The organism is Pseudonocardia sp. D17 (assembly GCF_036984265.1).
Classification (GTDB): Bacteria; Actinomycetota; Actinomycetes; order Mycobacteriales; family Pseudonocardiaceae; genus Pseudonocardia; species Pseudonocardia benzenivorans.
The window spans coordinates 307615-352801 of sequence record NZ_BPRG01000234.1 but is presented as its reverse complement, the minus strand read 5'-3'; the positions used below and the strand labels follow the sequence as shown (position 1 = coordinate 352801).

General features: G+C 72.5%; 42 protein-coding genes, 1 tRNA gene and 1 pseudogene. 19 read left to right on the top strand and 25 right to left on the bottom strand.

Going from position 1 to position 45187, the window contains the following annotated elements:
• From PSD17_RS33345 to PSD17_RS33325, 5 genes and pseudogenes are all read left to right on the top strand, one after another.
• Nucleotides 1-185: pseudogene (locus PSD17_RS33345) on the top strand (hypothetical protein); the annotation flags it as partial.
• A gap of 193 nt (nt 186-378) precedes the next feature.
• Nucleotides 379-1296: an SDR family NAD(P)-dependent oxidoreductase gene (locus PSD17_RS33340; RefSeq protein WP_339126165.1), complete on the top strand. Its 918-nt coding sequence runs from the start codon at nt 379-381 to the stop codon at nt 1294-1296.
• Between the two features lie 54 nt (nt 1297-1350).
• Nucleotides 1351-1965: a nitroreductase family protein gene (locus tag PSD17_RS33335; protein ID WP_339126164.1), complete on the top strand. Its 615-nt coding sequence runs from the start codon at nt 1351-1353 to the stop codon at nt 1963-1965.
• Between the two features lie 37 nt (nt 1966-2002).
• A complete protein-coding gene (locus PSD17_RS33330) occupies nt 2003-3205 on the top strand; it encodes a molybdopterin molybdotransferase MoeA (protein WP_013673537.1) in 1203 nt (400 codons plus the stop codon).
• Nucleotides 3206-3347: 142 nt separating this feature from the next.
• The gene (locus PSD17_RS33325; protein WP_013673536.1) at nt 3348-4079 is read left to right on the top strand and encodes a GntR family transcriptional regulator; all 732 of its coding nucleotides are present in this window, start codon (nt 3348-3350) and stop codon (nt 4077-4079) included.
• Between the two features lie 52 nt (nt 4080-4131).
• On the opposite strand, the gene fabG is transcribed toward PSD17_RS33325, so the two are convergent.
• Nucleotides 4132-4890 carry a 3-oxoacyl-ACP reductase FabG gene (fabG, locus tag PSD17_RS33320; RefSeq protein ID WP_013673535.1) on the bottom strand — a complete coding sequence of 253 codons (759 nt, stop codon included), beginning with the start codon at nt 4888-4890 and terminating at the stop codon, nt 4132-4134.
• Between the two features lie 146 nt (nt 4891-5036).
• Nucleotides 5037-5918: an alpha/beta fold hydrolase gene (locus PSD17_RS33315; protein ID WP_041759365.1), complete on the bottom strand. Its 882-nt coding sequence runs from the start codon at nt 5916-5918 to the stop codon at nt 5037-5039.
• A 386-nt stretch (nt 5919-6304) separates the two neighbouring features.
• On the opposite strand from PSD17_RS33315, the gene PSD17_RS33310 reads away from it, so the two are divergent.
• The 5 genes from PSD17_RS33310 to PSD17_RS33290 are packed head-to-tail and all read left to right on the top strand — an operon-like array spanning nt 6305 to nt 12147.
• The gene (locus PSD17_RS33310) at nt 6305-7945 is read left to right on the top strand and encodes an ABC transporter substrate-binding protein (RefSeq protein ID WP_013673533.1); all 1641 of its coding nucleotides are present in this window, start codon (nt 6305-6307) and stop codon (nt 7943-7945) included.
• 11 nt (nt 7946-7956) lie between these two features.
• A complete protein-coding gene (locus PSD17_RS33305) occupies nt 7957-8898 on the top strand; it encodes an ABC transporter permease (protein WP_013673532.1) in 942 nt (313 codons plus the stop codon).
• Nucleotides 8895-9779 (top strand): ABC transporter permease, encoded by an 885-nt coding sequence (locus PSD17_RS33300; protein ID WP_339126163.1) that lies wholly within the window; start codon nt 8895-8897, stop codon nt 9777-9779. The genes PSD17_RS33305 and PSD17_RS33300 overlap by 4 nt, the downstream gene beginning before the upstream one ends.
• Nucleotides 9776-11626 (top strand): ABC transporter ATP-binding protein, encoded by a 1851-nt coding sequence (locus tag PSD17_RS33295; protein ID WP_339126162.1) that lies wholly within the window; start codon nt 9776-9778, stop codon nt 11624-11626. Before PSD17_RS33300 ends, PSD17_RS33295 begins: the two co-directional genes overlap by 4 nt.
• A complete protein-coding gene (locus PSD17_RS33290) occupies nt 11623-12147 on the top strand; it encodes a hypothetical protein (RefSeq protein ID WP_013673529.1) in 525 nt (174 codons plus the stop codon). Before PSD17_RS33295 ends, PSD17_RS33290 begins: the two co-directional genes overlap by 4 nt.
• Before the next feature lie 35 nt (nt 12148-12182).
• On the opposite strand, the gene PSD17_RS33285 is transcribed toward PSD17_RS33290, so the two are convergent.
• Together PSD17_RS33285 and PSD17_RS33280 are read right to left on the bottom strand one after the other, a co-directional pair.
• A complete protein-coding gene (locus tag PSD17_RS33285) occupies nt 12183-13238 on the bottom strand; it encodes an MsnO8 family LLM class oxidoreductase (RefSeq protein WP_339126161.1) in 1056 nt (351 codons plus the stop codon).
• Nucleotides 13231-15663 carry a CaiB/BaiF CoA transferase family protein gene (locus PSD17_RS33280; protein ID WP_013673527.1) on the bottom strand — a complete coding sequence of 811 codons (2433 nt, stop codon included), beginning with the start codon at nt 15661-15663 and terminating at the stop codon, nt 13231-13233. The genes PSD17_RS33285 and PSD17_RS33280 overlap by 8 nt, the downstream gene beginning before the upstream one ends.
• 122 nt (nt 15664-15785) lie before the next feature.
• Between PSD17_RS33280 and PSD17_RS33275 the strand changes: the two genes are divergently transcribed.
• The gene (locus PSD17_RS33275; RefSeq protein ID WP_339126160.1) at nt 15786-16559 is read left to right on the top strand and encodes a GntR family transcriptional regulator; all 774 of its coding nucleotides are present in this window, start codon (nt 15786-15788) and stop codon (nt 16557-16559) included.
• Nucleotides 16560-16563: 4 nt separating this feature from the next.
• On the opposite strand, the gene PSD17_RS33270 is transcribed toward PSD17_RS33275, so the two are convergent.
• From PSD17_RS33270 to PSD17_RS33235, 8 genes are all read right to left on the bottom strand, one after another.
• The gene (locus PSD17_RS33270) at nt 16564-17475 is read right to left on the bottom strand and encodes a cyclase family protein (protein WP_013673525.1); all 912 of its coding nucleotides are present in this window, start codon (nt 17473-17475) and stop codon (nt 16564-16566) included.
• 67 nt (nt 17476-17542) lie between these two features.
• Nucleotides 17543-18652, bottom strand: coding sequence for an acyl-CoA dehydrogenase family protein (locus PSD17_RS33265; RefSeq protein ID WP_013673524.1), 1110 nt, complete (start codon nt 18650-18652; stop codon nt 17543-17545).
• Between the two features lie 5 nt (nt 18653-18657).
• Nucleotides 18658-19842, bottom strand: coding sequence for an acyl-CoA dehydrogenase family protein (locus tag PSD17_RS33260; RefSeq protein ID WP_339126159.1), 1185 nt, complete (start codon nt 19840-19842; stop codon nt 18658-18660).
• Entirely contained in the window at nt 19842-20771 is a 930-nt protein-coding gene (locus tag PSD17_RS33255; RefSeq protein WP_339126158.1) for an enoyl-CoA hydratase-related protein, read from the bottom strand. Before PSD17_RS33255 ends, PSD17_RS33260 begins: the two co-directional genes overlap by 1 nt.
• A complete protein-coding gene (locus PSD17_RS33250) occupies nt 20768-22489 on the bottom strand; it encodes a class I adenylate-forming enzyme family protein (protein ID WP_339126157.1) in 1722 nt (573 codons plus the stop codon). Before PSD17_RS33250 ends, PSD17_RS33255 begins: the two co-directional genes overlap by 4 nt.
• A 146-nt stretch (nt 22490-22635) precedes the next feature.
• Nucleotides 22636-23394: a GntR family transcriptional regulator gene (locus PSD17_RS33245; protein WP_339126176.1), complete on the bottom strand. Its 759-nt coding sequence runs from the start codon at nt 23392-23394 to the stop codon at nt 22636-22638.
• 82 nt (nt 23395-23476) lie between these two features.
• Nucleotides 23477-25210 (bottom strand): gamma-glutamyltransferase family protein, encoded by a 1734-nt coding sequence (locus PSD17_RS33240; protein WP_339126156.1) that lies wholly within the window; start codon nt 25208-25210, stop codon nt 23477-23479.
• A 119-nt stretch (nt 25211-25329) separates the two neighbouring features.
• Complete coding sequence (locus tag PSD17_RS33235) at nt 25330-25902, bottom strand: TetR/AcrR family transcriptional regulator (RefSeq protein ID WP_339126155.1); 573 nt, start codon at nt 25900-25902, stop codon at nt 25330-25332.
• A gap of 76 nt (nt 25903-25978) precedes the next feature.
• Here PSD17_RS33235 and PSD17_RS33230 point away from each other — a divergent pair, with 76 nt between their 5' ends.
• Entirely contained in the window at nt 25979-26914 is a 936-nt protein-coding gene (locus PSD17_RS33230; RefSeq protein WP_013673517.1) for an SDR family oxidoreductase, read from the top strand.
• Nucleotides 26915-26956: 42 nt separating this feature from the next.
• Nucleotides 26957-27868 (top strand): LysR family transcriptional regulator, encoded by a 912-nt coding sequence (locus PSD17_RS33225; protein ID WP_013673516.1) that lies wholly within the window; start codon nt 26957-26959, stop codon nt 27866-27868.
• On the opposite strand, the gene PSD17_RS33220 is transcribed toward PSD17_RS33225, so the two are convergent.
• The 5 genes from PSD17_RS33220 to PSD17_RS33200 form a co-directional block, all read right to left on the bottom strand.
• Complete coding sequence (locus PSD17_RS33220) at nt 27865-28989, bottom strand: cupin domain-containing protein (protein ID WP_339126154.1); 1125 nt, start codon at nt 28987-28989, stop codon at nt 27865-27867. The two genes, PSD17_RS33225 and PSD17_RS33220, sit on opposite strands and share 4 nt — an antisense overlap.
• Before the next feature lie 69 nt (nt 28990-29058).
• Nucleotides 29059-29970 carry a 4-hydroxy-tetrahydrodipicolinate synthase gene (gene dapA, locus PSD17_RS33215; protein WP_339126153.1) on the bottom strand — a complete coding sequence of 304 codons (912 nt, stop codon included), beginning with the start codon at nt 29968-29970 and terminating at the stop codon, nt 29059-29061.
• The gene (locus PSD17_RS33210) at nt 29967-30881 is read right to left on the bottom strand and encodes an ornithine cyclodeaminase family protein (protein WP_339126152.1); all 915 of its coding nucleotides are present in this window, start codon (nt 30879-30881) and stop codon (nt 29967-29969) included. Before PSD17_RS33210 ends, dapA begins: the two co-directional genes overlap by 4 nt.
• Entirely contained in the window at nt 30878-31714 is an 837-nt protein-coding gene (locus PSD17_RS33205; RefSeq protein WP_339126151.1) for a fumarylacetoacetate hydrolase family protein, read from the bottom strand. The genes PSD17_RS33210 and PSD17_RS33205 overlap by 4 nt, the downstream gene beginning before the upstream one ends.
• On the bottom strand, nt 31711-32814 hold the full coding sequence (locus PSD17_RS33200) for an LLM class flavin-dependent oxidoreductase (RefSeq protein ID WP_339126150.1): 1104 nt from the start codon (nt 32812-32814) through the stop codon (nt 31711-31713). The genes PSD17_RS33205 and PSD17_RS33200 overlap by 4 nt, the downstream gene beginning before the upstream one ends.
• Nucleotides 32815-32959: 145 nt before the next feature.
• On the opposite strand from PSD17_RS33200, the gene PSD17_RS33195 reads away from it, so the two are divergent.
• Nucleotides 32960-33976 carry an ABC transporter substrate-binding protein gene (locus PSD17_RS33195; RefSeq protein ID WP_339126149.1) on the top strand — a complete coding sequence of 339 codons (1017 nt, stop codon included), beginning with the start codon at nt 32960-32962 and terminating at the stop codon, nt 33974-33976.
• A 36-nt stretch (nt 33977-34012) separates the two neighbouring features.
• Here PSD17_RS33195 and cofD read toward each other — a convergent pair whose 3' ends face one another.
• The 4 genes from cofD to PSD17_RS33175 all read right to left on the bottom strand — a co-directional run bounded on the left by cofD (nt 34013) and on the right by PSD17_RS33175 (nt 38475).
• Nucleotides 34013-34984: a 2-phospho-L-lactate transferase gene (gene cofD / locus PSD17_RS33190; RefSeq protein ID WP_339126148.1), complete on the bottom strand. Its 972-nt coding sequence runs from the start codon at nt 34982-34984 to the stop codon at nt 34013-34015.
• A 107-nt stretch (nt 34985-35091) separates the two neighbouring features.
• Nucleotides 35092-36507 (bottom strand): hypothetical protein, encoded by a 1416-nt coding sequence (locus PSD17_RS33185; protein WP_339126147.1) that lies wholly within the window; start codon nt 36505-36507, stop codon nt 35092-35094.
• 256 nt (nt 36508-36763) lie between these two features.
• Nucleotides 36764-38125 (bottom strand): helix-turn-helix domain-containing protein, encoded by a 1362-nt coding sequence (locus PSD17_RS33180; RefSeq protein ID WP_339126146.1) that lies wholly within the window; start codon nt 38123-38125, stop codon nt 36764-36766.
• Nucleotides 38125-38475, bottom strand: a complete 351-nt coding sequence (locus PSD17_RS33175) for a hypothetical protein (RefSeq protein ID WP_339126145.1) — start codon at nt 38473-38475, stop codon at nt 38125-38127. Before PSD17_RS33175 ends, PSD17_RS33180 begins: the two co-directional genes overlap by 1 nt.
• Before the next feature lie 166 nt (nt 38476-38641).
• On the opposite strand from PSD17_RS33175, the gene PSD17_RS33170 reads away from it, so the two are divergent.
• Genes PSD17_RS33170 through PSD17_RS33155 form a run of 4 tightly spaced genes read left to right on the top strand, consistent with a single transcriptional unit; the run spans nt 38642 to nt 42629 of the window.
• Nucleotides 38642-40207, top strand: coding sequence for an AMP-binding protein (locus PSD17_RS33170; RefSeq protein ID WP_103379711.1), 1566 nt, complete (start codon nt 38642-38644; stop codon nt 40205-40207).
• Between the two features lie 22 nt (nt 40208-40229).
• Nucleotides 40230-41456, top strand: coding sequence for a thiolase family protein (locus PSD17_RS33165; protein ID WP_339126144.1), 1227 nt, complete (start codon nt 40230-40232; stop codon nt 41454-41456).
• 40 nt (nt 41457-41496) lie between these two features.
• A complete protein-coding gene (locus PSD17_RS33160; RefSeq protein ID WP_339126143.1) occupies nt 41497-42279 on the top strand; it encodes a nitroreductase family protein in 783 nt (260 codons plus the stop codon).
• Nucleotides 42276-42629, top strand: coding sequence for a hypothetical protein (locus PSD17_RS33155; RefSeq protein WP_013673503.1), 354 nt, complete (start codon nt 42276-42278; stop codon nt 42627-42629). Before PSD17_RS33160 ends, PSD17_RS33155 begins: the two co-directional genes overlap by 4 nt.
• 381 nt (nt 42630-43010) lie before the next feature.
• Here the strand turns inward: PSD17_RS33155 and PSD17_RS33150 are convergent, their stop codons facing one another.
• From PSD17_RS33150 to PSD17_RS35520, 3 genes are all read right to left on the bottom strand, one after another.
• Entirely contained in the window at nt 43011-43319 is a 309-nt protein-coding gene (locus PSD17_RS33150) for a helix-turn-helix domain-containing protein (RefSeq protein ID WP_013673502.1), read from the bottom strand.
• On the bottom strand, nt 43316-43690 hold the full coding sequence (locus PSD17_RS33145) for a type II toxin-antitoxin system RelE/ParE family toxin (protein WP_339126142.1): 375 nt from the start codon (nt 43688-43690) through the stop codon (nt 43316-43318). Before PSD17_RS33145 ends, PSD17_RS33150 begins: the two co-directional genes overlap by 4 nt.
• Nucleotides 43691-44028: 338 nt before the next feature.
• Nucleotides 44029-44292 carry an HNH endonuclease gene (locus PSD17_RS35520; protein ID WP_233899431.1) on the bottom strand — a complete coding sequence of 88 codons (264 nt, stop codon included), beginning with the start codon at nt 44290-44292 and terminating at the stop codon, nt 44029-44031.
• Between the two features lie 192 nt (nt 44293-44484).
• Here PSD17_RS35520 and PSD17_RS33140 point away from each other — a divergent pair, with 192 nt between their 5' ends.
• Entirely contained in the window at nt 44485-45075 is a 591-nt protein-coding gene (locus PSD17_RS33140; RefSeq protein WP_339126141.1) for a hypothetical protein, read from the top strand.
• Here PSD17_RS33140 and PSD17_RS33135 read toward each other — a convergent pair.
• A tRNA-Ala gene (locus tag PSD17_RS33135) sits at nt 45041-45113 on the bottom strand. The genes PSD17_RS33140 and PSD17_RS33135 overlap by 35 nt on opposite strands.
• Nucleotides 45114-45187 lie beyond the last annotated feature (74 nt).

Sequence of the window (45187 nt, the reverse complement as noted above, 5' to 3'; positions counted from 1 at the left end):
GCGTCGCGTCGCTGGAGGTCTCCGTGCTCGACCGGACGGCCGCGCTGGTGCGGTCGCGCGGCACCCGCCACGACCGAGCGGGAGCGACGCTCCAGGCGTTCGACGTCCTCTACCTCGTGGTGCGACCTGAGGCCGACGCGAGTTGGCGGATCACGACGCTGGTGTCGGTCCGAGGCGCACCCTGACAACGGGATCGCGTATAGGATCCTATATTGACACTATTGTATTCACACAATACCGTCCTTCCGGACCTTCGCCCCGAACGCCGGGCATTGATCAGGCTGGTGGCGGCTGGTACGCCGGACTCCGCGCCACCGCGCGGTGCTCACCCCGGAACCGGACTTTCGCCGTGGACATCATTTCGCCGAGGAGGCCGGAATGCGTGAGAACTACCTGTTGAACCTGCTCCAGAAGGACGTCGACGAGGGCACCGACCCCACCTACTGGTGGGACGAGGAGCGCACTCCCCTCGACAGCATCGACAAGCGCGTCACCGACCTGATGGACCTCAGCGGCAAGAAGGCCGTCGTGACCGGCGGCGCGGGGGTGAACCTCGGCCAGGCGTGCGTCAACCGACTGGCCGGTCTCGGCGCGGACGTCGCGGTCGTCGACCTGCCCAAGGAGCGGTCCGAGGCATGGACCCGGGCGGCCGGGCGCACACCCCTGCTTGACGCCGAGGGCGTGGCGGAGAAGTTCTCCAAGCGCTGGGACACGAAGTGCATCGCCGTCGAGGGCGACGTCCTTACGGCCGACGGCGTGGAGGCCGTGATGCGCGAGTGCCACGAGCGCCTCGGCGGCATCGACATCCTGGTCAACAACGTCGCCGACGTCGCGATGGGCCCGTTCACCTCCTTCACCACGGAGGACATCGACCGGTCTGTCCGGGGGACGTTCACCGGCGCCGTCTACTGCGCACGAGCGGCGCTCGACTACATGATCCCCAAGGGTTGGGGCCGGATCATCAACGTCGGCTCGGAGTCGGCGCTCACGGCCATGCCGGGGCAGGTGATGTACGGCGCGCTCAAGGGCGGGCTGGCCACCTTCACCGCCCAGCTCGGCGCCGAGGTGGAGAGGCACGGTGTGAAGGTGCTCGGCGTGTACGGGGGATGTATGTGGGGCCCGGGCCGCGATCTGCTCCCCGACTCGGTCCTCGGTCAGTACGCCCTGGGGCGCACCGCGATCCAGCGCTTCGAGCTGCCGGAGGAGGTAGCCAACATGATCGGCTTCCTGGCGACCGACGCGGCCAGCGCGATGACCGGCGTGATGATCCCGATGGGTGGGGGGATGGCGCTGTAGGGCCGGCGGTCTCGTCGCACGCTGCCGCACTCGGCCCGAGGACAGGAAGACAACATGGACATTCTCGAAGCGATGGAGACCTGCCGCTCCATCCGCAGGCTCAAAAGCGATCCAGTCCCTCCGGAGGATCTCGAACGGCTCGTCTACTACGCCACCCGGGCGGCCAGCGCGGGCAACTCGCAGCTCTGGCGGTTCGTGATCGTGACCGCCGCCGAGGACCGCCTCTGGTTCCGGGACATGCTGGCCGACACGGCGGGCAGACTGCTGTTCAGCGAGCCACCTGCTGACGACGACGACTCCGCGGCGGCCCGGAACCTGCGGCTGATGCGTCGTTTCGTCTTCGACTTCGACAAGATCCCCGCGTTCATCATCACGACCGTCGAGAACGCCTTCCCCACGGCCGACGCGCCGGACCCCCACTATGCGTGGTCGTCGGTCTACCTCGCGACGCAGAACCTGCTGTTGGCCGCGCGCGGTATGGGCCTGGGCGCCGCCATGACGACCTACCATCTGTGGAACGAACCGGGCGTCCGTTCCCACTTCGGCATTCCCGACGACGTGGAGATCGGGGCCGTCATCCCGATCGGCTATCCCGAGGGACGCTACGGCCCGGTCGCCCGCAAGCCGGTCTCCGAGGTGATCTTCCGCGACCGCTGGGGCAGCCCGTAGGACGTCCGCCCGACCTCCCGCACGGAAGGGACCTTCGATGCCCACGACGCGAGCCCACGAGCAGCAGGTACGCGCCGCCCGGTCCGGGCGGGCGGTGGACTGGCACTCCGCCCGCCGGCGGGCCCACGCCGAGGGACGGCCCCTGCCCGGACGGCCGGTCGAGCTCGCCGCGGCGGCCGGGCTCGTCCTGGCCGAGGACCTCGTCAGCCGGGTCGCCCAGCCCGCGTTCGACACCTCGGCGATGGACGGCTACGCCGTCGCCGGCCGGGGGCCGTGGACCGTGCTGGGCGAGGTCCGGGCGGGCCGGCAGTGGCCCGGGTGCCTCCGCCCGGGGGAGGCCGTCGCCATCTCCACCGGCGCTCCGGTCCCCGCCGGGGCCCGGGCCGTGCTGCCGGTCGAGGACACCTCCCGGTCCGGCGACGAGGTCCGCGGTCTCGACGGCTGCGCACCGGAACCCGGCCGGCACATCCGCCGGACGGGCGAGAACTCCCCCGCGGGCGCGCTGCTCGCGGACTCGGGCTCGGTGGTGAGCCCGGCGATGCTCGGGCTGGCCGCGGCCGCGGGCCACGACGACCTCGTGGTGCGGCCACGACCACGCGTCCGGCTGCTCATCACCGGCGACGAGCTGGTGACGGCGGGGCCGGGCGGGGCCGGCCGGGTGCGTGACGCCCTCGGCCCCACCCTGCCGCCGCTCGTCGCCGGACTCGGTGGGGACCTCGTCGAGACCGCGCACGTGCAGGACTCGTTCGCCGCGCTCGCGGCCGCGGTCGGCAGCGGCGCCGCGTCGGAGATCGTCCTCGTCACCGGGTCGACCTCGGTGGGTGTCACCGACCACCTGCACCGGCTGCTCGACGGCCTCGGCGCCCGCGCCGTCGTCGACGGTGTCACCTGCCGGCCCGGCCACCCCCAGCTGCTCGCCGCGCTGGGTTCCCGTCGCTGGCTGATCGGGCTGCCCGGCAACCCCTACGCGGCGATCGTCGCGGCGCACACTCTGCTGGCGCCGCTGCTCGCCGGGCTCGGCGGGCGCCCCGTCCCGCCGTTGCGCCGGACAGCGGTCGCAGGTGTCCCACCGGCCGTGGACGGCCACACGCTGCTCGTCCCCGCCGCCTGGGACGGCGACCACCTGGCCGTCGTCCCCGGGCACCGGCCCTCGGACCTGCGTGGCGTGGCTCGCGCCGACGTCCTCGCCGTCATCGACCGGGAGACCCGCGACACGACCGTCGCGGTGCTGTCGCTGTGAGCAGAACCGAACGGAGCCGCAGACCCATGGCGCGCATGGTGACCAGACCCTGTACCGACGTCCCCGCCCGCGGCTGCGCCGGCGGGCGGCGCGTGGACCTCCGCGCGGCACTCGCGCTGCTCCCACCCCGATCGGGGCGCTCATGAACATGGCGCCCGCGGCGCAGGAGGCGGCTGCCGACCGCGACCTCGTCGACTCGCTCGTCGACGAGCTCCAGGAGCGGATCAACGCCGGACGGATCCCCGCCGGCACGTGGTTGCGGCAGGCGCCGCTGGCCGAGGAGCTGGGGGTCAGCCGAACGCCCGTGCGCGAGGCGTTGCGCCGGCTCCAGGCCATGGGCACCGTCGAGGTGGTCGCGAACCGGGGCGCCCGGGTCCGGCTTCCGTCGGCGCGCGACATCATCGAGGTCTACGAGCTGCACGGGCTGCTGCAGGGGCACGCCGGAGCGGCGACCGCCACCCTCATCACCTCGGAGCAGCTCGACCGGCTGGCCGCGGCCGAGCGGATGTTCCGTGAGGTCGTCGAGGAGCTCAGGACCGGTGGCGGCACCGCCGACGCGCAGCAGCGCTGGCACCGGGCGAACACCCAGTTCCACACCGTCATCATCGAGGCCAGCGGCAACAAGCGCCTCGCCGAGGTCGTCGAGAGCCTGCACCGCAAGGTTCCCCGCAACCTCACGTGGATCGCGCTGGGCAACGACATCCGGCGGCTCGAGAAGGACGCCGCGGAGCACGCCGCGATCCTCGACGCCATCGGCCGGGGCGACGGCACCACCGCACGCCGCGAGCTGATCAACCACGCCAGACGCGCCGCCGACCTCCTGGTCCGCACCGTGGACGAGATCGGGCCGGGCTCCGCCGCGCAGCGGAGGTAGTGGAGGTGGCAGCGGGCCGCCTCCGCTCCCGTGCCGCCCGGGCGCGGACCCGTCACCCCCAGGGGCCGCCCGCCACGTACAGCACCTGGCCGGACACGAACCCCGCCTTCTCGTCCACGAAGAACGACACCGCGTTCGCGATGTCCTCCGGCCGCCCCGCGCGCTGGACCGGGATCGCCGCCGCGCGGTCCTGCAGGTACTGCTCCCACGGCACCCCGATCCGGTCCGCCGTCGCCCGCGTCATGTCGGTGACGACGAACCCGGGCGCGATGCAGTTCGCCGTGATCGCGAATTTGCCGAGCTCCATGGCGAGCGTCTTGGTGAAGCCCTGCAGGCCGGCCTTCGCGGCCGCGTAGTTGCCCTGGCCGCGCTTGCCCAGCGCCGACGTGGAGGACAGGTTGACGATCCTGCCCCAGCCCGCGGCCACCATGTGGGTCTGCGCCGCGCGGCTCATGAGGAACGAACCCCGCAGGTGCACCCCGAGCACGGTGTCCCAGTCGGTCTCGGTCATCTTGAACAACAGGTTGTCGCGGGTGACGCCGGCGTTGTTGACCAGGACGGTGGGCGCGCCGAGCTCGGCGACGACCCGGTCCACCGCGGCCTCGACGGCCTCGGCGTCGGCGACGTCCGCGCCCACCGCGATCGCCTGCCCGCCCTGGGCGAGCACCGCGTCGGCGGTGACCTTCGCCGCGCTCTCCTCGAGGTCCAGCACGGCGACCGCGAGGCCGTCCTGTGCGAGCCGGACCGCGGTGGCGGCACCGATTCCGCGGGCGGCACCCGTCACGATCGCGACGCGGCGGGACTCGGGCATGGTCATCGGCTCCTTCGTTGGTGACGGACGGGTTCGGGCCCGGGCCGGCCGCGGGCGACGGCTCCGAGGGTGGGTCGAGGACGACGGCCGACCGCGGTCGGTGTCGGTGTCGGTGTCGGCGGGAGTCGGTCAGGCGCGGGCCGTGGTCATGGACGGGCCCGCTGCGCGGTCGCCGCGAACTCCTCGGCCACCGTCGCCTGGACGCCGACCGGGAACTCGTGCCCGAGGCCCGGCACGACGACGAGCCGGGCATCCGGTATCGCCGCCGCCGTCGCCTCGCCGCCGCTCACCGCGACGAGCGGGTCGTCGGCGCCGTGGATGACGACGGCCGGCAGCCGCAGCGTCCGCAGTGCCGGCGTGCGGTCGGCCGCGACGAGGATCGCCGCCTGCTGACGCAGCTTGCCTTCGGGGTAGTGACACCGCTGGTAGGCGTGCTCCGCACGGTCCCGCGCCCGCGCTTCGTCGAACGGGAACCCGCCGCCGCGCAACGCCCGCGCCATCGCGACCTGTGCCGCGACGATCTCGTCGCGGGTTCGCGGCGCGCCGGACCTGATGACGGCGAGGACCTCGGGTCGCGCCCCGCCGACGCCCGCGGCGCCGGTCGTCGACATGATCGAGCACAGCGACCGGACGCGGTCCGGGTGCCGGACGGCCAACGTCTGCGCGATCATGCCGCCCATCGACGCGCCCAGCACGTGCGCCCGGTCGATGCCGAGCGCGGCGAGCAGGCCGGCGGCGTCGTCGGCCATGTCGTCGAGGGTGTACACCGCACCGGCGCGATCGCCCCTGCGGGCCGCGTCGAGGTCCGGGATGCTGCCGTCGAACTTGGTGGACAGCCCCACGTCGCGGTTGTCGAACCGGACGACGAAGAAGCCCCGCGCGACGAACTCCTGGCAGAAGCCCGGCTCCCACGCGTCGAGCTGCGTCCCGTGCCCCATGATCAGCAGCAGGGCGGGATCGGCGGGATCCCCGATGGTCTCGTAGCAGATCTCGATGCCGTTGGCGCGGACCGTGCCGGTTCGGGCCACGCTCGACGCTCCCGTCATCGGACGAACTCCGGCGCCGACGGCAGCGGACCGGGAGGGCACGCCTGCCGGGCGGAGTGCCAAGCCTGCCGGGCGGAGTGCCGAGCCTGCCCGCCGTGGACCGCCTCTCGCAACAGCGGTCCCCTCGCGTCGGACACGGTGATCTCCTCCCCTGCGGTGTGCGGTATCTCGCCTGGTCCTTGACCTCGGCAGCCCCCACGACGCTATGCTTAGGATTCATATTCGTCAATATTGGATCCTGAGATGGTCGCCTCCCGGGGGCTCCGGACGGCAGGCCCTCGGGACCCTCCCTGCCTTCGCCGTCGTGACGCGCGGATTCCGCGCGCGCGACCAGCGCCACGGCCGTCCCATCCACGTAGGAGCACGAGATGTCCCAACGCACGCGCTCGAGGCGGTTCGCCGCCGCTGCCATCGGGTTGATCCTCCTGGCGACCAGCGCGGCCTGCGCGACGAGCGGACCCTCCGGCGGTAGCGCGAGCGGCGACCCCGTCAGCGGGGGCGAGGTGACCTATCTCGTCGACCAGACACAGCTCACGCTGGACCCCGCGGTCAGTCCCGCCACCGTGACCGGTCTGGTCACCCGCCCGATCTTCGACTCGCTCGTCGTCCAGGCCGGCCCGACGCGGTTCGAGCCGTGGCTCGCGTCGAGGTGGGACGTCTCCCCCGACGGCCGCGAGTACACCTTCGCCCTCAGGAGCGGTGTCCGGTTCACCGACGGCACACCGTTCGACGCGGCGGCGGTCAAGGCGACGCTCGACCACGTCGTCGACCCGGCCAGCAAGTCCCAGTACGCGGCGTCGCTGATCGCGCCGTACCAGGGTTCGACCGTCGTGGACGACCTGACCGTCAAGGTGTCGCTGTCCCGGCCGTTCCGGCCGTTCCTGCAGGCGTTGTCCACTCCCTACCTGGGCATCCAGAGCCCCCGGGCACTCGCCGTGCCCCCGGCCGAGTACAAGCCCGTCGGCACCGGACCGTTCGCGTTCGTCTCATGGGAACAGCAGAAGGACATCACGCTCACCCGCAACCCCGACTACACCTCACCGCCCGCGAACGCGCCGCACACCGGCGCCGCGTACCTCCAGACGCTCAGGTTCAACTACGTCCCGGAGGACGCCACCCGCTACGGCGCACTGACGAGCGGCCAGGTGCAGGCGATCGCGGCGGTGCCGCCCAACCGCGTCGGGTCCCTGCAGTCCGACCGGAGGTTCAGCGTCCTCAAGACCGAGCTGCCCGGCGTGAACTACAACCTGTTCCTCAACGCGAAGACCGGTCCGACGAGCGACCCCCTGGTGCGGCAGGCGCTGCAGGCGGCGATCGACGTCCCCGCTCTCGTCGGCAGCATCTACGCCGGGCAGTATGCGGCCGCCAGGAACGTGCTGTCACCGACGACACCCGACCACGACCAGGCCGCCGCGGCGGCGCTGCAGGCCTACGACCCGGCCAAGGCAGGCGCGCTGCTCGACCAGGCCGGCTGGACCGGGAGGAACGCGGAGGGCTACCGCACGAAGGACGGCCAGGAGCTGACGCTCACGTGGCCGTACCTCGCGCTGATCAACCGCGACCAGCGCGACGTGCTGGGCCAGGCCATCCAGGCCGAGGCCCGCAAGGCGGGCATCCGCATCGACCGCCCGAACCTCGACGCCGGCGCCTACTCCGAGTCGGTCCTCAACGGCACCTACAACATCCTCGACAGCAGCAACGCGCGCGCCGACGCCGACATCCTGCGGTTCATGTTCGCCTCGGGCTCGACCTTCGCCAAGGGCGGCGCGAACGTGTCGCTGTCGGACTCCCCGCAGCTCGACGGGTGGCTCGACGAGGCCGCCACCACCTCGGACGCGGCCGTCGCCGCCCGTGACTACGCGCTGGCCCAGGCCGACGTGCTCAAGAGCGGCTACCTCCTGCCGGGCTACGTCCCGACCTCGCTCGTCGGCACGACGTCGGCCCTGCAGGGGGTCACGTTCGACCCGCAGGGGATCGCCCAGCTCTACGGTGCCTGGCTCGTACCGTGACGCAGCGGGCCATGGTCACGACACGGTGGTGGCTGCGCCGGGCGGGGCTCGGCGTCCTCGTGATCTGGGGCGCCGCCACCCTGTCGTTCATCGGCCTGCACCTGTTGAGCGGCGACCCCGCCCGCATCATCGCGGGCGGGGGCGGGGCCGTCAGCGGCTCGTCGGAGCAGATCCTCGCCCGGATCAACGAGCAGTACGGTTTCCACGAGCCGCTGATCGTCCAGTACGGGCGGTTCCTCGGCCAGCTGGCCCGAGGGGACCTCGGCATGTCCTATCAGCTGAACCAGCGGGTGACGACCGTGATCGTCGACCAGCTCGGTCCCACCGTCGCGTTGGCGCTCGGGGCGGCGGTCCTCGGTTTCGGGCTGGCGCTCGTGCTGGCCGTCGGCACCGCGGGTCGCCCACGCGCCGAGTCGCTGTTCTCGACGCTCGAGCTGCTGTTCGTGTCGACGCCGAGCTTCTGGGTCGGGATCCTGCTGCTGACCGTGTTCTCGTTCCGCCTCGGGTGGTTCCCGGTGTTCGGCAACGAGGGCGTCGCGTCGCTCGTTCTGCCGTGGCTGACGCTGGCCCTGCCGATCACCGGGACGCTCGCGCTCGTGATGCGCGACGGGCTGCAACGTGCGCTCGAGCAGCCGTTCGCCACCACGGTGCTGGCGCGTGGGGCGACCGCGACCCGGCTCCGGCTGCGCCACGCCCTCCGACACGCCCTGCTACCGGTGCTCACGCTGTCCGGCTGGACGCTCGGGACGCTGTTGGGGGGCGTCGTCGTGATCGAGACGGTCTTCGCCCGCGCCGGCATCGGGCAGGTCGCGGTGACCGCGGTGAACGGTCGCGACCTTCCCGTCGTGACGGGCGTCGTCCTCGTCGCCACCGTCGTCTTCGTCGTGATCAACACCGCGCTCGACGCGCTGACCCGCGTCGTCGATCCCCGACTCCGAGGTGTCCCCGAATGACCACGGTGGTGCACGGCGAGCCCCCGGCGGGCCTCCCGCCGGTCACCGAGCTCCCCGCCGCCCGCGCTCTCCGGCGGACGCGGTGGCTCGGGCCGGCACTCGCCCTCGCGTTCTTCCTCGCGGTGTGTCTGCTCGGCGCGTTTCCGGATGCCTTCGCCGGCGACCCGGCCGCGATCGACCCGGTGAACGCGTTCCGCGACCCGGCCCCCGGCCATCTCCTCGGTACCGACCAGCTCGGCCGCGACACGTGGGCACGGGTCGTCCACGGCGCCCGCGCCTCACTCGCACTCGGCTTCGGGGCCACCGCGCTCGCCGCGCTCGTCGGCATCGCGTGGGGGCTGGCGGCGGGACTCGGCGGCCGGCTCGTCGACGAGGCGACGATGCGCGTCGCCGACATCTTCATGGCCGTCCCGACCACGCTCATGGCGCTGCTGGTCGTCGCCGTGCTCGGCGCCGGCGGCCCGAGCGTCGCGGTGGCCATCGCGGTCTCGCTCGCGCCCGGGTTCGCACGGGTGGTGCGCGTGCAGACCCAGGTCGTGAAGCACGCCGGCTACGTGCAGGCCGCGGCGGCACTCGGTGTCCGCAGGCGCGGCGTCGTCGGCCGCCACATCGTGCCGAACGTCCTGCCGCCCATGCTGGTGCTCGCCACCATGAACGTCGGCCAGTCGATCATCGCGGGGGCGTCGCTGAGCTTCCTCGGCCTCGGCCCGCAGGCCTCGTCATCGGAGTGGGGCTCGCTGCTCTCCGACGCCCGCGACCACCTCCAGGACGCGTGGGCCCCCGCAGTCTTCCCCGGCCTCGCGATCGCGCTGACCGTCATCAGCATCAGCGTGCTCGGCCGGGAGCTGCGGCTGCGCTTCGAGGGGCGGACCGAGCGATGACTCCCCCGGACGCACTCCTGTCCGTGCGCGACCTCCGGGTCCGCTTCACGACGCGCCACGGCCCGGTCGACGCCGTCCGCGGGGTGAGCCTGGCCGTCGAGGCCGGACGGTGCCTCGCGGTCGTCGGCGAGTCCGGCTCGGGCAAGAGCGTGACGGCTCGGGCGTTGATCGGTCTCGCCGGGTCGAACGCGACCGTCGACGCCACCACGATGACCTTCGAGGGCCGCTCGCTGCTCACCCTCGGCGAGCGGCGGTGGCGGCGGCTGCGCGGAGCCCGGATCGGCTTCGTCCTCCAGGACGCCCTGACCTCACTGGACCCGCTGCGGCGGATCGAGGACGAGGTCGCCGAACCGCTCGACGTCCACGCCGATCTCGGACGCCGCGAGCGCGCCGAACGGGTCCGGTCCCTGCTGGGCGACGTCGGCATCCCCGACCCGGCGCAGCGCGCCCGGCAGTACCCGCACGAGCTCTCCGGCGGCCTGCGCCAGCGTGCGCTCATCGCATCGGCGATCGCGGCGGGGCCGTCGCTCGTCGTCGCCGACGAGCCCACCACGGCGCTCGACGTCACGATCCAGGCGCAGGTGCTCGACCTGCTGGCCGACATGCGCGACGCCGGGACGGCGGTGCTGCTGATCAGCCACGACCTGACCGTCGTCGCGCGCATGGCCGACCACGTCGCCGTGATGTACGCGGGGCTGGTCGTCGAGGAGGGCCCGGCCGCGCAGGTCCTGCACGAGCCCGTCCACCCGTACACGCGCGCCCTGCTGGCCGCGGCCCCGACCCTCGACCCCCGGGGTCCGGCTCCGACGCAGATCGCGCGGCTCGCGCCGCCGACGACCGGACCGGGGTGCCCGTACCGCAGCCGCTGCGCCCTGGCCGACGCCCGGTGTCACGCGGAGCTGCCCGCCCTGCGCGCCACGGGCGACGGCCCGTCGCTCGCCCGCTGCTGGCACGCGGATGCCGCCGAGCCGCTGCCGCCGCCGGCGCCCCGCACCGTCGGGACCACCACGTCGGGTCGCCGGGTGGTGCTCGAGGTCGACGGGGTGTCCAAGCGGTTCCGGGTGCCCGGCGGCGGCCGGCGGCGGGCCGTCGACGGCGTCTCGTTCTCGCTGCGGGCAGGGGAGGCGCTCGGTCTCGTCGGCGAGTCCGGTTCCGGCAAGTCGACCATCGCGCAGATCGCGCTCGGCATGCTCGGGCCCGACGACGGCCGCGTGCTCCTCGACGGCGCGTCGTGGTCGGAGCTGCGCGAGCCCGACCGACGGCCGCACCGCTCCCGCATCCAGCTGATCCAGCAGGACCCGCTCAGCTCCTTCGACCCCCGGTTCACCGTCGAGCGGATCATCGGGGAGGGCCTCGGGCAGCCGAGCCGGCGCGGGGCGGCGGCCCACCGGTCGCGCGTCGTCGAACTGCTGCACCGCGTGGGACTCGACGCGACGATCCTCGACCGGCGTGGGCCTCAGCTGTCCGGCGGGCAGCGCCAGCGCGTCGCGATCGCCCGCGCGCTCGGTCCCGAACCGGAGATCCTCGTGTGCGACGAACCGGTGTCGGCGCTCGACGTCTCGATCCAGGCGCAGATCCTCGACCTCTTCGACACCCTGCGGCGCGACCTCGGCGTGGCGCTGCTGTTCATCTCGCACGACCTCGGCGTCATCAACCGGATGTGCGAGCGCGTGCTCGTCATGAAGGACGGCGCGATCGTCGAGGAGGGCCCGGTCGGCGACGTCCTGCACACGCCCCGGCACGCCTACACCCGTGAGCTCCTCGCCGCGGTCTCCGCCGACCCGGCGACCGGGCGGACACCCGTCCGCACCGGCCCCACCTCCGTACCCGAAGGACGACCGACATGACGAACCGGCCGACCGCGGACGCTCCCCGGTGGACGTCCGAGGCCATGAACACCCCCGAGACCGCCGAGGAGATGGCCGCCCGCATCCGGACGTCGCTGCGGAGCGGCTTCGAGATGTACGCGAGCGTGCACAAGACGCTGTTCGCGCAGGTCATCCAGCTCGCCATGGCGACCTTCGAGCAGCCGGCCGACCAGCACGAGTACAGCGAGCTGGACCACGGCGGGGTCGCCGGGAACGGCAACTACGGCGCGTTCCTGCGCCGGCGGATCCCGGACATCGACATCGCCGGGACGGCCACGGCGCGCACCGCGGACACCGTCGTGGCGGACTACACGATCACCGGCACCCTGCCGGACGGTCCGCTCCACCTGCACAGCGAGGCGACCTACACCCTGGAGGACGGCCTGGTGGTGCGTTACCTCGTGCGCCACGACGCCGCCGAGTGGCAGCGCTACCTGCGTGCGACGGGCAACCCGTACGAGGGCGGCGGGTTCGCCGCGGCCGAGCTGGACCAGGCCTGACGCCTGAGGGGCGGCGGGCGGGCGCCCGCCGCCCTTCAGGACGCGGGGGCGTCGATCGACCCGAGCACCTTGGCGACGATCTCGCGCGACCTGCTGCGCAGCTCCACGTCGTTGATCATGTCCTGGACCATCACCTCGGTCACCCCGAGCGCGCGGACCAGCGGCTCGAGCTGCTCGCGCAACGCCTCGGCCGTCCCGGCGACCTGCGGCGGGATCACCGGACCCCGGATCGAGCTCGGCCGTGCCCGCTCGTCGGAACCCAGCTCCGCCGCCGCCTGCGCCACCGTCGGGATCGGGCGGTCCCGGCCGCCCGCCCGCAGCGCGCGGGCGGGCCACGTCAGCCGGTGCGCCAGGTCCTCGTCGTCGGCGGCGGCGAGGTGGAGCGCGAGGATCGCGCGGGGGGCGCCGCTCCCGAACGGCGTGCCGACGAAGCCGGCGCGGTACTGGTCGAGAGCCGCCTGCGTGGTCGCGGGGTCGATGTGGGCGCCGAAGACGTAGCCGATGCCGAGCCGCGCGGCGAGCCGGGCACTCGCCACGGAGGAGCCGAGCAGCCACACCTCGGGCACGCCGTCGACCGCGCGCGTCAGGTCGAGGGTCGCGAAGCGGTGGCCCTGCGGGAACGCGCGATGCACGTGGCCGAGGACCTCCTGGACCTGGGCGGGGAAGTCGTCGACGGGCCGGGACCCGCGGTCGCGGCGCAGGGCCTGGTCGACGACCGGGCCGGCGCTGGAGCGCCCGATGCCGAGATCGACGCGGCCGGGCGCCATCGACTGGAGCATCATGAACCGCTCGGTGACGGTGAACGCGCTGTGGTGGTTGAGCAGCACCGCGCCGGACCCGACCCGGATCCGGTCGGTGCGCCCCACCGCCGCGGCGATGAGCGGCACCGGGTCCGCGGATGCGTAGCCCACGGTGTGGTGGTGCTCGGCGTACCAGATCCGGTCGTATCCGAGCTGCTCGGCCTCGACCGCGGCGGCCAGCGCCCGGCGCAGCGCCGCGGTCCTCGTCCCGCCGGGAGCGACAGGAGCCAGCTCGACCACCGAGTACCGCATCGGACCGGTCTCCGCCGCGACGGCGTGTTCCTCACCCATCGAGGCGCAGCCCCGTCCCGATCACGTGGTTCGCCTCCAGGTCGTCGTACTCGTCCGCGGTCATCCCGAGCAGCTCGGTGACGACGTACGCGTTGTGCTCGCCCAGCATCGGGGCGCGGCGACGGTGGACCGGGTAGCGGTCCCGGGTGAACCGGACCGGTGAGCCGGCGACGATCGTCGACCCTTCGACGGGATGCTCGACGGTCTCGAAGAACCCGCGATGGGCGAACTGGGTGTGATCGGGTTCGTGCGGCATGGCCACCCGGGCGACCGGCACCCCGGCCGTCCACAGCGCCGCGACGATCTCGTCGGCGGAGCGCTGCGCGCACCACGCCCCGAGCCGGGCGTCGAGCTCGTCCTCGCGCGCCTTCCGGCCGGCGAACCCCGCCAGCTCGGACGCCTGTGCCCACCCGGGTCGGCCGAGCGCGTCGACGAGCGCGGTCCACTGGTCGTCGGTCTCGACCGAGATCGCCACGAGCGGGCCGCCGAGCCCGTCGTCGGGGTCCGCCGTGCGGTAGAGGTTCTGCGGCGCGGCGGACGGCGACCGGTTCCCCTGCCGCTGCGCCAGCACGCCGTAGGCCGTGTACTCGATGACCTGCTCGGCGGCCACGTTGAGGGCGCTCGCCACCATCGGGACCTCGACGAGCATGCCTTCGCCGGTACGGTCCCGGACGGCGAGGGCGACCTGCAGCGCGAACGCGGCGTGCGCGCCCGCCAGCGGGTCGCAGACCCCGCTCGGGACCTGTGGTGCCCCGTCCGGGAACCCCGTCACCCACGCCATCCCGGACGCCTGCTCCATGGTCTGGGCGAACCCGGTCCGGTCCCGCCACGGTCCCGTCAGCCCGAAGGCCGGCATCCGCACGAAGATCAGCCCCGGGTTGGTCTGGTGGAGCAGCTCCGGGCTCAGCTCCCACGAGTCGAGCACCCGCGGGCTGAAGTTCTCGATCAGCACGTCGCTGGTGTCGAGCAGGTCGACCAGCAGCTCCAGCCCGCGCGGGCGGTCCAGGCGCAGCCCGAGGCCGAGCTTGCCGGTGTTGGTCGCGTGGAACAGCGGGGCGTACTCCCACCACTGTTCCTCGTCGACGGCGCGCAGGCTCAGCGCGCGCATCCCGTCCGGCCGGGCCGGCGACTCGACCTTGATGACCTCGGCCCCGTGCATCCCGAGGAACTGCGCGGCCGACGGGCCCGCCCAGAACGCCGTCAGCTCCACGACCCGCAGGTCGTCGAAGGGGAGCCGGCCGCCGGGCCCGGACGTCGGCCCGGCGCTCGGCCGCGGCCCGTCGGCGACCCGCCGAGCCCATTCCGCGGTGTGCTCACCGAGGGCCGGGGCCCGGCCGGGTGCCGGCAGGCTCGCCTTGCCGTGCAGACGGTAGGGCGTGGCCGGTTGGACGACGCCACCCTCTGGGGCCTCGACGAGCATCTCCTGGTCGGCGAAGTGGTCGATCGCCGAGATCGTCGCCCCGTTGCCCACGGGCGCGGCGGGGACCCGCAGCGCCGCGGCCAGCTCGAGGATCTCCGCGGTGGTCCGCGCCGCGGCCCAGGCGTCGATGTGGGCGGTCAGCTCGTCGCGACGGCGTTCCCGCTCCCCCTGCGCGATGAGCGTCTCGTCGTCGAGCCAGTCGAACCGTTCGACGAGCACACAGAAGTCCAGCCACTGCTGGCCGGTGCCGGTCATGAAGCCGACCCAGCCGTCCTTCGTGGCGTGGATCCCGGGCAGCAGCGACATCGGCGCCGGATCACGCGGCCGGCCCGCCTCGGCGAAGTAGGTGACGGGGTGCATGTTGGTCAGGCTCAGCGCGACCGCCTCGAAGATCGACGTGTCGAGGATCTGGCCACCGTGGTCGCTCGCGCGCCTGCGCCGCGAGGCGAGCAGCCCGGTCGCCGCGAACGTGCCGGCCATCCACTCCCCCACCCGGCCGCCGACGCTGACCGGCGGCCGGCCGGGCAGCCCGCGCCAGCCGATGGCGCCCGACCAGGCCTGCAGGGTGAACTCGGTGGCCGCCCTGCCCGCCCACGGACCGTCGAGCCCGAAGGCGGTGAGGGCGAGGACGTCGAGCGCCGGGAACCGCTCGTGCAGCGCGGCCGGCTGCAGGGCCGGCACCGCCGCCAGCCGCGAGTCCGGATCCCAGACCACCGCGTCGGCGCGGGCGAGGACATCGAGCACGAGTGCGACGTCCGCGGGCCGCTCGGGGTCGGCGACCACACTCTGCGTCGACCCGGCCAGGAACCGGAAGAGCGCGCCGTCCTCGCCGTCGGGGGACACGATGCCCGAGGCCGACCGGCGACGCAGCGGGTGCCCCTCGGGTGGCTCCGCCCTGACGACGACGGCGCCCGCCCCGGCCAGCAGGTGGGTGCAGTACGCACCGGCGACCCCGCTCGACAGGTCGACAACCGTCACGTCGTCGAGCGGTGACATGTCCGTCATGACATCGACAGTACCTTTTCGGATCCCTGAACTTCAATACTGGATCCATTTCATCGGGACCCTCATCCCGACGCGCCGACCGGACGGCCGGCATCACAGAGGGTGGGCCGTAAGCTGGATCCATGATGGCCCGGGCGACCGCGCAGGATGCCGACCCGCAGACCGGCACCGAACCTCGACCTCGTGGGCGCGGCGACCGCGACCTGGTCGACTCGCTCGTCGAGGTACTCCAGGAACGGATCAGCACCGGGGAGATCCCGGCCGGGACGTGGCTGCGTCAGGAGCACCTGGCCACCGAGCTCGGCGTGAGCCGCATGCCCGTCCGCGAGGCGTTGCGGCAGCTCCAGGCCGTCGGCACGGTGGAGATGATCGCGAACCGGGGCGCGCGGGTACGCCTGCCGTCGACCCGCGACATCATGGAGGTCTACGAGCTGCACGGCGTGCTGCAGGCCCACGCGGGTACGGCCGCCGCCGAGCTGATCACCTCCGGGCAGCTCGACCGGCTGAGCCGGGCCGAGGCGATGTTCCGTCAGGCCGTCGACGAGCTCAGGGCGGCCGACAGCGACCCCGCCGCGGTGCAACGGCGCTGGCACGAGGCCAACACCGAGTTCCACTCGGTCATCATCGAGGCCAGCGGGAACAAGCTGCTCGCCGACGTCGTCGAGAGCCTGCACCACAAGGTGCCCCGGAACCTGACCTGGATCGCCCTCGGCTCCGACGTCCGGCGGCTCGAGCGGGACGCGGCCGAACACGCCGCGATCCTCGACGCCCTCACCCGCGGCGACGGGGCGACCGCCGGCACCCTGCTGCGTGAGCACGCCAAACGCGCCAGCGAGCTGCTCGTCCGCACCGTCGACGAGATCGGCCAGGAGACCACCCCCGCCCGGCGGCGGTGACGTCTCACTTGACCGCGAGCGGGTTGACCGGCGAGCCGACGGCGTTGGCGAACTTGATCGGCGGCCCGCTGAAGAAGAACTCGTAGACCCCGTCGGCGGCGCAGTCCTCGGCGAGCTCCTCGAAGTCGAGGATCTCCCCCAGCGGCATGCCCATGTCGCGGATCAGCACGCAGTGCACCGCGAACTTCTCGTCGGGCTCGCCGGGGAGCGCCTCGATCGCCCAGTTGTCCGAACACAGCGCGGCGACCTCCCGCTCGTACAGCCACTCCGCGCACTGCAGGCCGATCCCGGGCTCGCCGTCCATGAACCGTCGCGAGTCACCGGTCGTGGTGAAGACACGGCGCCAGCCCGTCCGGATCAGCAGGATGTCGCCCCGGCCCACCGTGACGCCCTGGCGCGCGGCCGCCTCGTCGAGATCGGCGGGGGTGATCACGTAGCCGCGCTCCAGCCACTCCACGCCCTTCAGGCGGGCGACGTCGAGCAGCACGCCCCGGCCGGTGATGCCCTTGCCTAGCTTGTCGATCGCGAGCCTGCCGGCACCGCGGGGCCCGACCTCGGAGGCCGGGTAGCCGTTGTAGAGCAGGCCGTCGTAGAAGACGTGGGCCAGGCTGTCCCATTGCGAGGCGCACTGCAGCGGCATGAAGATGTAGTCGTCGGCGAAGTGGAACCCGCCGGGGAAGTCCTGGTTCGCGCCGGTGTCCCGCATCAGGTGCACCGGGTTGATCCGCGCCCCGCCGGGCTGCGGCCCGTCCGACGCGAACGGGATTCCCAGGTCGAACACGCGGCCGGTGCGCACCAGCCGCGCCGCGGCGACGACGGCCTCGGGCGTGATGTGGTTGACCGTGCCCCGCTCGTCGTCGGGTCCCCAGCGGTTCCAGTTGCTGAGCCGGGCCCCGATCTCACGGAAGCTCTCCATCGCGATGACTCCAGGTTCGTTTCCTCGGGACCGGGACGGTCCCGTTACGTCGGGTGGACCCGCCGGGTCAGATCCCGAGCGCCCGGCCGACGAGGTCCCGGTGGTGGCCGGGGGTGCCCAGGAGGAACTCGCTGCTCTTGGCGCGCTTGTAGTAGAGCTGCGCCGCGTGCTCCCAGGTGAACCCGATGCCGCCGTGCAGCTGGATCGCCGTCGCGGCCGCCCGCGTGTAGGTGTCGGAGCAGACCGCCTTGGCCACCGACGCTGCGAGCTCGACGTCGGCGTCGCGCTCGGCGACGGCCCGGGCCGCGTCGTACGCCGCCGAGCGCGCCGACTCGATGTCGACGAGCATGTCGGCCAGCTTGTGCTTGACCGCCTGGAACGACCCGACCGGACGGCCGAACTGGTGGCGCACCGTGACGTGGTCGAGCGTCATGTCGAGCACCCGCCGGGCGCCGCCGACCTGCTCGCAGGCCAGCGCGACCGCGGCGAACCGCAGCGCCCGGCGCACCCCGTCCCAGGCCTGCCCGGCGCGCCCGACGAGGACCGCGGGCGTCGCGTCCAGGCGGACCCGGGAGAGCTTGCGGGTCAGGTCGAGGGTGAGCTCGACCTCGACCCTGCACCCGGCCGAGTGCGGGTCCACCGCGAACAGCGACAGGCCCTCGGCGGTGCGGGCGACGACCAGCAGGAGGCCGCTCACGTGCGCGTCCGGGACGAAGCGCTTCACCCCGGACAGGGTCCAGCCGGACCCGGACGGCTGCGCGCGCATGTCGACGGCCGACTCGTCCCAGCCGCCCCGCTCCTCACCGACCGCGAGCGTCGCGACGAGCTCACCCGACGCGATCGCGGGCAGGTGGCGCTTCATCGCCTCCTGGTCGCCGCACTCGAGCAGGGCCGTCGCCGCGAGGCCCACCGTCGCGAAGAACGGGGACGGGAGCAGCGCACGGCCCATCTCCTCGAAGACCACGCACAGTTCCTGGTACCCGAACCCGGCGCCGCCGAGCTCCTCGGGGATCGCCATCGCCTGCAGGCCCAGCTGGTCGGCCATCGTCGTCCAGACCGCGGGGTCGTACCCGGCCTCGTCCTCCATCAGCCGGCGGACGTCGCTCTCGGTCGAGCGGCGTTCCAGGAACTGCCGGACGACTCGGCGCAGCTCGTCGCGGGCGTCGTTCGTGCTCATCCGGATCAACCCCGCGGGATTCGGGAGAAGGGAACGTTCTTGTCGGTGCGCGGTTCCGGCGGCAGGCCGAGAACCCGTTCGGCGAGGATGTTGCGCATGATCTCGGACGTGCCGCCCTCGATCGAGTAGGCCCGCGAACGCAGGAACAGCCGTCGGACGTCCTGCTCGGCGCGCCGCGTCAGCGACTCCTCGGTGTAGGCGGACATCTCGTAGGAGTCGTAGAGCATGCTCTCGTCCCCCAGGAGGTCCAGGCAGAGCTCCAGCGCGTCCTGGTTGAGCTCGGCGTAGACGAGCTTGCCGATCGAGCCCTCCGGGCCCGGGATCCCGGCTGTCCGGTTGGCCGCCGCCCGCCGGCTGTTCAGCCGCTGGACCCGCGCCCGGACCCAGAGGTCGATCATCCGGGTCCGCAGCTCCGGGCCCGGGTCCGGCCGCGTGCGGTACAGCTCGAGGGCCAGGTCGGCCGGCGTCCTCTCGGTCCGTTCCCGGTTGAACAGGACCCGCTCCTCCATGAGCGTGGTCATCGCGACGCGCCAGCCGTCGGACACCTCGCCGACGCGCGCGGAGTCCGGGACCCGCACGTCGGTCAGGTACACCTCGTTGAACTCGGCCTCGCCGGTCAGCTGCCGCAGCGGGCGGACCTCCACCCCCGGCGCGTCCATGTCGACGAGGAAGTAGGTCAGGCCTCGATGCTTGGGCTGCTCCGGGTCCGTCCGGGCGATCAGCATGCCCACCTGGGAGATCGTCGCCAGCGAGCTCCAGACCTTCTGCCCGTTGACGACCCAGGCGTCGCCGTCGCGGACCGCCCGGGTGCTCAGCCCCGCGAGGTCCGAGCCCGCACCGGGTTCCGAGAACAGCTGGCACCAGCGCTCGTCGCCGACGAACAGCGGGCGCAGGTAGCGCTCCTGCTGCGCCCGGGTACCCCACGCCGCCAGCGTCGGCGCGCCCATCGAGTAGCCGAGCCGGTTGAACTCGGCGCCGTCGGGCGCCCCGGTGTCGGCCAGCCGCAGGGTGACCTCGCGCTGCAGCGGCGGCGCCACCCCCAGCCCGCCCGACCCGACCGGGAAGTGGACCCAGGCGAGCCCCGCGTCGAACTGGGCGGCGAGGAAGTCCCGCCGCGGCGTCCGCGCGGGCGGGTGGGAGCGCAGCAGGTCCTCGGTCGTCGTGACGACGAGGTCGAGCTCGGCCGTCATCAGGCGAACCCCTCCGCGCGGAAGGCACCGTCGCGCCAGTCGAGCGCGGCGCGCAGCCCGCCCTCGTCGAGCTTCTCGCGGAAGGCCCGGGCGCCGGGACGGAGGTTGCCGCTCAACGCGTGCCACGACCACGACTGGTCGAAGTGGGTCTTCATGCCCTGGATCTCGTAGGCCTGGTTCACCGAGTGCTTGTTGGCCGCGAGCAGACCTGGTGCGATCGACGAGATCGCCCGCAGCTCCCGCTGCGTCTCCGCGTCGAGGCTGTCGGCGGGGAAGGACTTCACGACCCACCCCATCCGGGCCGCCTCCGCGCCCGTCACCGAGTTCCCGGTCAACTGGAGGTACTTGGCCTGGGCCATGCTCATCTTCCAGGGGAAGTACGGCACGTCCGGCGTGGTCATCCCGCGCATCGGCGGGTACCCGATGACGGCGTCGTCGGCGACGAAGGCGATGTCGCACATCGACATCAGCTCCGTTCCGCCGGCGACGCAGTGGCCGTGGACCATGGCGACGACCGGCTTGAGCAGGTCCCAGATCGTGTACCAGTCCCGCACGCAGCTGCGCGCCCACTGGTCGGTCCAGTCGTCGAACTCCGCCGCGCTGACCCAGCGCTCCGGCCGGATCCCGTCGTCGCGGTAGTAGCGCGCCCCCTCGGCGGGTCGGGCGCTGGTCTTCGGTCCGGACGACAGGTCGTACCCCGCGCAGAACGACGGGCCGTTGGCCCGGATCAGCACGACGGTGACGTCGTCGTCCTGCTCGGCCGTGCGCAACGCGTGCAGGATCTCGCGGCGCATCAGGTAGCTCAGCCGGTTGCGCTTGTCCGGCACGTTGAGGGTGATGGTCGCGATCCGGTCGGCCGTGGAGTAGAGGATCTCCCGGTAGGGCGCGCCGATGGACGCGGGTTCGGTCGACTGCTCGGTCGTGGTCACGTGTGGTCCGATCTGGAGAGGACGGTGAGCGGTTCGAAGCGCGTGCGCAGCTCGCGTTTGAGGACCTTGCCCGCGGCGTTGCGCGGGAGCGCGTCCGAACCGACGACGAACCGGGTCGGGACCTTGAACGCCGCCAGCCGCTGCCGGGCGTGGTCACGCAGGTCCTCCGCGGTGACCGAGGCGCCGGTCGCGACCCGTACGACCGCGGCGACCTCCTCGCCGAGCAGCGGGTCCGGGACCCCGACCACGGCCGCCTCCTGCACGTCGGGGTGCTCGGCGAGGACCTCCTCGACCTCCGCGCAGTAGACGTTCTCGCCTCCCCGGATCACGACGTCCTTGATCCGGTCGACGATGTGCACGAAACCCTCCTCGTCGCGGCGGACGAGGTCGCCGGTGCGGAACCAGCCGTCGGCCGTGAACGCGGTCGAGTCGTGGTTCCAGTAGCCGCGGGCGAGCGAGGCGCCCTTGAACCACGCCTCGCCGACCTCCCCGTCGGGGACGTCGCACCCGTCCGCCCCGACCACTCGTAGCTGCGACGTGGGAAAGGGCCTCCCGACCGACAGCGGACGGCGGAAGTAGTCGCGCGAGCCGATCATCACCATGGCGCCGGTGGTCTCGGTGAGCCCGTACCCGGTGCCGGTTCCGACCCGGCCGCCGAGGAGCGTCCCGATCCGCGCGATCAGCGCGGACGTGGACTGCGCGCCGCCGGTGCCCAGTGTCCGGAGGGACGGCAGCTGCGCGCCGGAGCGCTCGATCTCGTCCATCAGCTGACGCGCGACCGTCGGGACCGCCGTGAGGGTGTCGACCCCCTCGCGCTCGATCAGCTCGACCGCCCGCCGGGCGTCCCACCGGTGCATGAGCACGAGGTGCACGCCCGTGACGGCGGACGAGATCAGCCGGGGCAGGTAGGCCACGTGGAACAGCGGGCCCGGGACGAGCAGCGTCGGCTGCTCGGGCGGCGGCGGCAACGGCTCGCCGCGCCACTGCGCCAGCCGGCTCTCGACCACGGCGTGCAGCCGCAGGTTCGACAGGACCGTGACGTGCGCGCGGTTGGTGGCGACCGCGCCCTTCGGGCGCCCGCTCGTGCCCGACGTGTAGAGGATCGTGACGTCGTCGTCGGGGTCGATCGGGACCGAGGTGAGGTCGAACCGGCGGCGTTCGCCGGCGAGCAGGGCCTCCCACTCGTCGTCACCGCGGACGGCCTCCCCCGGCCGGACCTCGACCACGGCACGCAGGCCGGGCAGGCGGTGGCGCTGCGGCTGCACGCTCTCGGTCCGCTCGCGGTCGGCGACCAGCACGGCCGCCCCGCAGTCGGCGAGGGCATCGACCAGCTCCGACCCGGTCCACCACGCGTTCAGCGGGACGCACACGGCGCCGACCGCGGCGGCCGCGGCGAACACGACGACCCACTCGGGATAGTTGCGCATCGCGATGGCGACCCTGTCGCCCTTGCCGATCCCGTACCGCTCGACGAGGAGCGTGGCGAACCGGGCGACCAGGTCGGTGTGCTCGCCCCACGTCCGGGTCTCGTCCTCGAACGTGACGGCGGGCCGGTCCGGCGGGTGCGCGGCCGCGACGAGGACGTCGCGCACGCTCGCGGGTGCGTCGGTGTACACCGGCAGCTCGACGCCGAGCACCCGCGCCGTACCGATGGCGAAGCCGCCGCCCGGCGCCGTCAGCTCGGCGACGATCTCGGCGCGGCGCCTGCTCTCGTCCACCCGTCGACTCCTTCCGCCGCGCTGCCGAGGAGACCGTCGGGCGCGACGCACCGCACCCACGTCGCCGAACGGCGCCCGCGCCGGTCCTGAGCGAGCCTACGTTTCAGGATACGAAATCGTCAAGTATGGATCCCATTTTACCGGCGTCAGTATCGTTCGCGGACGAGACCGTTGTCCTCGGCCCAGCGGCTCGTCGCCTCCACGGCGTTGCGGATGTGCGCGGTCATCGCGGCGCGCGCGGACGCCCCGTCGCCCCTGGCGATGGCGTCGGTGATCTCGTCGTGCTCGGCGAGGTTGCGCCTCAGCAGCCGCACCCGCCCCGCATAGGCGGCGAAGGAGATGTTCTGCGGCAGCCGCCGGTGGATGTCGGCGATGGTGTGCGCGAGCTGCCGGTTGCCCGACGCCTCCGCGACGAGCGCGTGGAAACGGCCGTTCGCCTCGACCCACGCGGGCGCCGTCCGCACCGTGCGTTCGGCCGCGGGCAGGTCCACGAACTCCTCGATCGCGCGGCGGAAACCGTGCCAGGCTCCGCGGAGGCGCTCGAGCTGGGCGTCGTCGATACGCTCGGCGGCCAGCTGGGCCGCGAACCCCTCCAGCTCGGCGCGGACCTCGCCGAGCTCACGCAGGTCCCGGCCGGAGTGCCCGTCCACCCGCGCTCCGCGGTTGCGGACGATCGTGACGACGCCCTGCGCGTCGAGGATGCGCAGCGCCTCGCGTACCGGCGTCCGGCTGGTCCCGAACTCCGCGGCCAGCGCCTCGTGGCGCAGCCAGGAACCGACAGGGACCTCACCCATCAGGATCCGACGCTGCAGGGCCTCGACGATCTCGCCCGCGCGACCGCGGGCGGCGTCGATCTCGCCCGCGCGACCGCGGGCGGCGTCGATCTCAGCGGTGTCGCCGGACATGGGCACCCCTGCTCGTTCGGGGACGGCGGCCCGACAGTAACAGGATTGCATCCCCGTCGGACCGAACTGGATGCACGTCGCGTCAGCGCCCGACGGCGTACCCCTGCGCACCGCGCGAGTTCGCCGCCGCGGACAGCGACCCGCTGCCGGGGTCCCGGGTCACCGTGGAGAGCCTGCCGAGGCTCCAGTCGTCGGAGACGGTGACGCGGTGTCCGCGCCGGACCAGCTCCTCGATGACGTCGGCACCCAGCCGCCGTTCGACGACGGCGCCCCCGGGCGTCCAGATCCGCGGCCAGAAGCTGCTCACCGCGGCCACGGTGTGGAACGCCGGCGCGTCGATCGCCTGCTGCGGCTGGTAGCCGCCGACGATGGTGCGCAGGAGATACAGCAGCTGCCACTGGTCCTGCTGGTCACCGCCAGGGGTGCCGAGCGCCGCGACGGGCCGGTCGCCGTCGAGGAGCATCGTCGGGCTCAACGTGGTGCGCGGCAGACGACCCGGCCGCAGCCCGGACGGGCTGTCCGGGCTCAGCCATGTCATCTGCAGCCGGGTCCCGAGGCAGAACCCCAGCTCGGGGACGGCCGGGGAGGACTGCAGCCACCCTCCCGACGGGGTGGCCGACACCAGGTTGCCCCACCGGTCCACGACGTCGACGTGGCACGTGTCGCCGCGGGTGACGCCGGTGCGCGACACCGTCGGCTCGCCGACCCCCTCCGACCCGCGCACGGACTCCTTCTCCCGCAACGGCGGCAGGCACGGCTCCAGCCCGGGCGGCCGGCCCGGCCGGTACTCCGACGACGCGCTGTCGGTGATGGCCGCCGCCCGCTCCCGCGCGTAGTCCGGGGACAACAGCGCGGCGAGGCCGGCCGCGTCGTCGTGGTCGCCGTAGTAGCAGTCGCGGTCGGCCAGCGCGAGCTTGAGGGCCTCGAGGACGGTGTGCGCGCCGAGCGCCGTCGACGGGTCGAGGCGGGCGTCGTCGAACTGGTCGAGGATCGCGAGGGTCTGCAGCAGGACGGGGCCCTGGGACCAGAACCCGGGTTTCGCGACGGTCACGCCGCGGAACGTCAGCCGCGTCGGCACCTCGTAGCGGGGCCGGTACGCCGCGAGGTCGTCGGCGGTGAGGACCCCTGCGTGATCGGTGCCCGACGAATGCCGGTGCGGGCGCTCGACGGAGCGGGCCAACGCCGCGGCGACGAATCCCGACCGCCAGATCCGCAGGGCCTCCCGGATGCCCGCCGTGCGCGACGGCCCCGCCTGCGTCGACTCGGCCACCAGGCGGCGCAACGTCGCCGCGTAGGCCGGGTTCCGCAAGGTCTGCCCCGGCGTCGGCGCCGTACCGTCGGCCAGCCACTGCGCGGCCGACGTCGGCCAGTGGTCGACGAAGTGCCGGGTCATCGCGGCGATCACCGCGCAGAGCTGCGGGGCGGCCGGGAACCCGCGCTCGGCGTAGTGGATGGCGTAGTCGAGGACGTCGGCCAGCGGCCACGTCCCGTGTTCGAGCAGGACCTCCAACCACGCCACCACCGCACCCGGGACGGCCGCGGCCAGGGCCCCCGAGCCCGGGACCTCGTCGAGCCCCTGCTCCCGGAAGTGCTCGGGCGTCGCCCCCGCCGGTGCGGGGCCCTGACCGTTGACCACGCGGACGGCGCCGTCGGCCGGGGCGACGAGGGCGACCAGGTCGCCGCCGGGCCCGTTCAGGTGCGGCTCCACCACGTGCAGGACGAAGGCCGCGGCGACCGCAGCGTCGAAGGCGTTGCCCCCGCGCTCCAGCACCGACTGCGCCGTCCCACTGGCCAACCAGTGGGTCGAGGCCGCCATGCCGAACGAACCGCTCAGCGTGGGTCGGGTCGTGTCGGCCGGTGGCGGCGCGAAGGGAGGCACGTCGATAGCATGCAATACCGCCAGATTGGATGCAATGCGCGGCTCGGTCCTCGGGCTCAGTCCTCGGGACGGGCGAGCGTGGCGAGGAACCGGTCCGCCGCACCCTCGACCCGCGCCCGGTCGCCGGTGGTGAGCAGGTCGAGCAGCAGGCCACGGAGCGTCGCGATCACCAACGTCGCCTCCCGGTCCGCGACGGCCGGGTCGACGTCCGGGCCCTGGGCGGCACGGAGCGCGGCCATCCAGTCGGCCACCACCCGGTCGAGGAAGTCGGCGAACTGCTCCGGCGCCTGCAGCGCGCGCCCGTAGACCGCGAAGAAGAGCCGGAACTCCGCCGCTCGTGCCGGCTGCGAGGTCTGCTCCCACGCCGCCCGGGCGGCCGCCGCGAGGTCGTGCTGCGCACCGAGCAGCTCGGCCGTCGCCGCCAGGATGCGCTCCCGCAGCCGGCCGAGGATGGCGACGAGCAGGTGCTCCTTCGACCCGAAGTGGTGCACGAGCGTGTTCGTCGAGACGTCCAGTGCCGCCGCGACGGGCCGCCAGGACAGCTCCGAGAAGCCGTTCTCGACCGCGTAGTCGACGACCGCGTCGAGCAGCTCGAGCCGCCGCCGATGATCGACGGGCCGCCCTGCCATCACCGCCTCCTTGTCGGTCGTCGCAAATTTCTGGTACGAACGTTTAAAGAATAGCGCGCGACGTACGGAGGGTTCCATGCACGTGTTCGTCACCGGCGGGTCGGGTTGGGTGGGGCGCGGCCTCGTCCCCGACCTCCTCGCCGCCGGCCACCAGGTCACCGGACTGGCCCGCTCGACCACGGCGGCCGACGCGCTGCGCGCCGCGGGCGCCGCGGTGCTCGCGGGGTCGCTCGATGATCTCGACGTCCTGCGCGAGGGCGCCGCGGCGGCCGACGGCGTCGTCCACCTCGGGTTCAAGCACGACATCGCCTTCGCGGGCGACTACGCCGGTGCGAGCGCGACCGACCGCGCGGTCGTCGAGGTGTTCGGCGAGGTGCTCGCCGGTACCGGCAACCCGCTCGTCATCGCCTCCGGAATCCTCGGGGTGCTCGGGCTCGCACCCGGGGTGGTCGCCACCGAACGCGACGGTCTCGTGCCGGACACCGGCGACGGCACCTCGCCGATCAGTGGTGGCGCCGGGCGGATCGCGACCGCCCACTACGCGCTCGCCCTCGCCGACCGCGGGGTTCGCTCGTCGGTCGTCCGCCTCCCTCCGGCCACGCACGGCAACGGTGACAACGGGTTGATCGCCACGGCGGTCGGGTTCGCCCGCGAGAAGGGTGCCGCCGCCTATGTCGGGGACGGCGCCAACCGATGGCCTGCCGTGCACCGCGACGACGCCGCGCGCCTGTTCCGCCTCGCGCTCGAGTCCGCACCCGCGGGGTCGGTGCTGCACGCCGTCGGCGAGGAGGGTGTGCCGATCCGCGCGGTGGCCGAGGTCGTCGCCGATCACCTGGGCGTTCCGGCCGTCTCCGTCACCGCCGACGAGGTGCACGACCACGTCGGGTGGCTCGGTGGATTCTGGAGCACCGACGGCCCGGCCTCGGCGGAGCTCACCTGCGCGCTGGTGGACTGGAAGCCGACCGGCCCGACCCTCGTCGCCGACCTCGAGGACGGCCACTACTACGCCTGAACGAGCACCGGTCGGGATCGGCCGGCTCATAGGATCGCTCTCATGGACGACGGGGTGACGCTACGGCGGCTGTCCGTGTTCTGCCTGGTCGTCGACGCCGGAGGGGTGACCCGGGCCGCGGAACAGCTGCGGGTGGCACAGCCGAGCGTGTCCGGTCAGCTGCGGTCGCTGGAGAAGGCACTCGGCGCCACCCTGGTGGTGCGGTCCGGGGTGTCGCTGGTGCTCACCGAGGCCGGGGAACGGGTGTACCGCTGGGCCAAGGAGGTGCTGGCGAGCAGCGCCCAGGTCCAGCGCGACGTCGACGATCTCGTCGCCGGTACGGCGGGCTCGCTGGTCGTGGCCGCCAGCATGGCGATCGGCACCTACCTGCTCCCGCCGGTGATGACCGCCCTGCGCGCCGAGCGCACCGGCGCCGACATCACCGTGCAGATCGGGGAGCCGGAGGTCGCGCTGCGGGCCGCGCAGCGCGGCACCATCGACTTCGCGGTGACGAGCTGGGTGGACAGCGAGGTGCCGGAGGACCTGATCGGCGAGAAGCTGTGGGAGGAGCCGATGGTGCTGTGCGCGAGCCCGCACGGCCCGCCCGACGGCGACTCGATCACCCTCGCGCAGCTGCACGACCTCCCGCTCGTGGGCGTGCCCTCCGGCGTCTCGTTCCACCGCATGGTCCAGGACCAGCTGCGCCGCCACGGCACCGCGCTGCCGACGCCGGTGATCCGGCTCGGCCACGCCGAGGCGATCATCGAGGCCGTCTCCGCGAACGGCTGGGTCGCGCTCGCGATGGGCTACATGCTCCGCAGGGACGTCGAGGCCGGACGGGTGCGCGCCGTGGAGATCAGCGACGCGCACCTCGTCGAGGGCATCGGCCTGTACCACCGCGAGGCCAAGTACTTCTCCCCGCTGCAGGCAGCCGCCGTCGAGGCCCTGCGCGAGCTGGGCCGGGCTCGTTCCTAGCTCCCGGCCTCGCGCGGGCCGACGTAGCCGGTCTGACCGTCCTCGGAGCCGAGGGTCAGCACGGGGCCGTCCATCTCCTCCTGCCACACCAGCGACTCCATGCCGATGTGCAGCGGGTGGTCCTGCACGGTGAAGGCGCCCAGGCCCTCGGCGCCCTGGTAGTGCGCGTGCTCGAGCCAGGACGGTGCGGAGAGCAGCAGGTCGCCCTCCTCCCACGTGAGGGTCTCGCCGTCGACCTCGCTCTCGCCGTGGCCGGCGAAGTGGTAGTTGATCGCGACGGAGGTGTGCTTGTGGCCGCGCCCGCGGGGGCGCTGCCCGGACCCGGGCGGCAGGTAGGAGGCGGTGACGAAGAAGTTGTGCGTCGCGCCCTGTCTGCGCCGGGTGGCCGGGTTGTAGAGCGCCATGATGGTGCGCCCGCCGTCGCCCGCGGTCCGCGAGAGGAGACGACGGACCTCCTCCCACGGCCAGTGCAGCGCCAGGGACTCCACGACCTCGATGTCCACGAGGAACTCGTACCCGCGCAGCCGGGCGCCGTCGGTGCCGATGGCGTGGTCGGGGGCGGTCCCGCGGGTGTACGCCGCCGGGGCCTCGGTGCTGCGGGGCCCTGCTGTTCGACGGCGCGGTTCCCAGCCCTCGGGCAGGTCCTCGGCGTAGTGCGCGGTGAGCTTCTCCAGCAGCGGGGCGTTGGAGTACGACAGCCGGGCCCACACCTCGTCGCCGGTGTTGCGGAAGACGAACCCCTGCATGGCGGGGATGTTCGCGACGTCGAGGCGGGCGAGGTCGATCTCGCGGACGTCGCGGCCCTGCACCGAGATCCGCCCGCTGCCGCGGATCCCGATCTCCACGCGGTGCGCGTTCTCCCGCATCGGGGCGGTCCGCTCCCCCGGATCGAGCACCTCGATCGTCACCGAGACGCCGGGGGCGAAGCCGAGACCGGGCGCGACGGCGGACGGGTGCACGATGCGGCTGGCGCGGCGCCCGTTGGCCGGGGCCGGGGCGGCCGAGAGCCGGTCGATCTCGGCGTCGATCTCCGCACGGGTGATCTTGATCGGGCGCCAGGGGGCCGGGGCCGGGGCGGCGGCGCCGCTGACGTCGAGCATGAGGTTCTGGAACGTCGTCATGCGGGTTGTCCCTCCTTGTTCTTGACCGTCACGGCAGCTCGCCGGGAGCGACGCGCCGCCCGGAGGTCGTCACAGCAGGGCGGAGCCCTGCTCGAGCAGCGCGCGGACGCGCTCCTGCCCCGCCGCGGTCAGCGGCAGCAACGGTTCGCGGACGTGCGACGACGAGATCCGCCCCTGCTGGTGGAGTGCCCATTTGGCCGGTGCCGGGTTGGTCTCGACGAACAGCAGGTCGACCAGCGGGTGCAGGGCGTAGTGCAGCTCGCGGGCCTGCTCGTGGTCGCCGGCCTCCCACGCCTCGTACATCCGCGCGACGGCGGCCGGGGCGAGGTTGGCGACGGCGCTGATGAACCCCACGCCACCCAGCGCGAGCAGCGGTATGCCGAGGAGCTCGATCCCGGACCACACGAGCAGGTCCCGCCCGCACAGCTGCAGCACGCGGGAGAAGTGCTCGAAGTCCTTCGTCGTCTCCTTGATCCCGACGATGTTGTCGTGCTCGCGGAACAGTCGCGCCACGGTCTCGGGTGCGATGTCCACCGCGGTCCGGGACGGCACGTTGTAGACGACGATCGGCAGGTCCGGGAACTCGCCGGCCACCGTGGAGTACCAGTGCACCAGGCCGTCCTGCGTGGGCCGGGCGTAGTACGGCGTGATGACCAGTGCGGCGTCCGCGCCCGCCTCCCGCGCCGCGGCGGTGATCTCGAGGGTCTCGTCGAGCTTGGCCGACCCGGTGCCGGGCAGGAACGGGACGGCGTCGGCAACCTCCTCGGCGGTGATCCGGATCGCGGCGATCCGTTCCGCCGCCGTCTGTGCGGCGGGCTCGCCGGTGGAGCCGCCGATCGAGATGCCGTGCGAACCCTGGTCGAGCTGCCAGCGGATCAGGCCCCGCAGGGACTCGGTGTCGACGGCTCCGTCCGCGGTGAACGGGGTGACCACCGGCGCGATCGATCCCCGGATCCGCGCCGGATCGGTGCGGAACTTCACGGAGCTGCTCCGAGCAGCACGCGGGCCACGGCCAGGTCGGACAGACCCATTCCCATGCCCTTGAACACGGTGAGCCGGGGCCGCTCCGGGCGGGAGGTCTTCCCGGTGACGAGCTCGCCGAGGGTGTGAACGGCCGGCCAGTCGTCGAACTCGCGCAGCTCACGGGAGCCGCGGCGGGCGTTCGGCTCGCTGTCGACCACGGTGAGATCCGCCGCCGCCAGGGACGACGGGACGAACTCCGCGTGGCTCGGCAGGATCGCACCCAGCGCGTTGAGGTGCGCGCCCTCGGCGAGGTCGGCGAGATCGAGGAACGGCTCGGCGGCCCGCGTGATCAGGGTGACGATCGGGCAGTCCTGGATCGCGTCGCCCGGACCGGGCACCGCGTCGGCCACGAGCCCCGACCCGGTACGAAGCTGCTCGGCCAGCTCCTCGGCCTTCGCGGGCGTGCGGTTCCAGATCCGCACCCGGCGCAGCTCCCGGACCGCGGCAACCGCCTCGACCTGCCGGAACGCCTGTCGTCCCGCGCCGAGGACGGCGAGCTCGTCCGCCGCCGGGTCCGCCATGAGCCTCGTGGCGAGGCCGGCGATCGCCGAGGTGCGCAGCGCACCCGCCGTGCCCGCCTCGGTCACACCGAGAGTGCGACCGTCCGTCGCGCCGAACAGCGTCATCACCGCGCTCGCCCCGGCCGGGGTGTTGACCCAGGTCTTGAACACCGCGAGGTCCGACTCCAGGTCCACGGCGCCGAGCGCGTGCGCGCTGCCCGTCGCGCCGCCGACCGGCCAGCTCGCCATGGTCTTGTCGAGGTTCCATGCGCTGCCCGCGACCTCGTGGGCGAGCACGTCGGTCAAGGACTCGATCACGTCGGTGACGGCGACGCCGGCGCGGACGTCCGCCTCGGTCCAGACCCTCACGTCGTGCTCCCCGTGGTGACGAGCTCGTCGACGACCCCGTTGCGCAGCACCCCGACGCCGGAGACCTCGACCTCGATCTCGTCACCGGGCGCCAGGAACCGGGGCGGGTCCATCCGGAACCCGACACCCTTCGGCGTGCCGGTCGCGATGACATCGCCCGGCCGCAGCGGGGTGAACGCGCTGACGTAGGCGACCAGCCGGGGGACGTCGAACACGAGGTGGTCGGTGGTGTCGTGCTGGACCACCGCACCGTTGAGCCGGGTGGTGACGGTCCACGGGCCGCGGCCCGCCTCGTCGAGCGTGGTCAGCCACGGGCCCATCGCGCCGCTACCGGCGAAGTTCTTGCCCGCCGTGGCCTGGGTCGAGTGCAGCTGCCAGGTACGCACGCTGTTCTCCGCCATCGCCGTCACACCGGCGACGTGGTCCCATGCGACGGACTCGGCGATGTGCCTGCCCGCGCGCCCGATCACGATCGCGGCCTCGCCCTCCCAGTCGAGACTGTCGTCCACGGTCGGCCGCACGACGGGGGTGCCCGCGCCGACGAACGAGTCCGGGAACCGCGCGAACAACGTCGGCCGGTCGAGGACCTCGCGGCCGGACTCGCCCGCGTGCGAGGCGAAGTTCATCCCGCAGCAGAGGACCTTCGCGTGGTCGCCCATCGGGGGTTCCCAGGTCACGTCGGCCACCCGCTCGTCGGCGGGCTCCGGCAGCACCGGCGCGGCCAGCAGGGACTCGAAGGACGGGACGCGCCGGTCGAGCCGGACGATCTCGTCGCCGTCGACCACGCCGAACGCGCGGGTGCCCGTGGCGGTGCGGAAGCGGGCGGGCCTCATGCCCGGATCCCGGCCTTCACCAGCAGCGGGAGCACGTCCCGGATGAAGTCCGCGAGGCCGCTGTCGTAGTCGATCCAGGTCAGAAGGGCGCCGTCGATCCCGGCGGCACTGAGCGTCTCCAGCCGTTCGGCGATCGTGTCCGGTGTCCCCGCCAGGGGGAACCCGCCCGCGCCCGCCGCCATCCGCTGCCGCATGATCGCGAGGACCTCCGGCGGCATCAGCTGGGCCTCGGCTCCCTGCAGCCGCATCCACGCGTCGACGCTCTCGGTGTCCTCCTGCTCCACCGAGACGCGCCGCAGGTAGGCCGCGGCCTCGGCGTCGGTGTCGCGCTGCACGACGACCGTGTGGGTCCAGACCTGCACCTCGCGGCCGAACTCCCGGCGGGCCATCTGCTTGTAGCCCTCGACCTGCGCCCGGATCGCGGCCTCGTCCTCGGACTGCACGATGACGAAGCACAGGTCGGCGTGCTCGGCGGCGAACCGCATCCCGCGCGGCGACCCGCCCGCGTTCATGATCGGCACCCGGGTCTGGACCGGCTTGGGCTGCGAGACGCCGCCGAGGACGTCGAAGAAGCGGCCGTGGAAGTCGAACTCCTCGGTCTCCGTCCAGAGCCGGCGCAGGACGGTCAGCCACTCCTGCAGGTGGTCGTAGCGCTCGTCGTGCTCGCGCAGCGGTGCGCCGAACATCTCCAGTTCGGGCCGGTTCCAGCCGCCGACGACGTTGAGCGCGAACCGGCCGCCCGAGATCAGGTCGATCGTCGCCGCCTGCTTGGCCGCGACGATCGGGTGCAGGGTGGGGGCGTGTGAGGTGGCGAGCACCCCGATCCGCTGGGTCGACGCCGCGATCCCCGCAGCCCAGGTGAACGGATCCATGACCATGCCGGACGAGTGCTCCGGGCGGTTCTCGGGGTAGCCCTTCCACCGGGCGAACGGAACGACGGTCTCGAAGCCCGCGGCTTCCGCGGCCTGCGCGGTGCGCACCGAGCGCTCCCATGAGGGCGACGTGTGCCGCTCGGGCGCCAGGGTCTGGGAGGCACCGGTCCCGTTGGTGCAGAACAGCCCCAGCTTCAGGGCGTTCGTGCTCTCGACCAGTGGATTCATGGGCGCGAACCTCCTCGTTCGGGTGTTTCCGACGCTAAGGCCGCGGGACTCATAGTTCCAATACCAGCTCTTCGATGTACTCATAGGTTTATCCCTATTCATCTGGCCGTTTCTGTTGGTCGGGGCTGCAGCTACGGTCGGGCCGGTGTTGCGGGCGGCGCTGGTGACCCCGCTCTCCGGTCCACTGGCCGAGTACGGCCGGGCCGGGGCCGCGGCCCTTGCGCTGTGGGCAGAGGCGTTCGCCGGGCGGCCGGCTCCCCGTCTCGTCGTCCACGATGCCCACGGGGATTCGGCTGCGGCGGTACGACGAGCAGAGGCGGAAGGCTTCGACCTCCTCTTCGGGCCGTACGGCAGCAGCCCGGCCACTGCGGTCGCGCAGGCAACCTCCCGGCTGATGTGGAACCACGGCGGCGCCCGGATGTCACCGGGCCGACGTGTGGTGAGCGTGCTCGCACCGGCAGCCGGCTACTTCGTCGGTGCCGTCGACGCAGTCCACGCCGCGGATCCCCGGGTCTCGAGCGTGGCCCTCCTGCACTCGCGAACCGGTTTCGGCCGCGACGTCGGCGCCGGCGCGGAGCAGGCGGCCACCCGCCGGGGGCTGACGGTGTTCCGGACGGCCCTCCCTGCCCGCTCACCGACGGCCGACCTCCTGCTCGTGGCCGGCAGCTTCGACGACGAGCTCGCCGCCGCCCGCCGCCTGCTGCCCGGGGAATGGCGGGCGGCCGCGTTCGTCGGTGCGGGTGTAGAGGAGGTGCTCGCCGCGCTCGGCCCGCTGCGCGAAGGGCTGCTCGGCCCCGCCCAGTGGCTCGCCTCCGCCGCCCCCGAGCCCGACGAGGGCCCGACGGCCGCCGAGTTCGCCGAGCGGTTCCGCCGCCGGACCGGTGCCGAGCCGCCGTACCCGGCCGCCCAGGCGTTCGCGGCGGGTCTGATCGCCGCGCGCTGCCTGCGCGATGCCGGCGACGCGGCTGACGACGCCCTGCTGGCCGCGGCGCGGGGGCTGGACTGCACGACGATGTTCGGCCGGTTCAGGCTCGACCCGCAGACCGGGCTGCAGGTCGGCCAGCAGGTGCTGACCGTCCAGTGGCAGGACGGCGTCCGCACCGTCGTGTGGCCGCCGGATCGTGCACAGGCGCCACTGCGCCATCCACTTCGTGCACCGTGACGACACCGGTCCGCGCGGCACCTGCGTCGGCGATCGTCACGCCCGGCCGGCGACGCGGGCCGCGAGCACGGTGCGGGCGAGGACGTCGTCGGGTGGTCGTCTCGCGAGCAGGGTGGGTACCACGTCGACCCCTGGTCCGAGGGCTCGGACGGCGTCGCCCTCCATGGAGTCCGCGGCGTCCAGGACGAAGCGCCGGCAGAGCCGCCCGTAGTACGCGGCCACCGCGGTGGCGGTCGGCGGAAGGCCGAGCGAGGCGAGCAGCGCGGCTCGGCTCGTGGCCCGCAGGCGTTCGCCGGGATCGGTGATCGGGACCCGGGAGACGATCGGTGACACCGCGACCACCGGCGCATCCGTCGCGAGCAGCGCCTCGCGGATGCCGGGCACCGCGAGCACCGGTCCGATGCTGGCCACAGGATTGCTGGGCGCGAGCAGCACCAGGTCGGCCTCGGTGATCGCCGTGACGACGCCCGGTGCCGGTCGCGCCCGGTCCACACCCGAGTGGACGACCCGGGCCACCTCGGGCGTGGCCTGGTGCCGTACCAGAAACTCCTCGTAGTGCAGCGTCGCGCCGTCGGTCGTCTCGACCAGCGTCGTGACCTCGTCGTCGGTCATGGGCACGACGCCGGCCTCCACGCCCATCGCCGCCGCAAGCCGTTCGGTGACCTCACTCAGCCGCGCGCCCTCCCGCAACAGGCCGGTCCGCAGCAGGTGGGTGGCCAGGTCCAGGTCGCCGAGGTGGAACCACACGTCCCGGCCCAACCTCCGGAGTGCGGCCATGCACCGGAACGACTCGTCCGCGAGCCCCCACCCGCGCTCCACGTCCTGCCGCCCGGACAGGGCGTAGAGGGTGGTGTCGAGGTCGGGGCAGATCCGCAGGCCGTGCAGCCACAGGTCGTCGCCGGTGTTGACCACGATCGTCAGCTCGGCCGGGTCGAGCACGCGCAGCAGGGCACGCCAGAACCGTGAGGCGCCGATGCCGCCACCGATACCGACGACGCCGCGGCTCATCGAACACCTCACCTCTCCACCCGGTCCTCCTCGCGCGCGGACGGCCGGCGCGCTCCTGCCCACGGGGGACGCGGTGCGGCCGAGCCGGCCGCACCGCTCGTGTTCCGTCAGTGCCAGGCGGCCATGTGCTCACGGATCTGCGGCGTGACGCTCGAGCCGTCGTAGTACTTCTCGTAGAAAGCCGGGTCCACGTGGTGGATCACCGCCCCGAAGTTGCACTGCATCGGGTTGAAGTAGACCGGGCACTGACCGTAGGTCTGCACGCAGTAGTCGAAGTACGCCACGCATGCCTCGACCGCCCAGTCGCTGACCTGGACGGCCGGGCTGTCGACGATGTTGCGCACCACGTCGGCCGTGAACGGACCCTTGTGCGAGAGCATCCAGTTGTCGTCGCCCTTGGACATCGTCCGCCCCAGGCCGTACTTCTCCTCCATCATCGCGGTCACCACGGATCGCGCGTCCGGGTACTTCTCCGACGGGATGTAGGTGGCCTCCTTGACGCCCTTCATCCCGAAGGTCTTCAGCGCACCGCAGGCGAGTGGCGCGCGCTCGTTGAGCGGTTCGTGCCGGAAGCCCAGCCCGCGCGCGACGTCGGGGAAGGCTCCCATCAGGACATCGTCGAAGAAGCCGCAGAAGATCCAGTTGCCCAGCCCCATGGACTCGGCGGCCAGGCGCATGTTCTGGACGTAGGAGCCGGGCGGATACGTCTCGACCTGGAAGATGAACTGCTCGAACTGGCTGATCGTGATCGGGAACTCGAGCCGGCCCTCGGTGACCCACTCGGCGGTCCCCGCGGGCTCTCCGGTCCTGTCGTCGGTGAGATAGATGTGCCAGGCGTCGAAGATGTTGAGCATCACGCTGAAGTACAACCAGCCGTGGTCGGTGATCGGGATGAACCACGTCGTCCCCGGACGGTTGACGTTGTACTGGTACGGGCCGAAGAGCGATGCGTTCGGCGCACCCGGGACCCGCAGCGCCCAATCGATGTCCGGGCGCCCGTCCATGATCTTGTGCATGCCGGTCCGGTACCAACCCAGGATCTTGTCGTAGTCCTCCTCCCCCTGGATCTCGACCATCCGCTCCCGCTCGTCGCCCGGGTTGTAGATGAACGCCCCCTCGTCCTTGATGATCAGCAGGTCGTGCGCGAACGAGTTCCCCGGCGCGGCCGCGGTCCGTCCCGCGATCCCGACCAGCTCGTGGAATCCCCCGGTGCTGGCGATGTCCCAGTGCGCCATGCCGTTCGGGCCGCAGGCCGACCAGGCGACCATGGCCTCCTCCACCTCGGTCAGCGGCACGACCGGGTGCTCGGAGACGAAGGCGAGCGGTCCCTTCGGCTGGTACAGGCGCCGCCCGGCGGCGGTGGTCTCCTCCTCGCCGCTCTCGATCTGGTAGCCCATCGCCACCCGCCGGCTCCGCAGCGTCGCCAGCAGTTGCGGGAGCGATCGGGTCTGTTCGAAGAAGGCCTTGAGCTGGCGGTGTTCGTCGTCGGTCGTCGCGCCGGGCCTCGTTGCCGTCGTCGTCATGAAAGTCCTCCACCGCATCATCGGACGCAGGGGCGGCGCCCCGGCCGGCCTGATCCCGGTCGGGCCACGGGAGGGTCCTCAGGACCCGCAGGGAGCGCTCCGGCCTCCGCGGAGCTGGTCCCGCGCCGTGCCTGGCCGTCCCGTCTACAGCGTGTCGCCGGTCGCGAACGGCGACAATGGAGGTCTTCGCCAAGGTTCGGTGGAGGGGTTGTGCCCGCGGCACAGCACCCGCGCCCTCGCCGTCGGCCCGTGCGGCTCAGTCCCGGGCCAGCGCAGCCTTCACCCGCAGTGCCAGCTCGAGCACGAACCGGTCGTCGACGTCGCGGAGGTTGACCCGGAGGGCCTCCTGCACCTTGGCCAGCCGGTAGCGAACGGTGTTGGGGTGGACGTGCAGGCTCTCAGCCGCCCGCTCCAGGTGGCGGTCGGTGGCGAGGTACGCGTCGAGTGTCTTGACGTACTCGGAGCCGCCCGCGGCATCGGCCTCCAGGAGCGGCCCCAGCGCGTCGTCGACCATCGCCTCCAGCGACTGCCGCGTCGAGCTCCCGACCAGGAACCCGTAGAGCCCCAGGTCGGCCACGGACAGCACGACCTGATGGCGGTCCCGCCGGCGAGCGAGGTTCAGCGCGAGGGCGGCCTCGGCGTAGGAGTCGGCGTAGTCGTCGGGCCGGACGCATATCCGGCCCAGTCCCGCGGCGAGGCCGTCGGGCTCGCCCGCCGGATCGCTCACGACGTCCGTCAGCACCCGGCGGACCTGCTGGCGGTCGCCCGTTCCGGCGGCGAGGAGGACGACGACGTCCCCGCCGCGCGGGACGAGGACCGAACCGGGGCAGTGCCGCCGGAGCCCGTCCTCGACCCTGCTGAACGGGCTCTGCGGGTGCTCTCGCGTGACAGCTCCGCACCCCTTCCCGCCGGGCGACTCCCGGAGCCCGATGCAGGCGACGTAACGGGGAACCCGGAGGTCGACGCCGAGCAACGCGGCCCGGGCCAGCATCCCCGTGCGGTCGCCGACGCGGCCCTCGAGCAGGTCGTCGAGCATCTCGTGGTGCACCCACCTCTCGCCGCGCAGCGCGGCGCGCCCACGCAGCAGCTGCAGGGCGATGAGGTCGGCGCTCACCTCGACGAGCGCGGCCTCGGCGGGCGTCGGGCGTCGGTGACCACGGACGCGGAGCGTGCCGAGATCGTCGCCGACCCGGGCCCGCAGCTGGACCGGCTCGCCCGCCGCCCCGCCCGAGGTGGCCGCCTGGAGCAGGTCGTCCGCCGGACCGAGCAGCTCGACGTGCATCTGCAGGTGCTGGGCGAGCACGGCGAGGCCGGCGCCGACGTCCTCGCTGTGGACGAGCGCGCCGACGGTCGTGCGCACGACCTCGAGATCCCGGGCCGCCGCTCGCGACCCGCGCTCGGCCTGCTCGGCGCGCGAGCGTTCCCGCTGGTGCTCCCGGATCCGGGCCAGGGCCACGGCGGTGTCGTGCGCGACCCTGCTGACCAGCCGCACCTCGTCGTCGGTCCAGTCCCAGGGGACGCGGTGGGTGGCGTAGAGGACACCCAGGATCTCGGAGCCCGTCATCAGGGGGGCGCACACCCCGCCGCGGATTCCCTCGTCGTCGATGATCCGCTTCATCACCGGCACCCGGCGGGGTCGCGGCGATAGTCCCGCACCGAGATGGTGCGGCCCTCCTTCGCGACCCGCCCCCCGACGCCGTGCCCGACCCGCAGCCGCCACAGCGCCGGCATCTCGGCGGTGCGCAGACCGCTGTGGGCCGCCATCGTCAGCACGTCGCCCTCGGTGAGCCCGCACCAGCTCACCTCGGCGCCGACCACCTCCCGGACGACGTCCACGGCGGCCTGCGCTGCGGCGCCGACGGTGTCGGCCCCCACCAACCGACGCAGGAAGCCCTCCACCGGCGACGGGTCCCGTTCGGCCGGGCCCGCCCCGACCCCGACGACGTGCCTGTTCAGCAGTGACGGCACGGATTCACGATAGGCCGGTCGCGCGTCCGGTGGTACCGGTGCTGGAGCGTGCGTGTGTGCGGTCCTGCCAACGAACGGTGGCAGGTTCGGCACGGGCGCACATTGCCCTGCCCTGTGACCCGTGACACGGTCGCAGGACGGGACCGTGGCTCGTGAGGAGGCAGCGATGGCCCGGGCGCAGGGAGCCGTCGAACAGCTGATCCGCTCGCGGGTCGCCGACCATCCGGACGACACCTGGCTGAAGTGGCGGGACGAGGAGGTCCCCTGGCGCGACGTGCTGTCCCTCGCGCAACGCGCCGCGAACGGGCTGCTCGAACTCGGGGTGCGGCCCGGCGAGCGGGTGGCGATCATGATGGCGAACCACCCCGACTTCATCTGGGTCCACCTCGGGGTCCTGCTGATCGGTGCCTCGTCGGTGCCGGTCAACATCTCCCAGCGCGGAGCGACCCTCGCCCACATCCTCGCCGACTCCGACGCCACCGCCGTCGTCTTCGACGAGGACCTGCGCGATGCCGTGCTCGCCGTCCGCTCCGACCTGCCTGCCCTGCGCCATCTCGTCGTCCACGGTGGCCAGGTGGGCGGCGAGGTGGACTGGGACGTCGAGCGGCTGCTCGCCGGCGCCGACCGGGAGCCGGACGTCGAGCTCGCGGAGCCGACCGGTGGCGTGGGCATGATGTACACGTCGGGAACGACCGGGCCGCCCAAGGGCGTCGTGGCGACCAACTACGACCTCAGCCCGATCACCACGCTGCTGGAGGCGTCCGGTGTTCGGCCCGGCGAGACGATGTACACGGGGCTCCCGCTGTTCCACGGCAACGCGCTGCTGGTGTCGATGCTCGGCTCGATCTTCATCGACGCCCGGCTCGCGCTGGCTCCGAGGTTCACCGCCTCACGGTTCTTCGACGACCTCCGCCGCTACGACGCCGCGGAGTTCAACACCCTCGGCGGGATGATCTCGATCCTGCTCAAGCAGCCCCCACGGCCCGACGACCGGGACAACCCCGTGCGCGTCGTGCTGTCCGCGGGCTGTCCGCCCGACCGGTGGCGGGAGTTCGAGGAGCGGTTCGGGGTCCGGATCATCGAGTGGTTCGGCATGGTCGACTCGCCGGGCATCCTGCTCAACGACGCGGGCCGGGTCGGGTCCATGGGCCGCTCGGGGGTGTCCGGCGTCGAGTTCCGCGTGGTCGACGACGACGACCGACCCGTCGGCCCGGGGACCACCGGCGAGCTGGTCTTCCGGCACCCCAAGGGTCGGATGACGACCTACCACAAGCTGCCGGAGGTGACCGACGAGGCGTATCGCAACGGCTGGTTCCACTCGGGCGACCTCGCGGAGTACGACGGGGACGGGTTCTTCTACTACCGGGGCCGCAAGACGGAGTCGATGCGCAGGCTCGGCGAGAACATCTCCGCCTGGGAGATCGAGACCGTGGTCAACGCCCATCCGGGAGTACTGGAGAGCGCCGCCCACCCGGTGGCGTCCGAGCTCGGGGAGCACGAGGTCAAGGTCTGCGTCGTGCCGCGGCCGGACGCGTCCGTGACGCCCGCGGACATCCTCGACTTCTGCGTCGGCCGGATGGCTCGGCACGCGATCCCGCGGTACGTGGAGTTCCTGGACGAGCTCCCCAAGACCGCCACCGAGCGCAACCAGTACGCCGCGCTGCGGGCCCGGGGCGTCACCCCGACGACCTGGGACCGCGAGCAGGCGGGTTACCAGCTGCAACGTTCGTAGCACGCGCAGGACGGAGTTCCGGATGACCGAGGTCGACATCGTCGGGACGGCGATGACGCGGTTCGGGAAGTTCCCGGACAGCACGGTCCGCTCGCTGGCCGAGGAGGCGGTGGCCGACGCGCTGGCGGACGCCGGGCTGACCGCGGCCGACGTCGGCATGGTGTTCTTCTCCAACGCCGTCGCCGGGATCATCACCGGCCAGGAGATGATCCGCGGCCAGGTCGCGCTGCGGCACACCGGGCTGCTCGGGGTCCCGATGGTCAACGTCGAGAACGCCTGCGCGTCCGCGTCCACCGCCTTCCACCTCGCGGTGGGCGCCGTCGCGTCCGAATCGGTGGACGTGGCGCTCGCGGTCGGCGCGGAGAAGATGACCCACGAGGACAAGGCGCGTTCGTTCGCCGCGATCGGCACGGCCGTCGACCTCCTCCAGCTCGACGACCTCAAGCGGTGGACGCGCGGTGGGTCCGCCGGCTCGCCACTGCCCGAGGAGGCCGAGGACGACGGCGGGAAGCGCTCCTTCTTCATGGACGTCTACGCGGCCAACACCCGCGCCTACATGCGGGCCACCGGAGCGACGGCGGAGGACTTCGCCGAGGTGGCGGTGAAGAGCCACGAGCACGCCGCGCTCAACCCGAAGGCGCAGTACCGCTCGCCCGTCACCGCTGAGGAGGTCCTGGCCGCCCGGGTCGTGTCCGACCCGCTGACCCTGCTGATGTGCTCCCCGATCGGGGACGGTGCGGCCGCGGTCGTGGTGTGCTCGGCCGAGCGGGCGCGGCGGCTGGGCGCCCGACCGGTGCGGGTGCGCAGCTGCGAGCTGGTGTCGGGCACGGACCGGTCGGGGGACGAGCCCGGGGCCGTCGAGCGCGCCGCGGCCCGGGCCTACGACCGCGCCGGGGTCGGCCCACAGGATCTCGACGTCGTGGAGCTGCACGACGCCGCGGCACCGGCGGAGTTGATCACCTACGAGGAGCTCGGCCTGTGTGGACCCGGTGAGGGTGCGGCGCTGCTGCGCTCCGGCGAGACCCGCCTGGGCGGTCGCCGGGTGGTCAACCCCAGTGGGGGGCTGCTGTCGAAGGGCCATCCGATCGGGGCGACGGGAGCGGCCCAGCTCGTCGAGCTCGCCGACCAGCTCCGGGACCGGTGTGGGCAACGGCAGGTGCCCGGTGCCCGGGTGGCGCTGGCCGAGAACGGGGGCGGGTTCCTCGGTGCGGACGCCGCCGCGATGGTGGTGACGGTGCTGTCGGTGTAGGGCCGGGGAGCTCGATCCGGCACGGAGGAGAGGACGAGTCATGGAGTTCAAGCAGGTCGTCGGCGATCGGCGCACCATCCGGTTCTTCGAACCCAAGGAGCCGGTCGAACCCGAGAAGATCCAGGTCATGCTGGAGGCGGCGAACCGTGCCTCCCGCGCTGTCAACGCCGACTTCATCAAGGCGATCGTGTGCTACCGCGACGAGCTCTCCGACGACGTGCGCGAGCAGCTCAAGACGCCCACCACGACCGTGCAGCTGGACCTCGCCCCCGTCGCGATCTTCTGGTACGGCGACCTGACCTTCGCCGAGGGTGCCCAGGACCGCCTCAAGGAGCTGACCGACCTCGGGGCGCTGCCGGTGACGCACGGCTGGTCGCACGCCTACGTCGACGAGGTCGCCTACGCCCAGGTCGTCGAGCCACTGTCCAAGGACACGACGGCCAGCATCTGGGCGGTCTCGGTCGAGTGCGGGCTCGCCATCGCGCAGGCGATGCTCGCCGGCGTCGACGAGGGCCTCGGCGTGGGCCTGCACGCCTTCAACTCGGCGGTGGCCAAGGAGGCACTGGGGGTGCCCGACACCTGGCTGCCGATGTGGATGCTGCTGGTCGGCTACCCGGCCGAGGACCGTCTGGCGGGCGGCCAGCGGCCCCGTCGACCGCTGTCGGAGAGCTACCACCGCGGGCGGTACGGCACACGCTGGGAGGAGATCCCCGAGGTGACCGAGCGGCTGAAGAAGGAGGGGATGATCCAGGAGCCGATGGACGCCGAGGCCCGTGCCAGGGAGGTTCAGGCGCTGGCCGAGCGTTTCGGCCTCCCGCTGTGACCGAGGCCCTGCGGGCCACGGACCCGGTGCGGCGGTGGTTCAGCAGCGCGGGACACCACCGCCGCCCTCCCGAGATGCAGGAGCACTACCTCGACGTCCTGGACGGGTTCTGCCGGCACACGGGGAAGTCCCCGGACGAGCTCGTCGCGTTCTGTTTCCTGCGCCGGCGGGCGACCGGCGAGCGGTTCGTGAGCGTGAAACGTCGCGTCACCGTCAACGAGTGGATCGACGTGTTCGTCTCCGAGCAGGGGTGGACCGGCAAGGACGCGGTGGTGACCGCCAACATCGTCCGCGGGTTCCTCATCCACAACGGTGTGCTGATCCAGGGCAAGGTCTGGACCGGCGGATGATCCTTCGCAGACACCGGATCATCGGTCGACGGGGCCGGCGCTCGCGGCGGAGCGTCGGCCTCGCCGACCGGGGGAACCTCGCGCCGAGCACCGCATCGGTACGTCTGCCGGTGCACTGTCGGAAGATGGATCGAGGCCGTGGCCCTGCCACCGGCCCCGATCTTCATCAGCGGAGAATCCGCCTGGTCAGGGTGGAGCCGAGGGGATTCGAACCCTGACCCCTTGACTGCCAGGCACTCCCGGCGCCATTTCGGCCTGCGTTTCCGAGCCGTTCCCGCAGGCCGATCCGTCCGCCGGTGTCCGCCTCAATTCACCGTCCGGCGCAGTCGTTGTCACTCAGATAGTCACTCACCATGCCCGGCAGCCACGTCGGCGAGTGGCTCAGCCTACCTTGATCTGCTCGTCACCGAAGTTCGCCACGATCTGCAAGTGCCCGCCGAGCGCGTGCACGTAGCGGTCGAGCACGTCGATCCCGGCCAGCTCGCCGTTCTCAATCTGGCTCACTCGCCCGACCGTCACACCCATCGCCTGTGCCACCTGGCGCTGGGTCAGCCCGCGGCGCTTGCGCGTCTCGGCCAGCCGATGTGCCCGCACCTGACCGAGCAGCCGAGTCTTGCCCTGCTCGACCCGCTCCTCCCCCGCAGCCGCGACATGCTCGCCCCGGATCTCTGACCATCGAACGGTGCTCATGACCTGCCCTCCTCGGCTGCGCGTTCCTTTACGTACATCTCGTAGAGCTGCTCGGCCCGCGGGATCGCCTGCCGGTACCACTCCGTCCAGCGCCCGGCCTTGTCCCCCGCGACCAACAGGACCGAGCTGCGCCACGGGTCGAACGCGAACAAGATCCGCACCTCACTGCTCCCCGCCGACCCCGGACGCAGCTCCTTCAAGTTGTGCACGGACGAGCCCTTGATCCGGTCGACCAACGGACGCCCCAGGTTCGGCCCACCCTCCGCGAGAGCCTCGATCGCAGAGACCACCTGATAGTGAGTGTCCTCGTCGCCGCGGAGAAGCTCGTCGAGCCACTCGTGCACCTCGTCGGTCAGGTAGATCTCCCACATGCGACCTCCGCGACGAGTTTAGCTCACGCTATACATGGCGGGAAGGGCTGGCCGCACAGGTTGGGCCTCGCTCTCCTGAATCGAACCAGGCGTGATCGCTGCCTGCGCGTCCACGTCGGCGCCCACGATCACCAGCCCAACCACTGCCACGCCGCGTCAGCGGGTGTCGGGCTGTTCCAGCGCCGATGTGCCCCAGATGTGCACCACAGCGGCCACTCCCCCGCGCCCTGCCAGTGCCATCCCGGAGGCCTACCCGCCCGGCGAGGGCATTTCTCAACAATTGAATTCGGCAACCTCGCCAGACAAGAACAGGAAGTTGTCAGTTAGCGACGCTATGTCTATCCTGTTGCGAAATGTGGGCGGGTGCCGCTCACAGGGATGGACCGTCCCCGGCAGCCCAGCGAGTTCTCGAACCTCGCACTCGTAATCCGATCCAGACCCTTATGGCATGTTCCGCAAAGCGTGGCAAGATTCCACTCCGCCGTTGGATCGAAGAAGCGCCATGGAAGCACGTGGTGGACATGAAGTTCGATATCCTCGTGACCCCTCGGTCGCCTGCCGCAAATTACACATCGGAAACCGTCTCGCTTAAGTACATGCATTCTCAATTTCCGAGCACGAGCCCGACGGCCAGCATCGAGGTCCGAAATGCCGCCGATGGGCGAGTACGATCCAAGGTTTGAAGTAGCGGTCTCCTCAGGCCTCCGCCACGACCTGGGCCACCTGGAGGTCACCCTTCGCAACGCTACGACCGCGCTCTGACCAGTGGTGATCCGCAGGGACGCCCGCACTGGGTGTTCGAGCCCGGCCGCCACTTCCCGCCACAGTTCAGGAAGGCCGCGAACGGCAGACGCTACGACGCCAAGGCGACCGCGCGCCGACTCTTCGACACCGCGGTGAACGACGCCCGTCGCGGCGATGTGACGACGACCTCTGGATCCCACGGCTCCACACCGCAGCCCGGCCCGGAATCGATCGCCCGCCGTGGACGATCCCATCCGGCGACTGCACGAGCTGCGAAACCGCATGGCACCATGAGCCTCTGCTCAGGAAGACCCTCTACGCGCGGCACGACGATCTCCTGGCCGCCGCCGGCCCTGCTGTCGGATCCTCTTCGCGGCTACCTGCAAATGAACAGCAAGTGTTTCCCGCTGATCGCCGAACGACCCGAGCTAGCGCTCGCCACTCGCTCGGCGGCCATGCAAGGAACCGAGCAGGCTCTTCGGCGCGGGGGATGCATGACAGCGTCAGAGCTGATCCAGTCTGCAAAGACAACCAAGGAGATCTGTCAAGCGGCAAGATCACCACTTGAGGAGGACACCCAGACCAAGAAGGGCCTGATCAAAAGGGTGGAGCTGAGGGGATTCGAACCCCTGACCCCTTGACTGCCAGTCAAGTGCGCTACCAGCTGCGCCACAGCCCCTTGCGATGAGAGAACCGTACACGGCCCCGGGAGCGCCCCTTCAACCGGGGGGCACCCCTCTCGCCTACGGTCGG

Bases quoted from the DNA above. Each gene is read 5' to 3' on its own strand.
- PSD17_RS33290 (WP_013673529.1), top strand. From the start codon at position 11,623: ATGACGAACCGGCCGACCGCGGACGCTCCCCGGTGGACGTCCGAGGCC.
- PSD17_RS33305 (WP_013673532.1), top strand. From the start codon at position 7,957: ATGGTCACGACACGGTGGTGGCTGCGCCGGGCGGGGCTCGGCGTCCTC.
- PSD17_RS33335 (WP_339126164.1), top strand. From the start codon at position 1,351: ATGGACATTCTCGAAGCGATGGAGACCTGCCGCTCCATCCGCAGGCTC.
- PSD17_RS33280 (WP_013673527.1), bottom strand. From the start codon at position 15,663: ATGACGGACATGTCACCGCTCGACGACGTGACGGTTGTCGACCTGTCG.
- PSD17_RS33170 (WP_103379711.1), top strand. From the start codon at position 38,642: ATGGCCCGGGCGCAGGGAGCCGTCGAACAGCTGATCCGCTCGCGGGTC.
- PSD17_RS33270 (WP_013673525.1), bottom strand. From the start codon at position 17,475: ATGGAGAGCTTCCGTGAGATCGGGGCCCGGCTCAGCAACTGGAACCGC.
- fabG (WP_013673535.1), bottom strand. From the start codon at position 4,890: ATGCCCGAGTCCCGCCGCGTCGCGATCGTGACGGGTGCCGCCCGCGGA.
- PSD17_RS33150 (WP_013673502.1), bottom strand. From the start codon at position 43,319: ATGAGCACCGTTCGATGGTCAGAGATCCGGGGCGAGCATGTCGCGGCT.
- PSD17_RS33285 (WP_339126161.1), bottom strand. From the start codon at position 13,238: ATGGGTGAGGAACACGCCGTCGCGGCGGAGACCGGTCCGATGCGGTAC.
- PSD17_RS33220 (WP_339126154.1), bottom strand. From the start codon at position 28,989: ATGACGACGTTCCAGAACCTCATGCTCGACGTCAGCGGCGCCGCCGCC.
- PSD17_RS33295 (WP_339126162.1), top strand. From the start codon at position 9,776: ATGACTCCCCCGGACGCACTCCTGTCCGTGCGCGACCTCCGGGTCCGC.
- PSD17_RS33265 (WP_013673524.1), bottom strand. From the start codon at position 18,652: ATGAGCACGAACGACGCCCGCGACGAGCTGCGCCGAGTCGTCCGGCAG.
- PSD17_RS33340 (WP_339126165.1), top strand. From the start codon at position 379: ATGCGTGAGAACTACCTGTTGAACCTGCTCCAGAAGGACGTCGACGAG.
- PSD17_RS33260 (WP_339126159.1), bottom strand. From the start codon at position 19,842: ATGACGGCCGAGCTCGACCTCGTCGTCACGACGACCGAGGACCTGCTG.
- PSD17_RS33235 (WP_339126155.1), bottom strand. From the start codon at position 25,902: ATGGCAGGGCGGCCCGTCGATCATCGGCGGCGGCTCGAGCTGCTCGAC.
- PSD17_RS33200 (WP_339126150.1), bottom strand. From the start codon at position 32,814: ATGAATCCACTGGTCGAGAGCACGAACGCCCTGAAGCTGGGGCTGTTC.
- PSD17_RS33300 (WP_339126163.1), top strand. From the start codon at position 8,895: ATGACCACGGTGGTGCACGGCGAGCCCCCGGCGGGCCTCCCGCCGGTC.
- PSD17_RS33180 (WP_339126146.1), bottom strand. From the start codon at position 38,125: ATGAAGCGGATCATCGACGACGAGGGAATCCGCGGCGGGGTGTGCGCC.
- PSD17_RS33245 (WP_339126176.1), bottom strand. From the start codon at position 23,394: ATGTCCGGCGACACCGCTGAGATCGACGCCGCCCGCGGTCGCGCGGGC.
- PSD17_RS33230 (WP_013673517.1), top strand. From the start codon at position 25,979: ATGCACGTGTTCGTCACCGGCGGGTCGGGTTGGGTGGGGCGCGGCCTC.
- PSD17_RS33310 (WP_013673533.1), top strand. From the start codon at position 6,305: ATGTCCCAACGCACGCGCTCGAGGCGGTTCGCCGCCGCTGCCATCGGG.
- PSD17_RS33165 (WP_339126144.1), top strand. From the start codon at position 40,230: ATGACCGAGGTCGACATCGTCGGGACGGCGATGACGCGGTTCGGGAAG.
- PSD17_RS33240 (WP_339126156.1), bottom strand. From the start codon at position 25,210: ATGGCGGCCTCGACCCACTGGTTGGCCAGTGGGACGGCGCAGTCGGTG.
- PSD17_RS35520 (WP_233899431.1), bottom strand. From the start codon at position 44,292: ATGCATGTACTTAAGCGAGACGGTTTCCGATGTGTAATTTGCGGCAGG.
- PSD17_RS33225 (WP_013673516.1), top strand. From the start codon at position 26,957: ATGGACGACGGGGTGACGCTACGGCGGCTGTCCGTGTTCTGCCTGGTC.
- PSD17_RS33145 (WP_339126142.1), bottom strand. From the start codon at position 43,690: ATGTGGGAGATCTACCTGACCGACGAGGTGCACGAGTGGCTCGACGAG.
- PSD17_RS33160 (WP_339126143.1), top strand. From the start codon at position 41,497: ATGGAGTTCAAGCAGGTCGTCGGCGATCGGCGCACCATCCGGTTCTTC.
- PSD17_RS33185 (WP_339126147.1), bottom strand. From the start codon at position 36,507: ATGACGACGACGGCAACGAGGCCCGGCGCGACGACCGACGACGAACAC.
- PSD17_RS33275 (WP_339126160.1), top strand. From the start codon at position 15,786: ATGATGGCCCGGGCGACCGCGCAGGATGCCGACCCGCAGACCGGCACC.
- PSD17_RS33205 (WP_339126151.1), bottom strand. From the start codon at position 31,714: ATGAGGCCCGCCCGCTTCCGCACCGCCACGGGCACCCGCGCGTTCGGC.
- PSD17_RS33325 (WP_013673536.1), top strand. From the start codon at position 3,348: ATGAACATGGCGCCCGCGGCGCAGGAGGCGGCTGCCGACCGCGACCTC.
- cofD (WP_339126148.1), bottom strand. From the start codon at position 34,984: ATGAGCCGCGGCGTCGTCGGTATCGGTGGCGGCATCGGCGCCTCACGG.
- PSD17_RS33330 (WP_013673537.1), top strand. From the start codon at position 2,003: ATGCCCACGACGCGAGCCCACGAGCAGCAGGTACGCGCCGCCCGGTCC.